This is a genomic window from Nonomuraea sp. MTCD27 (assembly GCF_041950495.1).
Lineage (GTDB): Bacteria > Actinomycetota > Actinomycetes > Streptosporangiales > Streptosporangiaceae > Nonomuraea.
Genome location: NZ_JBGNUW010000009.1, coordinates 1 through 57,069, shown reverse-complemented (window position 1 = coordinate 57,069; position 57,069 = coordinate 1). Strand labels below are relative to the sequence as shown.

The 57,069-nt window shown below is 71.6% G+C and carries 48 protein-coding genes and 1 other RNA gene (1 of these 49 only partly in view); 16 read left to right on the top strand and 33 right to left on the bottom strand.

Annotation, left to right across the window (positions count from 1 at the left end; genetic code table 11):
- From ACBJ59_RS26070 to ACBJ59_RS26050, 5 genes are all read right to left on the bottom strand, one after another.
- On the bottom strand, nt 1–111 hold the start of the coding sequence (locus tag ACBJ59_RS26070; RefSeq protein ID WP_375112875.1) for a glycosyltransferase family 4 protein. Its footprint begins 1,110 nt before the window's first position; only the first 111 of its 1,221 coding nucleotides appear in the window; the start codon lies at nt 109–111; the stop codon falls past the left edge of the window.
- Nucleotides 112–196: 85 nt separating this feature from the next.
- On the bottom strand, nt 197–328 hold the full coding sequence (locus tag ACBJ59_RS26065; protein ID WP_260477562.1) for a hypothetical protein: 132 nt from the start codon (nt 326–328) through the stop codon (nt 197–199).
- Between the two features lie 125 nt (nt 329–453).
- Nucleotides 454–1,947 carry a hypothetical protein gene (locus ACBJ59_RS26060; protein WP_375112874.1) on the bottom strand — a complete coding sequence of 498 codons (1,494 nt, stop codon included), beginning with the start codon at nt 1,945–1,947 and terminating at the stop codon, nt 454–456.
- Between the two features lie 65 nt (nt 1,948–2,012).
- Entirely contained in the window at nt 2,013–4,190 is a 2,178-nt protein-coding gene (locus ACBJ59_RS26055; RefSeq protein ID WP_375112873.1) for an acyl-CoA dehydrogenase, read from the bottom strand.
- Between the two features lie 74 nt (nt 4,191–4,264).
- Entirely contained in the window at nt 4,265–5,113 is an 849-nt protein-coding gene (locus ACBJ59_RS26050; protein WP_375112872.1) for a hypothetical protein, read from the bottom strand.
- A 268-nt stretch (nt 5,114–5,381) separates the two neighbouring features.
- On the opposite strand from ACBJ59_RS26050, the gene ACBJ59_RS26045 reads away from it, so the two are divergent.
- The 3 genes from ACBJ59_RS26045 (at nt 5,382) to ACBJ59_RS26035 (ending at nt 8,307) form a co-directional block, all read left to right on the top strand.
- Nucleotides 5,382–5,504 carry a hypothetical protein gene (locus ACBJ59_RS26045; protein ID WP_375112871.1) on the top strand — a complete coding sequence of 41 codons (123 nt, stop codon included), beginning with the start codon at nt 5,382–5,384 and terminating at the stop codon, nt 5,502–5,504.
- 232 nt (nt 5,505–5,736) lie between these two features.
- Nucleotides 5,737–7,167, top strand: coding sequence for an AMP-binding protein (locus ACBJ59_RS26040; RefSeq protein WP_375112870.1), 1,431 nt, complete (start codon nt 5,737–5,739; stop codon nt 7,165–7,167).
- An 18-nt stretch (nt 7,168–7,185) separates the two neighbouring features.
- Entirely contained in the window at nt 7,186–8,307 is a 1,122-nt protein-coding gene (locus ACBJ59_RS26035; protein ID WP_375112869.1) for a S1C family serine protease, read from the top strand.
- Between the two features lie 62 nt (nt 8,308–8,369).
- On the opposite strand, the gene ACBJ59_RS26030 is transcribed toward ACBJ59_RS26035, so the two are convergent.
- The 5 genes from ACBJ59_RS26030 to ACBJ59_RS26010 all read right to left on the bottom strand — a co-directional run bounded on the left by ACBJ59_RS26030 (nt 8,370) and on the right by ACBJ59_RS26010 (nt 15,182).
- Nucleotides 8,370–8,912 (bottom strand): OmpA family protein, encoded by a 543-nt coding sequence (locus ACBJ59_RS26030; RefSeq protein WP_375112868.1) that lies wholly within the window; start codon nt 8,910–8,912, stop codon nt 8,370–8,372.
- The gene (locus ACBJ59_RS26025; protein ID WP_375112867.1) at nt 8,896–9,495 is read right to left on the bottom strand and encodes a hypothetical protein; all 600 of its coding nucleotides are present in this window, start codon (nt 9,493–9,495) and stop codon (nt 8,896–8,898) included. The genes ACBJ59_RS26030 and ACBJ59_RS26025 overlap by 17 nt, the downstream gene beginning before the upstream one ends.
- A gap of 73 nt (nt 9,496–9,568) precedes the next feature.
- The gene (locus ACBJ59_RS26020; RefSeq protein ID WP_375112866.1) at nt 9,569–12,490 is read right to left on the bottom strand and encodes a BTAD domain-containing putative transcriptional regulator; all 2,922 of its coding nucleotides are present in this window, start codon (nt 12,488–12,490) and stop codon (nt 9,569–9,571) included.
- Between the two features lie 19 nt (nt 12,491–12,509).
- Complete coding sequence (locus tag ACBJ59_RS26015; protein ID WP_375112865.1) at nt 12,510–14,171, bottom strand: protein kinase; 1,662 nt, start codon at nt 14,169–14,171, stop codon at nt 12,510–12,512.
- 48 nt (nt 14,172–14,219) lie between these two features.
- Nucleotides 14,220–15,182: a GlxA family transcriptional regulator gene (locus tag ACBJ59_RS26010; protein WP_375112864.1), complete on the bottom strand. Its 963-nt coding sequence runs from the start codon at nt 15,180–15,182 to the stop codon at nt 14,220–14,222.
- A 99-nt stretch (nt 15,183–15,281) separates the two neighbouring features.
- On the opposite strand from ACBJ59_RS26010, the gene ACBJ59_RS26005 reads away from it, so the two are divergent.
- Complete coding sequence (locus ACBJ59_RS26005) at nt 15,282–15,689, top strand: hypothetical protein (protein WP_364119299.1); 408 nt, start codon at nt 15,282–15,284, stop codon at nt 15,687–15,689.
- On the opposite strand, the gene ACBJ59_RS26000 is transcribed toward ACBJ59_RS26005, so the two are convergent.
- From ACBJ59_RS26000 to ACBJ59_RS25980, 5 genes are all read right to left on the bottom strand, one after another.
- Nucleotides 15,634–16,800, bottom strand: a complete 1,167-nt coding sequence (locus tag ACBJ59_RS26000; protein WP_375112863.1) for a hypothetical protein — start codon at nt 16,798–16,800, stop codon at nt 15,634–15,636. The genes ACBJ59_RS26005 and ACBJ59_RS26000 overlap by 56 nt on opposite strands.
- Nucleotides 16,797–18,305, bottom strand: a complete 1,509-nt coding sequence (locus ACBJ59_RS25995; protein WP_375112862.1) for a hypothetical protein — start codon at nt 18,303–18,305, stop codon at nt 16,797–16,799. The genes ACBJ59_RS26000 and ACBJ59_RS25995 overlap by 4 nt, the downstream gene beginning before the upstream one ends.
- A 150-nt stretch (nt 18,306–18,455) precedes the next feature.
- The gene (locus ACBJ59_RS25990) at nt 18,456–19,286 is read right to left on the bottom strand and encodes a phosphatidylinositol-specific phospholipase C/glycerophosphodiester phosphodiesterase family protein (RefSeq protein ID WP_364119307.1); all 831 of its coding nucleotides are present in this window, start codon (nt 19,284–19,286) and stop codon (nt 18,456–18,458) included.
- A gap of 108 nt (nt 19,287–19,394) precedes the next feature.
- A complete protein-coding gene (locus tag ACBJ59_RS25985) occupies nt 19,395–20,006 on the bottom strand; it encodes a hypothetical protein (RefSeq protein ID WP_375112861.1) in 612 nt (203 codons plus the stop codon).
- Nucleotides 20,003–20,896: a hypothetical protein gene (locus tag ACBJ59_RS25980; protein ID WP_375112860.1), complete on the bottom strand. Its 894-nt coding sequence runs from the start codon at nt 20,894–20,896 to the stop codon at nt 20,003–20,005. The genes ACBJ59_RS25985 and ACBJ59_RS25980 overlap by 4 nt, the downstream gene beginning before the upstream one ends.
- Before the next feature lie 224 nt (nt 20,897–21,120).
- On the opposite strand from ACBJ59_RS25980, the gene ACBJ59_RS25975 reads away from it, so the two are divergent.
- Nucleotides 21,121–21,993: a hypothetical protein gene (locus ACBJ59_RS25975; protein WP_375112859.1), complete on the top strand. Its 873-nt coding sequence runs from the start codon at nt 21,121–21,123 to the stop codon at nt 21,991–21,993.
- Between the two features lie 137 nt (nt 21,994–22,130).
- Here ACBJ59_RS25975 and ssrA read toward each other — a convergent pair.
- The 5 genes from ssrA to ftsE form a co-directional block, all read right to left on the bottom strand.
- Nucleotides 22,131–22,514: a transfer-messenger RNA gene (ssrA, locus tag ACBJ59_RS25970) on the bottom strand.
- A 303-nt stretch (nt 22,515–22,817) separates the two neighbouring features.
- The gene (locus ACBJ59_RS25965; protein ID WP_375112858.1) at nt 22,818–24,671 is read right to left on the bottom strand and encodes a penicillin-binding transpeptidase domain-containing protein; all 1,854 of its coding nucleotides are present in this window, start codon (nt 24,669–24,671) and stop codon (nt 22,818–22,820) included.
- A 20-nt stretch (nt 24,672–24,691) separates the two neighbouring features.
- On the bottom strand, nt 24,692–25,159 hold the full coding sequence (smpB, locus tag ACBJ59_RS25960; RefSeq protein WP_364119320.1) for an SsrA-binding protein SmpB: 468 nt from the start codon (nt 25,157–25,159) through the stop codon (nt 24,692–24,694).
- A gap of 48 nt (nt 25,160–25,207) precedes the next feature.
- Nucleotides 25,208–26,116: a permease-like cell division protein FtsX gene (gene ftsX / locus ACBJ59_RS25955; protein ID WP_364119323.1), complete on the bottom strand. Its 909-nt coding sequence runs from the start codon at nt 26,114–26,116 to the stop codon at nt 25,208–25,210.
- Between the two features lie 20 nt (nt 26,117–26,136).
- On the bottom strand, nt 26,137–26,826 hold the full coding sequence (ftsE, locus tag ACBJ59_RS25950) for a cell division ATP-binding protein FtsE (RefSeq protein WP_091079803.1): 690 nt from the start codon (nt 26,824–26,826) through the stop codon (nt 26,137–26,139).
- Nucleotides 26,827–27,028: 202 nt separating this feature from the next.
- On the opposite strand from ftsE, the gene ACBJ59_RS25945 reads away from it, so the two are divergent.
- Entirely contained in the window at nt 27,029–27,220 is a 192-nt protein-coding gene (locus ACBJ59_RS25945) for a hypothetical protein (protein WP_375112857.1), read from the top strand.
- Between the two features lie 11 nt (nt 27,221–27,231).
- On the opposite strand, the gene prfB is transcribed toward ACBJ59_RS25945, so the two are convergent.
- Nucleotides 27,232–28,347: a peptide chain release factor 2 gene (gene prfB / locus ACBJ59_RS25940; protein ID WP_375112856.1), complete on the bottom strand. Its 1,116-nt coding sequence runs from the start codon at nt 28,345–28,347 to the stop codon at nt 27,232–27,234.
- Nucleotides 28,348–28,394: 47 nt separating this feature from the next.
- Here prfB and ACBJ59_RS25935 point away from each other — a divergent pair, with 47 nt between their 5' ends.
- On the top strand, nt 28,395–29,414 hold the full coding sequence (locus ACBJ59_RS25935; protein ID WP_375112855.1) for a hypothetical protein: 1,020 nt from the start codon (nt 28,395–28,397) through the stop codon (nt 29,412–29,414).
- Nucleotides 29,415–29,630: 216 nt separating this feature from the next.
- Here ACBJ59_RS25935 and ACBJ59_RS25930 read toward each other — a convergent pair whose 3' ends face one another.
- The 4 genes from ACBJ59_RS25930 to ACBJ59_RS25915 form a co-directional block, all read right to left on the bottom strand.
- Nucleotides 29,631–34,505, bottom strand: coding sequence for an NAD-glutamate dehydrogenase (locus ACBJ59_RS25930; protein ID WP_375112854.1), 4,875 nt, complete (start codon nt 34,503–34,505; stop codon nt 29,631–29,633).
- Nucleotides 34,506–34,543: 38 nt separating this feature from the next.
- On the bottom strand, nt 34,544–35,347 hold the full coding sequence (locus tag ACBJ59_RS25925; RefSeq protein ID WP_364119335.1) for a tryptophan 2,3-dioxygenase family protein: 804 nt from the start codon (nt 35,345–35,347) through the stop codon (nt 34,544–34,546).
- 85 nt (nt 35,348–35,432) lie between these two features.
- Nucleotides 35,433–35,633, bottom strand: a complete 201-nt coding sequence (locus ACBJ59_RS25920; RefSeq protein ID WP_375112853.1) for a zf-HC2 domain-containing protein — start codon at nt 35,631–35,633, stop codon at nt 35,433–35,435.
- Nucleotides 35,633–36,208 (bottom strand): sigma-70 family RNA polymerase sigma factor, encoded by a 576-nt coding sequence (locus ACBJ59_RS25915; protein WP_375112852.1) that lies wholly within the window; start codon nt 36,206–36,208, stop codon nt 35,633–35,635. Before ACBJ59_RS25915 ends, ACBJ59_RS25920 begins: the two co-directional genes overlap by 1 nt.
- Nucleotides 36,209–36,295: 87 nt before the next feature.
- Between ACBJ59_RS25915 and ACBJ59_RS25910 the strand changes: the two genes are divergently transcribed.
- From ACBJ59_RS25910 to ACBJ59_RS25890, 5 genes are all read left to right on the top strand, one after another.
- The gene (locus ACBJ59_RS25910; protein ID WP_375112851.1) at nt 36,296–36,940 is read left to right on the top strand and encodes a DUF4142 domain-containing protein; all 645 of its coding nucleotides are present in this window, start codon (nt 36,296–36,298) and stop codon (nt 36,938–36,940) included.
- On the top strand, nt 36,937–38,409 hold the full coding sequence (locus ACBJ59_RS25905) for a DUF1996 domain-containing protein (RefSeq protein ID WP_375112850.1): 1,473 nt from the start codon (nt 36,937–36,939) through the stop codon (nt 38,407–38,409). Before ACBJ59_RS25910 ends, ACBJ59_RS25905 begins: the two co-directional genes overlap by 4 nt.
- 70 nt (nt 38,410–38,479) lie before the next feature.
- Nucleotides 38,480–39,319: a ferric reductase-like transmembrane domain-containing protein gene (locus tag ACBJ59_RS25900; protein WP_364119345.1), complete on the top strand. Its 840-nt coding sequence runs from the start codon at nt 38,480–38,482 to the stop codon at nt 39,317–39,319.
- A gap of 76 nt (nt 39,320–39,395) precedes the next feature.
- Complete coding sequence (locus ACBJ59_RS25895) at nt 39,396–40,982, top strand: NADH-ubiquinone oxidoreductase-F iron-sulfur binding region domain-containing protein (RefSeq protein ID WP_375112849.1); 1,587 nt, start codon at nt 39,396–39,398, stop codon at nt 40,980–40,982.
- 85 nt (nt 40,983–41,067) lie between these two features.
- A complete protein-coding gene (locus ACBJ59_RS25890) occupies nt 41,068–42,480 on the top strand; it encodes an FAD-binding oxidoreductase (protein ID WP_375112848.1) in 1,413 nt (470 codons plus the stop codon).
- Here ACBJ59_RS25890 and ACBJ59_RS25885 read toward each other — a convergent pair.
- From ACBJ59_RS25885 to ACBJ59_RS25870, 4 genes are all read right to left on the bottom strand, one after another.
- Complete coding sequence (locus ACBJ59_RS25885) at nt 42,434–43,207, bottom strand: L,D-transpeptidase family protein (RefSeq protein ID WP_375112847.1); 774 nt, start codon at nt 43,205–43,207, stop codon at nt 42,434–42,436. The two genes, ACBJ59_RS25890 and ACBJ59_RS25885, sit on opposite strands and share 47 nt — an antisense overlap.
- 128 nt (nt 43,208–43,335) lie before the next feature.
- Nucleotides 43,336–44,112 carry an ABC transporter permease gene (locus ACBJ59_RS25880; protein WP_375112846.1) on the bottom strand — a complete coding sequence of 259 codons (777 nt, stop codon included), beginning with the start codon at nt 44,110–44,112 and terminating at the stop codon, nt 43,336–43,338.
- Nucleotides 44,109–45,629: an ABC transporter permease subunit gene (locus tag ACBJ59_RS25875; RefSeq protein ID WP_375112845.1), complete on the bottom strand. Its 1,521-nt coding sequence runs from the start codon at nt 45,627–45,629 to the stop codon at nt 44,109–44,111. The genes ACBJ59_RS25880 and ACBJ59_RS25875 overlap by 4 nt, the downstream gene beginning before the upstream one ends.
- Nucleotides 45,626–46,543, bottom strand: a complete 918-nt coding sequence (locus ACBJ59_RS25870; RefSeq protein WP_375112844.1) for an ATP-binding cassette domain-containing protein — start codon at nt 46,541–46,543, stop codon at nt 45,626–45,628. Before ACBJ59_RS25870 ends, ACBJ59_RS25875 begins: the two co-directional genes overlap by 4 nt.
- A 136-nt stretch (nt 46,544–46,679) precedes the next feature.
- Here ACBJ59_RS25870 and ACBJ59_RS25865 point away from each other — a divergent pair, with 136 nt between their 5' ends.
- Together ACBJ59_RS25865 and ACBJ59_RS25860 are read left to right on the top strand one after the other, a co-directional pair.
- Nucleotides 46,680–47,990, top strand: a complete 1,311-nt coding sequence (locus tag ACBJ59_RS25865) for a sensor histidine kinase (RefSeq protein ID WP_375112843.1) — start codon at nt 46,680–46,682, stop codon at nt 47,988–47,990.
- On the top strand, nt 47,987–48,649 hold the full coding sequence (locus ACBJ59_RS25860; RefSeq protein WP_375112842.1) for a response regulator: 663 nt from the start codon (nt 47,987–47,989) through the stop codon (nt 48,647–48,649). The genes ACBJ59_RS25865 and ACBJ59_RS25860 overlap by 4 nt, the downstream gene beginning before the upstream one ends.
- 27 nt (nt 48,650–48,676) lie before the next feature.
- On the opposite strand, the gene ACBJ59_RS25855 is transcribed toward ACBJ59_RS25860, so the two are convergent.
- Nucleotides 48,677–49,615 (bottom strand): AraC family transcriptional regulator, encoded by a 939-nt coding sequence (locus tag ACBJ59_RS25855; RefSeq protein ID WP_375112841.1) that lies wholly within the window; start codon nt 49,613–49,615, stop codon nt 48,677–48,679.
- A gap of 107 nt (nt 49,616–49,722) precedes the next feature.
- On the opposite strand from ACBJ59_RS25855, the gene ACBJ59_RS25850 reads away from it, so the two are divergent.
- The gene (locus tag ACBJ59_RS25850) at nt 49,723–51,390 is read left to right on the top strand and encodes an alcohol dehydrogenase catalytic domain-containing protein (RefSeq protein ID WP_375112840.1); all 1,668 of its coding nucleotides are present in this window, start codon (nt 49,723–49,725) and stop codon (nt 51,388–51,390) included.
- Between the two features lie 6 nt (nt 51,391–51,396).
- On the opposite strand, the gene ACBJ59_RS25845 is transcribed toward ACBJ59_RS25850, so the two are convergent.
- Genes ACBJ59_RS25845 through ACBJ59_RS25835 form a run of 3 tightly spaced genes read right to left on the bottom strand, consistent with a single transcriptional unit; the run spans nt 51,397 to nt 55,229 of the window.
- Complete coding sequence (locus ACBJ59_RS25845; protein ID WP_375112839.1) at nt 51,397–53,355, bottom strand: acetoacetate--CoA ligase; 1,959 nt, start codon at nt 53,353–53,355, stop codon at nt 51,397–51,399.
- 57 nt (nt 53,356–53,412) lie between these two features.
- Complete coding sequence (locus ACBJ59_RS25840) at nt 53,413–54,291, bottom strand: serine hydrolase (RefSeq protein WP_375112838.1); 879 nt, start codon at nt 54,289–54,291, stop codon at nt 53,413–53,415.
- Nucleotides 54,288–55,229: a LysR family transcriptional regulator gene (locus ACBJ59_RS25835; protein ID WP_375112837.1), complete on the bottom strand. Its 942-nt coding sequence runs from the start codon at nt 55,227–55,229 to the stop codon at nt 54,288–54,290. Before ACBJ59_RS25835 ends, ACBJ59_RS25840 begins: the two co-directional genes overlap by 4 nt.
- A 146-nt stretch (nt 55,230–55,375) precedes the next feature.
- Between ACBJ59_RS25835 and ACBJ59_RS25830 the strand changes: the two genes are divergently transcribed.
- The gene (locus tag ACBJ59_RS25830; protein ID WP_375112836.1) at nt 55,376–56,908 is read left to right on the top strand and encodes a penicillin-binding transpeptidase domain-containing protein; all 1,533 of its coding nucleotides are present in this window, start codon (nt 55,376–55,378) and stop codon (nt 56,906–56,908) included.
- Nucleotides 56,909–57,069: the final 161 nt, after the last annotated feature.

Sequence of the window (57,069 nt, the reverse complement as noted above, 5' to 3'; positions counted from 1 at the left end):
GAGCATCGCGATGCGGACGCCCGTGAGCGGGCGTTCGCCCCCCTCTTCGCCGCGGGTGCGCGGCGCGGCCAGCTGGGCCGCCTCCCCCCGGTGCTCACCGGTAAAGACCACCGTCACTCCTCGTCAGCGAGCATGCGGGCATGGCGGAGCCACCCTCCGTGCTGTCGAGCTGGGATGGCCCCTTAAGCGGGAAGGATCACCTGGTGCCGTAGTTGTACAACGGCTGGTTCGGCGGGGTCAGAGAGGGCGATGCCACGTTGACCACCGCGACGGAGGCTCCGACCGCCAGCAGAGCTCCGATGGCCAGGGCCACGAGAAGTCGCAACAACAGAGCACTCCCTTCCGATCAGTGGCGCAGTGTGCCGAGACTAGAACGTGTTCCGGCTCGAATCCATAACATTGGTCAAACCGTGATAAAGCAAGTTACTCTCCGGTATATCACAAAACAGCCGGTCAACGCCGCAGCAAGTGGAGCTCTTTTCCGCGGAAAATGGTCTTCCAGCCTGCCTGAACGAGTAGGAACCCGTTCTGACTTGCCGGCATCAGCACGTACCGGGCCGGGAGCCGCGCGTAGTCGCCCGCGGCCAGGAGGTCGCCCGCGCGCCGGTTGAGCGGGTCCTCGCCGCGCACCCGCAACCGCCCGCCGTCCGGCAGCCCGACGTAGAGCGTGTCGTCCCAGAGCACCCGTCGCTCGAAGAGCTTGGTGGCCGGGTCGAGCACGATCCGCCCGCCGTTCCAGGCGAAGGACCGGTGCGCGCCCCACGGCAGCGACAGCAGCGCTCCGGGTGCGGGATCGCCGTTGACGATCCGCTGCACGGCCACCCAGTCCGGCGGGTACGTGACCGCCGCCAGCCGGCCGAACGCCCCGAACGCCAGCGTGGGCAGCACCAGCACCGGCGCCAGGATCCCCACCACGGCGGACGCGCCCGACCGCAGGACGCCGGCCAGGCCGACCGCGACCAGCAGGGCCAGTGGCGCGAGGTAGACCTGGCCGTCGCGCAGCGGCCCGAACCCCGGCCACAGCGTGATGAGCCACCTGAGCGCCGCTCGCCCCGCCGGGAACGCCCCCAGCGCGGCCACGCAGAACCCGCCCGCGGCGGCCACGGCGAGCCCGCCCCACCACTCCGGCCGCTCTGACCGGAGCCTCGCGTACCCGTAGAGGCCCGCGGCCACGAGGAGCAGCCGCGCGGTGGCCGTCCACCAGGTCTCCTGGCCGGGCAGCCCGGCGTCGGCGCTCCAGATGCCGCCCAGGGAGAGCAGGCTGCCGAGCGCGCCGAACGGCCCGTCGGCCCGGGCGGCGAACGCGTCCACCCCGGCCGGGTCCGTGACCGCCCCCGAGCCGAGCGCGGGGATCGCCCAGGGCAGGCTGAGCAGGACCAGGACCCCGGCCGTCACGAGCGTCCTGCGCCGGGCGACGGCGACCGGCAGCAGGGTGAGCGCCGAGACCAGCATCGCCTGGAACCCGCCGATCGCGGCCGGGATCAGCGCGAGGAGCAGCCGGGCCGGGCCCCGGCCGGCGGCCCGCACCGCCCACGGCAGGCCGGCCACGCCGAGCAGCAGCGCCCACTGGCCGAGCATGAGCCGCTGCGCGAGATAGAGGTTCCAGGCATAGCAGGCGGCGGCGACCAGCCGCGCGAGCCGGCGCTCCGGCGGCACCAGCGCCGCCGCGCCGGACGCGGCCAGCACGAAGATCGCGACCAGGAACCCCTTCTGCACGATCTCCACGGGCAGCACCCGCGACAGCAGCGCCGCGACCAGGTCGCTGGGCACGGCACGGGGAAAGCCGCCCCGGTCCGGCAGCAGCGGGGCGCCGGGCACGAAGAGCAGGTCGTAGCGGAGCACCAGCCCCCAGCCCAGGGCGGGCCCCAGCGCCAGCGCCGCCAGGCCGGCGCCCAGGAGCGCGGGGGCCAGCCGCGCGAGCCACTCCCTCCCGCGGGTCACGAACACCGCCTCTCCCCTGCTCCCGGACATTCCAGGCACAGGGGAGAGTAGCCGCCGCGGGGTCACATGTGTTACTTGCCGGGCTCGGGGTCCCTGGGCAGGCCCAGCATGCGCTCGCCGATGATGTTGAGCTGCACCTCCGTGGTGCCGCCGTAGATGGTCATCGCCCTGGTCGCGAGCACCGCCCGGTTCCAGTAGCCGGCGTCGCCGAGCTTCATGTCCGCGGCGATCACGGCGGCCGGGCCGAGCAGGTCCACCGCGGTCTCGGAGACGTGCTGGGCGTGGGAGGTGGACAGCAGCTTGCGTACGGAGGCGTCCGCGCCCGGCTCGCCCCCGGCGAGCTGCTTGAGCGTCACCCGCAGCGACAGCGCGTTGATCGAGTGGCCCTCGCAGACCACCTCGGCCACCTGCTGCGCCTCCACCGGCGTCAGCTCCCGCCCCAGCCGGCCGACCAGGCCCAGCAGGTCGGGCACCGACGCGCCGGTGCCGCCCGAGCCGGACGACAGCGAGACGCGCTCGTTCGACAGCGTGTTGCGGGCGACCTTCCAGCCCTCGCCGACCTCGCCCACGACCAGGTCGTCCGGCACGAAGACGTCGTCGAGGAAGACCTCGTTGAACAGGTTCTCGCCGGTCATCTCGGTCAGCGGCCTGACGGTGACGCCGGGGGCCTTCATGTCGACCAGGAAGTACGTGATGCCCTCGTGCTTGGAGCCCTCGTTCGAGTTGCGGGCGATGCAGATGCCCCACTCGGCGACATGGGCGACGGAGGTCCAGATCTTCTGGCCGTTGAGCCGCCAGCCGCCCTCGACCTTCTCCGCCTTCATCTGCAGCGAGGCCAGGTCGGAGCCGGCGCCGGGCTCGGAGAAGAGCTGGCACCAGATCATCTCACCGCTGAGCGTCTTGGGCAGGAAGCGCTCCTGCTGCTCGGGCGTGCCGTACATGGCGATGGACGGCACCACCCAGGCACCGATGATCATGGCCGGCAGGCGCACCTTGGCGGCCTTGAGCTCCTGCGCGATCAGCACCTGCTCCAGCGGCTTGGCGTCGCGGCCCCACGGCTTGGGCAGGTGGGACATGACGAACCCGCGGCCGGCCAGCGCCCGCTTCTGCTCCTTGCCCTCCAGCTGGGCGATCTCCGCGATCTCGGCGCGGAGCGACTCGCGCAGCTCCTCGGCGTCCTCGGGCAGGTCGATCTCCATCTCGCGGGAGACGCCCTGCAGGGACAGCGCGGTCACGATGGCGGCCCACTCGGCGGAGGAGCCGAGCAGGGCGCGCAGGGTGAGCGCGCGGCGGTAGTAGAGGTGTACGTCGTGCTCGAAGGTGTAGCCGATGCCGCCGAAGGTCTGGATGGCGTCCTTGGCGCACTGCACGGCGGCGTCGGGCGCCATGACCCCGGCCACGGCGGCGGCGAACTCCAGCTCCTTGCCCTGGGCGCGGGTGGCGTCCCACACGGTGGCCCCGGCCTGCTCAAGGGCCACGAGCATGCGGGAGAGCTTGTGCTTGATGCCCTGGAACTGGCCGATCGGGCGGCCGAACTGGACGCGTACCTTGGCGTAGTCGGCGGCGGCCGTGACGCACCACGAGGCCAGGCCCGCCGCCTCGGCGCCGAGCAGGATCGCGGCGATGTTGCGCACGTCGGTGCTCTCGACGCCGCCCAGGATGCCCTCGGCGGGGACGACCACGTCCGACAGCTCCACCTTCGCCACCGGCCTGGTGAGGTCGAGCGACTTCACCTCGGTGACGGTGGCCGAGGAGGCGTCGACGAGGACCCACTCCTCGCCGTCGGCCGTGGCGACCGGCAGCACCAGCGAGTCGGCCAGCGAGCCGCCGAGCACGGGCTCGGCCGTGCCGGAGACGATCAGGGAGCCGTCCTCCGTGCGGGTGCCGGTCAGCGCGCCGGTCAGCGCGACGGCGCCGGTCAGGGTGCCGTCGGCGAACGACTCCAGGTGCTCGGGGCGCTTGGAGGCGTTGATCACGGCGCTGGCCAGCACGGTCGGCACGTACGGCCCGGGGGCCATGCGCTCGGCCAGTGCCTCGACGGCCACGGCCGCCTCCAGCAGCCCGTAGCCGGAGCCGCCGTACTCCTCGGGCACGTGCAGGCCGAGCAGCCCCTGCTCGGCGAGGCCGGACCAGAACGCGGGGCGCCCCTCAACTCCGGCGCGCAGCGACTCCGAGGGAATGTTCCGCTCGGCCCAGCCGCTCACCGACTCGCGGAGCGCCTCGTGCTCCTCGCTCAACCCGATAGCCATTGCTCATCCTCCAGCCAGGTCTGGGTGCATGCCCAGAACCATATTCTAGAGGATGCTTCTGGCATAGTGGCCGGTTAGAGCGGACGAACCTGTTGCACGAGGGTGTTCAGGTCGCGCCAGCGGGTCTTGTTCGTCTCGGGGATCGAGGCCATGAGCATCGCCGGCTTGGTCTTGCCGACCTCGATGATCGTCACCATCGCCTGGGCCTCCTGCTCCTTGCCGCCGAAGGTGTAGGTGACCTTGTAGCCGAGCGTCCAGCCCTTGCCGACCGGGATCTTCTGCGAGGCGGTCCACTGGAGGGTGGCGCCCTTGGGGTACTGGGTGCGGATCGACCAGCGGGCGGCCTGGGTGGCGATGTCGCGGTAGTCGGCGTTCGAGCTGGGCTTCTTCTCGGGCGACTCGCCGGGGTACATCGCCGAGGCGATCACGGTGTGCGGGATGGCCACCTTGCCGATCCGCTGCGCGATCGAGAACGGCGGGAACGACTTGGCCTTCCACGGCGAGCCCAGCCTCGGATAGGTGATGCCGACGGTCTTGTCGGTGATGACACCGGTGACGAGGGACGCCGTGCCGGACAGCGTCGCGTACTTCTTGCTCGCCGGCACCGGGGGCAGCACGATCGGGCTCTCGGTGGGGGTCGGGCTGACCGACGGCGTGGGGGCCGCCGAGCTGCTGGGCACCGGCGCGACCGGGACCACCTGCTCGTCCGCCTGCTGCCGGGTCGGCACGTCGCCGGAGAACACCACGAAGACCAGCAGCACGGCCAGCACCGTGGCGAGGATGGCACCGAGGAGGTAGACGGCCTTGATCGGGATGTCGCCGAGGCGGCGCGGCGGCGGCGGGGGCGGCAGCGGCGCCATGGTCCGCGACGGGGGCTGCCCGAACTGCTGCTGCGGCAGCCCAGGCCCCGCACCTTGCCCCAAGCCGTTCCCAGGCCCCATACCGTGCCCCGCGCCGTTCCCAGGCCCCGCACCTTGTCCCGGCCCCGAGCCCTGCCCGGGTCTCGCGCCCTGCCCCGGCCCCGCGCCGGGGCCCGCGGTCTGCGTCGGGCCCGGGCCCGGGTTCGGCCCCGGGTTCGACCCCGGTTTGGGTCCTGACTGCGGGCCGGAGTTCGGACCCGAACCCGCGCCCTGGACGGGACCCTGCCCCGGAGCCTTGGCCGGAGGCTGCTTCGACGGCTGAGCGGGCGACTTGGCCGGTGACTGCGTCGGCGACTGGGCCGACGGCTGGGCCGGTGACTGGGCCGGTGACTGGGCCGACGGCTGGGCCGGTGACTGGGCCGGTGACTGGGCCGGCGGCTGCGTCGGCGACTGAGCCGAGCCCTTGCTCTGCGGCTTTACCGGGCTGGACGACTCCGGCGCGGGCGGACGGGTGATCTTGACCGTCTCCTCCGCGGGCAGGACGATCTTGCGGAACGGAGTGGTGGGTGATTCATACGTTCGTCTCTGGTCGCCGTCGTCCGCCATGGCCTTGAGGTTACGTCACGAAGGAGCGGGATAATTCCTCTATTCCCCCAGCAGAATCTAATTCTGTAAGGTCTGCCAACATGAGGGGTTTCTATGAGATCGCGGCCAACGACCCTGAACGCCCCGCCCTCCTCGGTGACGAGGGCACGACGTACGGAGCGCTGCTCGACCGGGTGAACCGGGCCTCCAACGGCCTGACCTCGCGCGGAGCCGGTCCCGGTGACTGCGTGGTGACCGTGCTGAAGAACGGGCTCGACGCCCTCACCATGATGCTGGCCACGTACCAGATCGGGGTCTACCTGGTCCCCGTCAACTGGCACTTCACCGCCGAGGAGATCGAGTACATCGTGGCCGACTGCGGGGCCAAGGTGGTGATCTCCCCGGACGCTCTCACGGTCGGCGAGCTCGTCGCGGACCAGCCCGCCACCGCGCCCGGCCACCGGCGGGCCGGGTCGATGATGCTCTACACCTCCGGCACCACCGGCCGCCCCAAGGGGGTACGCCGGCGGCTGCTGGACCTGACGCCGGAGGAGCTCTACCCGATCCTGATGCGCAAGAGCTGGCGGCACTTCGGGCTGCCGATGGGCGGGGTGCACCTGGTGTGCTCGCAGCTCTACCACTCGGCGCCGTACGGGCAGGCCATGATGGCGCTGCAGTTCGGGCACTCGATCGTGGCGCCCGACCGGTTCGAGGCCGCCGCCGCGCTGGAGCTGATCGAGCGGTATCGGGTGACGAACGCGTTCATGGTGCCCACGATGTTCCACCGGTTGCTGGCGGTGCCGGACCGGGAGAGGTACGACCTGTCCTCCCTCACCCACCTCTACCACGGTGCCGCCCCCTGCCCGCCGGCCACCAAGCAGGCGATGATCGACTGGCTGGGTCCCGTGGTGTGGGAGTACTACGGCTCCACGGAGGCGGCGGTGGCCACCATGGTGTCGTCCCAGGAGTGGCTGGACCGGCCGGGCACGGTCGGCAAGGCGCTGGACGGGATGTCGTTCACGATCGTCGGGGAGGACGGCGAGGAGGTCGCGCCCGGCTCGCCCGGGCTCGTGTACATCGGCGGGATCAACCGCTTCGAGTACCACGGCGACCCCGGCAAGACGGCGGCCGCCATGCGCGGCCGCGACTACACGCCGGGCGACATCGGCTACCTCGACGACGACGGCTACCTGTACCTGCTGGACCGGCGGACCGACCTGATCATCTCCGGCGGGGTCAACATCTATCCGGCCGAGATCGAGGCCGCCCTGCTCGAACATCCTTCCGTGGCCGACGTCGCGGTGATCGGCGTACCCGATCCCGAGTGGGGACACAAGGTCGTGGCCCTCGTCCAGCCGGCGGCCGGGATCTCGGGCGGGGAGGAGCTCACGGCCGAGCTGCTGCGGCACTGCGCGCCCCGGCTGGCCAGGCTGAAACATCCGCGGGTGATCGAGTACCGGGAGACCCTGCCCCGTACGCCGACAGGCAAGCTGAGCAGGCGAAACGTCCGGGAAACGTATCTTTCGAGCTGAGCTGGGCAGTCATCTCCCATGAGGGAGATCGTCGCGGGACTGGCCGCCGCAGCCGTACTGGTCGCGGGCTGCGGGCCTCCTCCCACGTCCACCGGCACCGCCACGCCGTCCCCCGTGCCCACCGCCACGAGTCCGACTGCCACGGGGCCCACCACCACGGGGCCCGCCACCCCGGGCACGACGCCGCCGGCCTCACCGACGGCCTCCCCTCAGGCGCTGGAGGCGGCGTTCGAGCGGGTCATCACGGATGTCCTGCCGTCCATCGTGCAGATCACCACGAAGGTGGGGCTGGGCTCCGGCATCGTGTTCGACTCCAAGGGCCACATCGTCACCAACGCGCACGTGGTCGGCCAGGCCAAGGAGATGAACGTCACCATCGCCACCGGCGGCGCCCCTCGACCGGCCCGGCTGGTCAAGTCCTTCGCCGCCGGGGACCTGGCGGTGATCAAAGTGGAGCGGCCCGACGGGCTGCGTCCCGCGCGGTTCGGCGACTCGTCCAAACTGCGGGTGGGGCAGATCGTGCTCGCCATGGGCAACCCGCTGGGCCTGTCGGGCAGCGTGACGAACGGCATCGTCTCGGCCCTCGGCCGTACAGTCACCGAACCGCAGAACCCCGGCTCTCCCGGCGCCACCATCGCCGGAGCGATCCAGACCTCGGCCGCGATCAACCCGGGCAACAGCGGCGGAGCCCTCGTGGACCTGTCGGGGCAGGTGATCGGCATCCCGACGCTCGCGGCCACCGACCCCGACCTGGGCGGGGGCGCCGCACCGGGCATCGGCTTCGCGATCCCGAGCAACACCGCCACCGACATCGCCCGCCAGATCGTCAAGGATGGCAAGGTCACCAACAGCCACCGGGCCGCGCTGGGCATCCGCGGCAGCACGGTCATCGGCTCTGACGGGCAGCCGAGCGGGGTCGGGGTGGTCACGGTCGAGGCGGGCAGCGGCGCCGCGAAGGCCGGGATCCGGCCCGGTGACGTGATCGTCTCGATCAACGGCACGAAGACGCCGACGATGGCACTCCTGGCCGAGACCATCACGACCCTGAGGCCGGGAGACCGGGCCCGGGTGGGGGTCCTCCGGTCGGACGGGACGACACAGACGATCAACGTACGGCTGGGGCAGTTGCAGGGCGACTGACGCCCGGCGGGGCGCTCACCGCTCAGGGGCCCGCCGCCTGGCGGGCTCACCGCCTGGCGGGCTCACTGCTTGGCGGTGAAGACGATCTCGACGCGGCGGTTCTTGGCCCGGTTCTTCTCCACCGGCTTGCCCTCGACCGTGTTGGGCCACTTGGGCCGGCTCTCGCCGTACCCGCTCGCCTCCAGGGTCACGCCCGCGGTCGTCAGCAACCCCCGCATGACCGTCTGCACGGCCTGCGCGCGCCTCTGCGACAGCGTGACGTTGTAGGCGTCGGTGCCCTGGTCGTCGGTGTGCCCCTCGATCTTGACGACCCCGCCCGCGGCCTCGGCCTCGACCTTCGCGGCCACCTTCGCCAGCCGCTGCCGGGCCTTGGCGGTGAGCTGCCACTTGTCCAGCGCGAACAGCACGTCGCTGGTCACCGCCACCGTCACCTGCCGCCCCTGCTTGGTCTCGCTCTCGGTGCCGTCCATCGACTCGACCTCGCCGATGATGTCCTCGACGGGCAGCACCAGGTTCTCCACCGCGCCCGTCGCGTCGGAGGGCGCGGACGGCACGGGGGTCGGGGACAGGACGAGGGTCAGCGCGACGCTAAGAGATCGGAACATCGGTGAGCACGCCGATCATCGGCATCTCGACATTGATCTTCGTGACGTCCGCCGGTGGCGCCGCGAACACCGCGTACAGCGTGACCGCCTCCCCCGACTCCAGGAACTGCCCCTGCGTGCCGGAGCAGACGCACTCCGCGTCCTGTCCGGTGCCGTTGCGGGCCACCCGGTAGCGCTTGGCGTTGACCGGGTCGATCAGGGAGACGCCCGAGACGGTGAAGTCCAGGACGGCACTGCCCATGCCGTTGTGCATGTTGACCTTGCCGTCGGTCGCGGTGACGGTCCAGTTGAGGCTGACCGTGCGCCCCTGGCGCTTGAGGGCGGTGATCTCCACCTTCGCCTTGCCGTACGTGTCGCCCGAGCCGGCCTTGACCTCGCGGCTGGCGATCACCTTGGTGTCCTGCGGGGGCGCGGTCTGCTGCTGCTCCGCCGGGGCGGTGGTCTGCTGGTCGGCCGGCTGACCCTCCGTCGCCGCGGCGGCCTGCGACTGCCGCTCCTCGCCGCCTCCGCCCTGCTGGCCGGGCATCATGCCGCATCCCGTCAGCGCGACGGCCGCGACAGCCAGCGCGATCGTCTTTCGCATTATGTGGTCACCTTCGTCGTCGGGAATGTGTCCCTCACCGTACGGAAGCGACCTTCAGGATGTGCATAGTCCGCTATATCCGCTGACCACGCCGCCTATCGGCTTCCCGCACGAGCCGTTCGGCCTCGGCCTTGCCGTGTTCGTCGCCGAGGCCGTCAAACTCTCCCATAGCTCGCATCAGGGTCTCAACCGCCCGATCTAGGTGATCGAGGTCGAGTGCGGCCCGGGCGAGCGCCAGCCGGGCTCGCGCCGCGCTCCTGCGGTCGCCGTACGCGGTGAACGTCTCCAGCGCCGCCCGCGCCGCCCCTTCGGCCGCCTCGGGGGCGCCTTCCAGCCCGGCGATCTCGGCCAGTACGAGCAGCGCCACCGCCTCCGGCAACCGGTCGCCGAGGCGGCGGTTGATTCGAAGGCTGCGCTCCACGCACTCGCGGGCCTTGGTGTGGCGGCGGGCGGCGAGATGCAGCCTGGCCAGCTCCAGCAGCGCTTCCGCCTCGCCTCGCGGGTCGCCCAGGTCCTGGTAGGCGGCCAGGCTCTCGCTCAGCGGGCCCTCGTCGCCGAGCAACGCGCCGAGCGCACGCAGGGCGTCCGCCCGCCCGCGCCGGTCCCCGGCCTCCTCGAAAACCCGCAAGGCCCGCACGAACGCCCGCTCAGCCTCCCGCACCCGCCCCGACCGCACACCCCCCGCACCCGCCCGTGCATCGCCCGCGCCCGACCCCGTGGCCCACTGCGGGTGCGGGCCGGTCGTCTCCCGGGCGTGCGGGCCGGTGGCCGTCGCGGCCTGGACCAGGCCCAGGCGGAGCGTGATGCGGGCCAGCTCCAGCCCCTCCACCAGCGGCTGGGCCGCTCTCAACGCAGCGGCGGCGGCCTCAAGACGGCCCTCGGCCCGGTGCAGGTCGGCCAGGCCGCGCAGCAGGAGCGCCTCCCCGTGCCGGTGCCCCGCCGCCCTGGCCGCGTCCAGCCCGGTCGCCGTCGTGGCGTGCCAGTCGTCGTGGTGGGCGCCCAGTTCCAGGAGCGGGGTCAGGTAGAAGGCCAGCCGCCACGCGGCCTCGTACAGCCGGGCCCGGAAGAAGTCCGCGACGGTGGCGACGAGGAACCGGCGCTCGGCGCCCAGCCACCGCGCCTCCTGCCGCAGCCACCCCGTCTCCAGCCCGGGACCCGCCCCCGTCGCCTCCCGCCAGAGCCCGTCCGGGTCGGAGGCGGGTTCGGGCGGGTGGACCTCGGTGCGGCCCGTGCCGGGTTCGGCGGGGAGGAGGGACGCCCAGCCCCGCCGGGCCCGGTCGAGGATCTCGCCCGCCCTGGCCGCCAGCACGCCGGCCGGACCGCCGTCCTCCTCGGCCAGCCGTTCGGCGGCGTAGAGCCGGGTCAGGTCGTGCCACCCGTAGCGTTCCTGACCCGCCTCGTCCAGGCCGCGCGACTGGAGCAGCCCCGCCTCGGCCAGCGGTTCCAGGTCCGCCCCGAACACCCAGGACGCGAAGTCGGGCGCGGACAGCGCGCCGAGCCCGCGCAGCAGCCGCCGCTCCGCCTCCGGCAGGCCCCGGTAGCCGAGCGCGAGGCTGCCCCGCACGGCCAGGTCGCCGGCGCTGAGCTCGTCGAGCCGGCGCCGCTCGTCCCCCAGCCGCCCCGCGAGGTGGTCGAGCGTCCAGCCGGGCTTCCTGGCCAGCCGGGACCCGGCGATGCGCAGGGCCAGCGGCAGGTGACCGCAGAGCCGGACGATGCGCAGGGCGGCCTCGGGCTCGGCGCGTACCCGCTCGTGCCCGGCCACCCCGCCGAGCAGGGCCACGGCCTCGTCCTCGTCGAGCAGCCCCAGCTCGTACGCCCGCGCCGCCTCCAGCCCGGCCAGCGGCGACCGGCTCGTCACCAGGGTGAGGCTGCCGGGCCCGGTGGGCAGCAGGGGGCGCACCTGGGCCTCGTCGGCGGCGTCGTCCAGCACGACGAGCAGCCGCTTGCGGGCCGTCGTGCTGCGGTAGAGGCGTACCCGGTCGTCCAGCGCGGGCGGCACCGCACCGTCCGGGCAGCCGAGCGAGCGCAGCAGATCTTCGAGCACGGCGCCCGGCAGCCGGGCCCCGAGGGAGGCGTACAGGCGGCCGTCGGGGCGTTCGAGCGCGGTGGCGGCGTGCACGGCGAGGGCGGACTTCCCGCAGCCCGGCGGGCCGTGCAGGACCAGGTGTACGGGCGCGGAGGCGCGCTCACCGGCCATCCCGGCGATCCAGTCGAGCACCGGCCGCCGCCCGGCAAAGTCGGAAATGTCGGGCGGCAGCTCGTCAACCGGCGAAACCCGCCCGCCCGTCCCGTCCAGCACCCGCTGGTGGGCGGCCGCCAGCTCGGCCCCCGGCTCCAGCCCGAGCTCCTCGACCAGCGTCCGCCGCGCCTCCTGATAGGCCCCGAGCGCCTCCGACCTGCGCCCGGCCTGGTGCAGGGCCTCGATGAGGCGTACCCAGGCACGTTCGCGCAGCGGGTGCGCCCCGACCAGCGCCCGCAGCTCGCCGACCACCTCCGCGCCCCGGCCCAGCTGCAGGTCGAGCTCCACCCGCTCCTCCTGCGCGGTCAGGCGCAGCTCCTCCAGCGGTACGCCGTGCGCCCGGAGCAGCGCCGACGACTCGACGTCGGCCAGCGCCCGCCCCCGCCACAACCCCAGCGCCGCCCTGAACCCGTCGGCCGCCTCCGCCACCCGGCCCGCCGCCCGCGCCCGCCGCGCCTCGGCGACCAGCCGCTCGAACCGGTGGCAGTCCACGTCCTCCCGCTCCACGTCGAGCAGATAACCGCCGGGCACGGTACGGATCCCGTCCACGACCTTGCGCAACGCGCTGACGTACACCCTGAGCACCGACTCCGCCGACGCCGGCGGCCGGTCGTCCCACACCACGGACAGCAGCCGGTCGACCGGCACCTGCTCGCGGGCGGACAGCAGCAGCGCGGCCAGCAACGTACGGTGCTTGGCCGGGCCGGGTGCCTGCCCGCCGTCGATCCGCAGCGGTCCGAGGACACCGAATCGCACGTTCACCGGCTCGCCGGCCTCACGCGCCGGTCGCCGGTCTGACGGCGAAGGACTCGAAGCGGACGCGGATGGGCTCACCCGTGCCCGAGGCCGCGTGCACCCCCGCCCGATCGGGTCCGTAGGGGGCGTCGGTGTCGGACACCTCGGCGACCAGGCGTTCGTTCAGCCACATGCGTAGGCGCACCCCCTGACCGCTCTGGCCGCACTCCGCGACGATGCGGTTGGCGGCCGTCCTCGGCGCGTCCGCCGGGCCGTACAGGGCCTTGCCCCCGGTGCCCGTACGGCGCTTGACGATCGAGACCTGGCCCGCGCCGCTCACCCCGAACTCGTAACGATCTCCGGAGCTCGCCGAGCCGTGGCACCACACACCGTACTCCCCGGCGCCCTCCTCCAGGGTGGCCTTCGCGCTGACGATCACGCCCTCCTCCGGCTCCCGCACCGGGGCCGACTTCCACAGCCGCCAGCCCTGCTTGACGGTGAGCTCGTAGCCGGAGCCGTCCAGGCGCGCGTCACCGCCGCCGGACGCGCCGACGGACCAGGAGTCGCCGAAGCCCGCCTCGTACGGCCAGGTCTCCTGCGAGAGCACCGGCACCGTGACGGCCGCGACCACGGCGACCACCAGCACGGCACCCCCCGCCACCCACGGCCACCGCCGCCCACGCCGCACCGCACCGGCTCCCGCCCCGGCCTCCTGCACACCCACACCCGGCGGTCCGTCCCCGGCCTCGCCAGGATGCCGGCTCGGAGCAGCGGCACCGGGCCGACCGGGACGCGGGTTCGAGGGGATGGCCCCGGGCTCGCCGGGACGCGGTTCCGGGGCGGTGACGCCGGGACGCAGGTCGGCTGTGATGGTGCCCGTCCACGTGCGTTCCACCACCTCGGTGGCCGCCGCCAGGCGGGTGCCGCCCACCAGCTCCCCCAGCAGCTCGTGGGCCGTCGGCCGCGCCCGGGGATCCTTGGCCAGCGCCCGTTCCACCACTCCCCGGATCCCCTCGTCCAGCCCGTCCAGCCAGGGCGCCTCCTGCGCGATCCGGTACAGCACCTCGCCGGGCGCCCCGCCGCCGAAAGGCAGCCGCCCCGTCCCCGCGAATGCGATCACGCCGCCCCACGCGAACACGTCGGCGGCGGGAGTGAGCGGCTCCCCGCGCACCTGCTCGGGCGCCATGAACGCGGGCGTCCCCAGGATCGCCTGGCTGGCCAGGCTGTCGTGGTCCACGAGCTGCGCGATGCCGAAGTCGATCACCCGGGGCCCGAGCGGCGAGAGCAGCACGTTGGAGGGTTTCAGGTCGCGGTGGATCACGCCGGCGCCGTGGATGGCGCTCAGCGCGGTCGCGATGCCCACCGCCAGCGCCTCCAGGTTCCCGCCCGACAGGGGCCCCTGCTCGCGTACGGCCTGGGCCAGGTCGGGCCCCTTGACGTACTCGGTGACCAGGTAGGCGACACCCCCGTCGATCCCGGCGTCGAGCACCGGCGCCGTGCAGAACCTGGCCACCCGCCGGGCCGCCGCCACCTCCCGCTCGAACCGCCGCCCGAACGCCGGATCCCGGGCCAGCGCCGGGTGGATGAGCTTGACCGCGGCCAGCCCGCCGGTGGGCGTGGTCGCGAGGTGCACCTCGCCCATGCCGCCCCGGCCGAGCAGGCGCCGCAGCGCGTACCCGCCAATGACCCGGTCACCGTTCATCGCAGACACATTAGCCAGATCGCGGCATGTCCCATCAGACCAACCGGTTCACCCGGCCGCCTGCGTGAGGCGGTAACGGGAGGGCGGGATGCCGTACCGGTCGATGAACGCCTGCCGCAGCGTCTCCGCCGTGCCGAACCCGCAGCGCACCGCCACCGCCGCCATCGGTAACGAGGTGGAGGCCAGCAGGTGGGCGGCGGCCTCGGTGCGGGCCTGCCGGACGTAGCGGCCGGGCGTCTGCCCCAGGTGCTTGAGGAACAGCCGGGTCAGGTGCCGCTCGCTGACGCCCGCCTCCGTGGCCAGCGCGGAGGTGCTCAGGTCGTCGCGCAGGTGGGCGCCGATGTATTCCAGGGTGCGCTTGACCAGGCTGTTCGTCGGCGAGGGCGCGCTGACGAACATGCTCATCTGCGCCTGGTTGCCGGGCCGCTGCAGGTAGGTGACCATGTTCCGGGCCACGGCCCTGGCCAGCTCGGTGCCGTTGTCCTCCTCGACGAAGGCCAGCGTGAGGTCGAGGGCCGCGGTGATCCCCGCGGACGTGGCGACGTTGCCGTCGCGGATGAAGATCGGGTCGGGGTCCACGACGACGTCGGGGTAGCGGGCGGCCATCGTCTGCGCCAGGTTCCAGTGCGTGGTGGCGCGCCGCCCGTCGAGCAGGCCGGCGGCGGCGAGCACGTACGATCCCGTGCAGACGGACGCCACCCGCCGGCTCTCCCGGGCCAGCCGGCGCACGTGGCCGACCACCAGCGGGTTGTCGGCGGCGTCCTCGTGGCCGATGCCGCCCGACACCAGCAGCGTGTCGAGCGGCCCGGTGACCCGCTCCAGGGCGAGCTGGGCCTCCAGGATCAGCGCGGTGCCCGTGGTGATGGGGTGGCCTCCGGGGGTCGCCACGCGGTATTCGTAGTACGGTTGCGCGCCGTGCCAGTTGGCGCTCTCCAGCGTCGTGGTGACGCAGGCGATGTCGAGCAGTTCCGCCGCCTCGTACGCCACCACCACGACCCGCCGCACATCCATGCCACCGACTGTAGGGTCGAAGGACGCAGAACCCAAGTTTCCGGACCTCCTCGGCCGACTCCCTTGGCTCCCCGCGGCCCGCCCCGACACAGTCGGAGCATGACAACGACAACCACGAACACCGGTCGCCGCTGGGGCAGGTTCGCCCTCCACTACGTCGAGATGATCATCGCGATGTTCGTCGGGATGTTCGCGCTCGGCGCGCTCCAGTCCGCCGTCGGCCTCGGCGTCTCCCACGCCGAGCAGCCGGAGCTCTGGTATCTCTCGATGGCCTTCAACATGTCCGTCGGCATGGCCGCGTGGATGCGCTTCCGCGGCCACGGCTGGGCCCCGACGCTGGAGATGTGCGCGGTCATGTTCGCGCCCGTCGTGCCGCTCTTCCCCCTGCTGTGGCTGGGGGTCATCGACGGCGGCGGGCTGATGATCGTCTCGCACGTGGCCATGTTCCCGCTCATGCTGGTGGCGATGCTGCGCCGTCTCGACGAGTACGCCGGGTGCGCTCACTGAGCGCCTTGCGGTAGCCGTCGAGCACGTCTTGCCGCAGCAGGTACCCGAACCCGGCCCGCTCCAGCCGCACCCCCAGCTGGGGCACGCTGGTCCGGAGAGCGGCGGCGGTGTCCGGCAGGCTCCAGCCGTTCGCGGCCAGCTCGCTCAGCAGGTGGCCACGCCGGCTTTGTGCCTCCGACAGCCGGAACGTCTTCAGGTACGCCAGCCGCCCGTCCCCGTCAGTGATCGTCTCCCCGATGTGGTTCTCGCTCTTCCGCTCGAACGACGGCAGGAAGCGGCTCAGCGTGTACCGACCCATCCGGTAGACCTCCTCCACCCGCGCGGGGGCGCGGAGGAGCCCGGCCGCCATCACCGAGTCGTGGAACCCGGCCCACTCCCGCTCCTGGCGCTCGGCCTGGGCCCGCAGGTCGGACAGCGAGGAGACCTCCGTCTCGTCGATCACTGCGGGGAAGTCCCTGGCGGGGTAGAAGAGGGCGTACTCGTGGACCAGCTCGCCGTACAGGTCGCGGATGAGCATCGGGTGCAGCGCCCGGTAGTCCTCCGGATGCGGCACCACGAAGGCGCTGGCCAGCGTGTCACCGGTGTAGAGAAGCAGCCCGCACTGCCCCGGGTAGATCTCGAACACCTTGAGCGCGTCGTCCAGCCCGCGCACCTCGGCACCCGTGTAGGCGTCCTCGGCCCACGGGGACAGGCCGTGCGCGATCGCCCGCCGCGACCATTCCTCCCACGCGATCTCGGGCCCGCCGAAGTGCAACGCGAGGAAGCCCTCCACGGCCAGGTGCAGCGGCAGGAACCGGAGCCGGTTCCGGTCCACCCGGCGGGCCATCCGGCGCCGCGTCCTGACGCACATGTGCCGCAGCGGCTCCCCGAGCTGGGTCCCGTACGCCGCCGCCGGGGTGCCGTCGCCGGTCCACGACGCGACGAAGGCGTGCGGCACGTACGCGATGTAGTACGTGCGGTCCGGCAGGGACACCACGGACACCTCGTCGCCGTACACCTTGGCGTGCAGCCGCAGGTCCTCGACGGGCTCGCGGCGCACGAGCGGCACCAGCCGCATCGCGCCCCAGGTCTGCGCGGGCCGCGTGTCCAGCCCGGCGAGGTCGATCATCATCCCACCACCCGATCCACCCCGTCCGCCCGATCCATCCCGTCCGCCCGATCCACCCGCGCCGCCGGATCCACCCGATCCGGCCGAGCCTTCCCATCCGCCCGAGCCGCCCGAGCCGCCTGATCAGCCGGGACCGCGCGGTCCGCCAGGTAGGCCCGCAACTCCCCGAGCCCGGTCCGCCCCTCCGCGAACCTGGCCAGCTCCACCAGCGCCGGCAGGTCCTCCGCGTCGCGGATGCCGGCCGTCGGCACCATCGGCGACAGCCGCCGCACGTCGAACTGCCCGGCGTCGTAGACCGGGTTCACGTGCACGATGCCGACCTCGCCCGCGGGGTCGAGCTTGCGCCGCCAGACGCGCAGCACCTCGGCCGCCAGCCCGGGCGGCGCGTTGTCCCAGCCGTCGGAGACGATGACCAGCAGGTCGGGGCGCTCGTCGAGGGCGTCGATGATCCGGCTCCCCAGCGGCGTGGGCCCGGCCGGCCGCGCCTGGAGCGGATCCACGCCACGCGACAACCACAGCCCGCGATAGCGGCCGGCCAGCGCCTTCAGCAGGTAGTGGCAGGCCAGCGCGACCGCGAGCGGCCGCCGGCGTTTCACCGGCGAGCCGAACGAGGAGAAGCTGTCGTCCAGCACCGCCGCCACGTTCCCCCAGGTGCCGGTCCGCGCCCCGGCCGCCCGGGCCGCCGCGGCCCGCAGCGCCGCGTCCAGTTCGGCCCGCCGAAGCGCCCGCACCCCGGCAGCCAGCGACAGCACGTACGAAGCCACCCTGACCAGCGGCAGCGCGGCCAGGTCCGCCTCGGTGCGGACACCGTCGCGCTCCGCCGAGTCCGCCAGCCGCAGCCGCTCCAGCCGGGTCAGCCTGGGCGCGATGCCCTCGAGGAAGATCTCCCGGCTGATGCCGTGCCGGGCGGCGAAGCCCTCGGCGACCGTGTACGGCAGCTCGTAAAGGGCGCGCTTGTCGTAGTGCGCCCGCCGCCACGCCTCCAGGACGGGCGTGTCGTACCGGGCCCGGCTGAACGGCGCGAACAGGAAGTCCCCCAGTTCGCCCGCCGGGCGCAGGTGCGCGTGCCGCACCGCCGACTTCACCGCCGCCCGGTACTTCACCGCGTCGAAGGCCAGGTCGGGCCGCCCGGCGAGCCAGTCGCGGATCAGCGCCCGGGTGCGCCGGTTGTTGACGCCGTCACGCCGCAGCCGCTCGAAGAGCCGGTAGGCCCGGGGCGGGCTCATCCGCCCCAGCCGCCACGCGATCAGCCGCCCGTCGTCCGTGCCGCCCTTCTGCCTGAGCAGGTTGGCGATGATCAGGGCTGCGTTGTGGTCGTTGATGTCGAGCGCCAGCGTCGCGGCGTACAGGTCGGGGTAGTTGCCGTGGATGTAGCTGTGCAGGAAACCGAGGGAGAGCCGCTGCTCGCCGGCCGCGCTGTGGAACTCGCGCTGGCCGGTCGAGGTGATCGCCGCGTTCGCGAAGAGCAGCAGGTCCTCGCACTCGATCAGGTCCGCGTAGGTCTCCATCGGCTCCCCCGGGGGTCGGGGACTGGCCGGGGAATGGGGGCACGAGCTGCGAAGCATCGCTTTCAAGGCGGTTTCCGGAAGTCGTACCGGAGTCCCGCGGCCAGTCTGGTTCCGGACCTTACCGGGGCGTTCACCCCCACGCGACAAGATTTACGCGGCGGCGCGCCCGCGGTCGTTCGCCCGCAGGAACTGCTCCAGCCCCGCCAGGTCGTCGGTGTTGATGTGGTCGACGTCCGCCGCGACCAGCTCCCGCCACAGCGCGTCCCTGGCCGGCCCGGCCACGTCGGGGGTGGCCCAGAAGCGCACCCGCTGACCGTCACGGTGCGCGGTCGCCACGATCTGCCGCAGCTTGTCCCGCTCGGCGGCCGGCATCTCGCCCGTGCCGGTCCAGGTGAAGTGGTTCGTCCAGTTGTCGCTGATCAGCGGGATCAGGCCGGGGTTGCCCTGGCCCAGGTCGGCCATGCGGCCGTCGTAGAAGGCGTAGCGCCGCTCCTGGGCCGCCATGAGGTCGCGCGGCCGGTCGCCGCTGATCACCACGGTCACCGCCCCGGGCTTGACCTTGCCCTTGTGGTAGGTGGTGAGCAGCTTGCGGTAGGTCCGCAGCACCTTGTCCAGCTCGGTGTAGGTGGCGGCACCGTTGTTCTTGATGTCGACCAGGAGCTGGAGCTGCTGACGGCTGCCGGGGAAGACGCTCCCATGCCGTACGAGCCGGGCCAGCGGGTCGAGGTAGAGCGACTGCAGCGTACGTCCGGGCCGCAGGTCCTCGGGGTCGTGCCCGACGCGCAGCTCGCCGTCCACGAGGTAGATGTCGGCCTCGACGCTGGTGAACCCGTGGTCGAGGGCGTCCAGGAGCGGGCGCTCGTGCTCGTAGTCGTTGTGCGCGTGGGCACGGGGAAGGGGCTGGACGGCCGCCGAGGCGGGAACGGCCGTCAGGAGCAGGGCTCCGGCGGCGACCAGCACACCCATGGCGCGACGCAACATCGCATCTCCTTAAGGGGGATATTCAGGACGCGTGCCACGCTATGGGGGAAAAGTGTGACAGGAGTGACGTTCCGCTGAACAGCCGACGTGCCCGGCTCGCCCGGCGGGTCACCGTTCCGGCACCGGAGGGCGTACGGACCGGGTCCTGATCCGGCCCAGCGCGGCCCGCCGGTCGCGGATGTCGGAGATCAGCACGTGCGCGACCAGCAGCAGCCCCAGGCAGAGGACGTCGGCGGCCCACCAGGGGATCTCGGCCAGCAGCAGGTAGCCCTGGCCGTCGCTCAGGGACCTGATCACCACCGTGACCACCGCCACCACCACCGTGACCATCAGCCAGCTGCGCAGCCGCGGCAGGCTGCCCTTGTTCCACAGCCGCACCCGCCAGTTCATGAACACGGCCAGCACGCCGAGCAGCGCGCAGAAGCCGATCAGCCACCAGGGCAGGGCGAACGCGGTCTGGTCGGCGATCTGCTCCCGCGTGGCACGCAGCTCGGCCTCGGCCTGCCGCTGCGCCCGTACGGCGGCGTCCAGCCGGCGCTCCAGCTGGGCCACGCTCTTCTGCCGCTGCGCGGGTGGCGCGGCGTCCTCGGTCGGCAACATCCGCGCCACCACCGTCAGCATGATCGCCACGAAGGACAGCGCCAGCACGATGGCCATGAACAGGTCGATGAAACGCAGGTCGAGCGGTGGCGCGAACGACCTGGGGGGCCGCCTCCTCACGACTCCCTCACCAGGGTGTACTTCTGCGGCCGGCTCTCGGCGGCGCTCAGCCGATCCATCGCCGTACGCAGCGCGTCCAGACCCTTGACCAGCTCCTCCGTCCGGTCCCTCGACAGCGCCAGCTCCTGCGTGAGCCCCTGCACGTGCGCCAGCTCCCGCGTGAGCCCCTGCGCGACGGGCCCTGCCTGCCGCGCGGGAAGGCGCGCGATGTAGATCAGGAACACCTCGTCGGCGGCCACCACGGCGGCCCGCTCCGCCCGCTCGACCAGGGCCATCGCGCCGAAGGCGAGCACGCTCAGGAACAGCGCGATCATGGTGACGCCGAACGCGGAGGCCAGCTCGGGCAGCACGTGCTGCTTGAGCGCGGTGATCAGCACACCGGGGTCGCCCCGGCTGTCCAGCGCGTTCGAGAACGAGCCCACCATCGCGGCCATGGTCAGCGCGGTGCCGATGAACCCGAAGACCGGCAGGGCCCAGATGAGCGCGTGGTCGAGGTGGTGCCGGTTGGCCATCTCGCTCTCGTCCAGCGCCGAGCGGGCGCTCAGCACCGACTCGCAGTCGTTCCCGGCCTCGGCGGCCTCCTTGAACAGCTTGAGCCGCCGCGCCACCAGCGTGTCCCCGTCCGGGTCGACCCCGCCGACGTTCGCCACGGCCCGCGCCGTCGCGGCGCTCTCCCGCCGGATGTCAGGTACGGCCCTGACGATCCTGAGCACGGTGGTCAGGAACACCGCGATCACGAGCGTCACCACGAGCTCCGCGGCCACGGGCGCCGTCGTCGCGCCCACGAACTCGAGCACCGCCTCCACCGCCCCGGCCAGCAGCAGCACGGCGGACACCAGCAGCGCGACCACGGGCGCGAACACCGAGTGACGCCAGTCGTACCTTGACACCCTTCAACCCCACTCCGCCACAAGAAATGTCAAAGCAATACCTAAGCACATGTATGGCGCCTACGGTCACACTCTGGGCATGAAACCTCTCGCCGCGTAACGCCGGGGGCTCCTGACACAGGAACGTTGCGATCTCAGTGACGGTTGGTCAACTGTCCCTCATCCTCTGTTATGGTCCCTACTTGTCCAAAAATCAGGACAACCTTTAACCCCCTAGGAGGATCATGAGGCGCTCACAGAGGATGGTCGCCCTCACCACGGCACTCGCCGCGGCCACCGCTCCCCTGCTGGCCATCGCCTCCCCGGCGGTCGCAGAACCCGCCAAGACCACCGCAATCCACACCACCAACCACAACCTGCCGCTGGACTGGCTCAGCCTTGACGCGCTCAGTGGCACGCAGCTGCTGCAGAAGGTCAAGCAGCTTCTCGGCAAGGGCTACGTTCCCGCCGCGCTGAGCGTGACGAACGCGGCCAACCCGCAGTACTCGTCCGTGTGGGTCAAGGACACCACCCGCAAGGTGAACGTCCTTCAGGGCCTCTCGGCCACCAACCTGCAGAAGACCGTCGCCGAGCAGCTCAAGGCCGGCTTCCGGCCCGCGATGATCACCGGCACCGGGACGGGCGCGAACGCCGTCTTCGCCGTGGTCTTCGAGCAGGTCAAGGGGCTCGCCAAGTCGGAGCTCAGCCTGACCAAGGAGACCTTCACGAAGGTCAACGCCGAGCTCACCGCCGCCGGCTACAGCCTCGCGTCCCTCGACGTGTACGGCACGGTCGAGAAGCCGCTCTACGCGGCCGTCTGGATCGTGGGAGCCGCCACGGGCACCGTACAGGTGACCCTGGGGCAGACCGTGGAGCAGCGCGGGCAGGAGCTCCTCGCGAAGGCGAAGCAGGGCCTGCACCCGGTGCTCATGGCCGTCGAGCCCGGCAAGCTCTACACCACCGTGTGGAGCAGGACGGGCACGGCCGGCAAGGAATATCTGAACCTGTCGCGCCTGGCCTACGCGGCCAAGGCCACGCAGATGAAGGTGCTGGGCTATCGTCCGGCGATCCTGGACACCGAGGGCGGCGTCTTCGCGGCGATCTGGCGCAAGGGCTAGATCGGGCCATCGGGTGCTGAGTCCGGCACAGGATCAGTGTGCCGGACTCAGCACCACGATAGTGCAGGTCAGCGGGGACCGCTGCACGCGCGGCCGCAACGCAAAAACGGCGGTGTCCACATGGACACCGCCGCTGTTGGTGGAGGTGGCGGGAATCGAACCCGCGTCCTTCAACCCCAAGTCAGGGCTTCTCCGGGCGCAGCCTGCTGTGTTTTTCTCAGCCCCGGCGATCACGCAGGCGAGTCGCCGACGGGCTCAGCCACTGTTTAGTTTCCCGATCTTCCCCGTGGCCGGGTCGAACGGTTGAGCCTTCTAGCGATGCCAGACCCCGGGCCGAAGGCACTCCCGGGCTGACAGTGGTTTCGCTACTTAGGCAGCGAGGGCCAGGTCAGACCTGGCCGCCACAGTGCTCTTGGAATTGGCACTTGTTGTTTGCGGTCACAGGATTAACGAGGTTATGTCCGCAGTCCTCGGCCCGCTTCACCTGAAATGCAAGGTCAAAGTCGAAGCCAGTCACCCCCTGTGCAGTTGTCAACCCATCCCCCCGAGAGGGGAAGAGCAACATGAATGTACACGGGACAACGCCCTCAACGCCAACTTAATTCCCCGTGGCCGGACGTGGCGAAACCCCCGGGAGCGCGGCACAGCAGCACGCGCTCCCGGGGGCCGACCGGCAGGGTCGAGCCGGTCCGGACGGCAGGACTTCCCCCGAGATGAAGTCCTGATCTCATCACGGCGACTGGAACCGCAACCCCCCGAGCGGGCCCAGTCATTGAGTAAGACGCAACCGGAGGTCCGGATGGTTGCTCAGCGTCGCGACAATTTCACGATGCGTTGCCCAGGCCCGCGAAGAAGCTCCCGGCCACAGCTCCGGCGTTGTAGTTCTTCGCCAGGACCGCGATCGCCACGTCGCCCTGCCAGCCGACGAACCAGCTCTGCTGGTTGCCCGCCGTCGCCGTGACGCCGTAGACGGTGCCCTTGCCCGCCTGGGCGGGCGTGCCGACGGCACCGGCCCGCATCATCGCCGTCAGCGCGGTGCGGACCTCCGGGCTCATGGCCACCGGGGCCGGCTGGGTGGCCGGCGTGGACTGGGCCGCCGGGTCGGGCGACTTGGGGTCGGTCACCAGCACGGGCGGGCGCCAGGTGCCCGAGGCGACCGTCGCGGCCACCAGCGCCATGCTGAGCGGGCTCACCTCGACGTTCTGGCCCGCGATGGCCTTGGCCTTGTCGGCGTCGCTGGCCAGCTGCGGGAGCGAGCCGCTGAACGACTTGAGCGGCAGCCGCCACGGCTGCCCCACGCCGAACGCCTTGGCGCTCTTGGCCAGGTCGTCGGCCGTGACGCGGCGGGCCAGCGAGGCCAGCGCGGTCACGCAGCCCTTGGCGAAGTTGTCCTGGAACGTGGCCGACGTCGTGGCGGTGGACTGGCTGGTGTGCACGAACTTGGCCCCGCCCACCGTCCGCTCCTGCGGGCAGGCCAGCCGCTGCTTGGTGCTCACGCCCTCCCTGAGCAGCGCGTCCGCGGCCACGATCGAGAACGCCGTCCCGGCCGGGAACTTGCCGGCCAGCGCGTCGCGCTCCTGGTGCAGGCCCTTGGCGCCGACCGCGAGGATTTCGCCGGTGTCGCGCTGCACCGCCACCAGCGCGCTCGTCTCCGTGTCGGCCACCGCCTGCTCGGCCGCCGCCTGGGCGCCCCGGTCGATCGTGGTCTTCACCGAGACGTTCTGCCGGCCCGGCCACTCCTTGAGCTTGGTGACCTCCTGGCCGGTCTTGAGGTCGAGCGTGATGACCTTGGTCGCCGTGGAGCCGGTCAGATAGTCCTGGTAGGCCTGCTGCAGCCCGCTCTTGCCCACCGAGTCACCGGCCCGCTGCGGCCCGCCGAGCTTCTGCTCGGTCTCCGGGGTGAGCGCGCTGACGCTGCCCACGATCTGCCGGGGCGCGTCGGGATTGACCGGCTGGTTCTGCGGGTTGACCTCGATGCCGTCGATGGCGTCGAGCTTCGCCCGCATCGACTGGTAGCGCGACCGCCCGAACGTCACCAGCTGCACGAACGTGTCGGGCGGCGACGACCTGACGCGGCTCAGCAGCCGGTCCTGGGCGTAGCCGGTGACCTCGGACAGCTGCGCGACCACCTCTTCGGCCTGGTCGCCCAGCCTGCCGGGGACGACGCCGGCGACGTAGAGGACGGTGTCGGTCTGCAGCGCGTCGCCGGTCCTGTCGACCACCGGCATGCGCGGCTTGGGGTCGGTGGCGACCGCGAAGCGCTGCCCCTCCTTGAGCTGCGGATGCAGCACGGACGGCGACCAGCGGACCTTCCACACCCCGTCGACCAGGTGCAGTGGCAGCACCCCGTCGTATTCCCACAGAGGGTTGTTCTCCCCCAGGTCCACCTCGGCGTGGAAGTTGGCCTTGGACTCGTCGCCGGTCACGCCCACGCTAGTGATCTTGAAGCGGAACGAGGCCGCGTCGAGCTCGAGCTTGGCGTCGGCCAGGGCCTTGCGCACCGTCGCCAGGTCGCCGTCGGTGCGACCGGCGGCCAGGTCGTAGTCCTCCGACTGCCAGCCCACGAGGAAGTCGCGCACCGCGTCGTGCGGCGAGGGCTCCTCGAAGCAGCCGGTCAGCGTGGTGCTCGCGACCGCCAGGGTGGCGGTCGCGGCCAGAATGCGGCGGGCGCGTCTCATCGGTCAGGGTGCCGCCGCTCTCATCGGTTGCGCTGGCGCAGAGCCCGGGCCATCTCACGCTTGGCCTGCTGCTCCGCCAGCGACTGCCGCTTGTCCCAGTCTTTCTTGCCTCGGGCCAGGCCGATCTCGACCTTGGCCCTGCCGTCCTTGAAGTAGAGGACCAGCGGCACGATCGTGAGCCCGCCCTCCTTCGTCTTGGCGGCGAGCTTCTCGATCTCCTTGCGGTGCAGCAGCAGCTTGCGCTTGCGCCGCGCCGCGTGGTTGGTCCACGTCCCCTGCGAGTATTCGGGGATGTGGACGTTGAGCAGCCACGCTTCGTTCCCGTCGATGCTGGCGTAGCCGTCGACGAGCGAGGCGCGGCCCTCGCGTAGCGACTTCACCTCGGTGCCCTGCAGCACGAGACCCGCCTCGAAAGTGTCCTCGACGTGGTAGTCGTGCCGAGCACGTTTGTTCTGGGCGATGACCTTCCGCCCGGTCTCACGTGGCATGCTTCTGACTTTACCGGCGACAGGGACGATGACGACCCATGCGCACGGCTAGACCCTGAGGTAGCGGCGCAGCGTCACGAACGAGGCCAGAATACAGATCACGACACCGATGATCATGGTGAGCGTGATCGTCTGGGCCAGGTCGTTCCAGCCGAGCGCGGCGGTGGCGTCGCCGAAGAAGCTGACGACCTCGTCGAACAGGAAGACCTTCGCCATGATCAGGATGACCGCGGCGAACACGCCGCCGACGAGACCGGCGATGACGCCTTCCATCACGAAGGGCAGCTGGATGTAGAGGTTGGACGCGCCGACCAGCCGCATGATGCCCGTTTCCCGGCGCCGGTTGAACGCCGACAGCCGGACCGTGTTACCGATCAGCAGGGCCGCGGCCAGGACCAGGACGATGGCCACGGTGAGGGCGGCGATCGCGAGCGTGTCCAGCAGGCTGAAGAACGGGGCGATGAGCTGCTTCTGGTCCATCACCTGGGCGACGCCGGGCTGACCCGTGACGGCCTGGATGACGGGCTGGTAGTTGTCCGGATCTTCGAGCTTGATCCGGAACGACTGCGGCAGGTCCTCGACCTTGGTGGCGTCCACGAGGGCCTTGTTGGAGGAGAAGGACTGCTTGAAGTTCTCGTAGGCAGTCGTCTCGTCCTCGAAGAACACTTCCTTGACACCCTGGGTGTTGGTGATGTGCTCCTGGAGCGCCTTGGTCTGCGCGGGCGTGATCGCCTTGCCGTTGCAGGCCGGCATGGCCGTCCCCTTTTTACAGAGGAAGACCGAGATCTCGACCTTGTCGTCCCAGTAGCCCTTCATCAGCCCGACCTGGCTGTTGATCATCAGGCCGACGCCCAGCATCGCCATGCCGACCGCCACGGTGATGATCACGGCGATGGTCATGGTCAGGTTGCGACGGAGGCCGATCCAGACCTCGGAGAAGATGAAATTCGCCCGCATGTTGTGTCTGCAGCTCCCTGTCAGTACGCCTGGCCGTACACGCCACGCGACTGGTCACGGACGATCTTGCCGTCCTCCAGCTCCACCACACGCTTGCGCATGGAGTCGACGATGGCCGCGTCGTGCGTGGCCATGACGACCGTGGTGCCAGTCCTGTTGATGCGGTCGAGCACCTTCATGATGCCGATGCTCGTCGCGGGGTCGATGTTGCCCGTGGGCTCGTCGGCCAGCAGGATCATCGGCCGGTTGACGAACGCGCGGGCCATGGCGACGCGCTGCTGCTCGCCGCCGGACAGCTCGTCGGGCATGCGGTGGGCCTTGCCTTCCAGGCCGACCAGCTCGATGACCTCGGGCACCACCTTGCGGATGAACCGCCGGGGCTTACCGATGACCTCGAGGGCGAACGCCACGTTCTCGTAGACGTTCTTGTTCGGGAGCAGCCTGAAGTCCTGGAACACGCAGCCGATGCGGCGGCGCAGGTGCGGCACCTTGAAGTTGGAGAGGCGGGCCAGGTCCTTGCCGGCGACGTGGATGGCGCCGGAGTTGGGCCGCTCCTCTTTCAGGATCAGGCGCAGGAACGTGGACTTGCCTGATCCCGAGGGACCGACGAGGAACACGAACTCACCCTTGTCCACGTCAACGGATACGTGGTCGAGGGCGGGCCGGTTCTGGTTCGCGTAGACCTTGGTGACATTATCGAAATGGATCACGAGAGCATCACGGCATGCCAGTCTAGGGGTCAGGACGGAAGCGAGGGTGGCACATGCCCACTTCCCGCCACCGGCCGATCGGGGGCGTCGTCTTTACTGATGATCGACGTTCCGATTGGCCAGACGACAGTCTAGGGGGAAGACTGGCATGGAACGTCCATAACGGAAACAAAACGATTGTGCGGCTAGACTTGGGGCTGACATGAGTTGTGAACACCTCGTATGCGCGCAGTGCGCCCACCCCGTGATCGAGGGCCGCTGTGCCCTGTGCCGCGCCAACAGAGAGCGGATGCACAACCACGGCTTCGCCGGGCTGTCACCCGCCCTCATCATCCTGCTCCTGCTGGCCCTGCTCTTCCTGACACTGGCGGTCAAGCACCTGGGCGGCCTCTGAGCCTAGGCGGACTAGGCGGACTCAGACTCCTGCCGCCGCATCCAGCGGATCTCCGACTCGATGAACCCGTCGATGTCGCCGTCGAGCACGGCTGACGGGTTGCCCGCCTCGGTGCCGGTGCGCAGGTCCTTCACGATCTGGTAGGGGTGGAGCACGTAGTTGCGGATCTGCGTGCCCCACGACGTGGTGGTCGCGCCCCGCAGCTCCGACATCTTCTCCGCCTCCTCCTGCCGCTTGCGCTCGAGCAGCTTGGCCTGGAGCACGTTCATGGCCGTGGCGCGGTTCTGCAGCTGCGAGCGCTCGTTCTGGCAGGAGACCACGATGCCGGACGGGAGGTGCGTGATGCGCACCGCCGAGTCGGTCGTGTTGACGCCCTGGCCGCCGGGGCCGCTGGAGCGATAGACGTCGACGCGGATCTCGTCCTCGTTGATGTCGATGTGGTCGGTCTGCTCGACGACCGGCACGATGTCCACCCCGGCGAACGAGGTCTGCCGCCGCCCCTGGTTGTCGAACGGGCTGATGCGGACCAGCCGGTGGGTGCCGTGCTCGCCCCGGAGCGTGCCGTAGGCGTAGGGCGTCTTGACGGTGAAGGTGGCCGACTTGATGCCGGCCTCCTCGGCGTAGGAGGTGTCGTAGACCTCTGTGGAGTAGCCCTTGCGCTCGGCCCACCGCAGATACATCCGCAGCAGCATCTCCGCCCAGTCGGCCGCGTCGACGCCGCCCGCCTGGGAGTTGATCGTGATGAGCGCCTCGCGGGCGTCGTATTCGCCCGACAGCAGCGTGCGCACCTCCAGCGCGCCGATGTCGGACTTGAGGGACTCGAGCTCCTTGTCGGCCTCGGCGCGCGTATCGTCGTCGCCTTCCTCGGCCGCGAGCTGGTAGAGGACCGTCAGGTCGTCGAGACGGCGCGCGACGCCGTCGACACGGTTGAGCTCGCCCTGGAGGTGGGAGAGCTTGCTGGTGACCTTCTGGGCCTGCTCAGGGTCGTCCCACAGGTCTGGGGCGGCAACCTGCTGCTCCAGCTCCTCGATCTGCTTACGCATAGCGTCGAGGTCGAGAACGTCCTGGATGCTGCGGAGCGTGCCCGCGAGCTCGTTGATCTCTTCTGCCGGATCGATGCCTGCCACGTCTCCCAAGGGTACGCGACCCTCGCGGGCCCGAATAACATGGCCAGGTGCGTGCATACGGTCGGCGAGGGGTGCTGGCGCTCGCCGCCGGCCTGCTCGCCGCGGTGACCGCCTGCACCGGCAATGCCCAACCGGCGCCGACCAGGTCGGCCGCGGCGGCCTCCGCGACCGCGTCGCCCTCCCCCGCGCCGCCCGCCGTCACGCGGGCCGAGGCGGCCGAGGAGTTCTCGGCGATCATCGCGACCGACGACGCGCTGCGGGTGAAGGGCCCCCTGGAGGGCCGGCTCGACATGGTCAAGAACGACGTCACCACCGGCGGGCAGTCGCAGATCGCCGTGGCCGCCTTCCTGGCGACCGGCTACGCGCCGCCGCGCTTCCGATGGGGCGCGCCGACGCTCTACGTGCCCAGGTTCGCCCAGGGAGAGCGGGCGCCCTGGTTCAGCGCGCTGGTGACGCGCGACGGGCGGCCGGCGCTGCTGACGTTCACCAAGTCCGATCGCTGGCGGCTCAGCTCCGCGGCCGAGCTCCTGCCGGGGCAGGAGCTGCCGAAGATCAAGCTCGACGCCGAGGGCTACGCCTCGGTCGTGGCGCCCGATGACAAGACCGTCACGATCAGCCCGCAGTTCATCGGCCCCGTGCACGCCAGCGTGGCCGAGACGGGCACGGCCGGGGTCACGGCCGGCCTGCTCGCGACGGGGCCCTACACCACCGACGTGGCCGAGCAGATCGCCTCGCAGCGGGAGAAGGCCAAGAACGACGGGTTCAGCTACGACTCGATCTTCAGCGCCGACAACTACCCGGTCTACGCGCTGCGCACCGAGGACGGCGGGGCGCTGATCCAATACTCGCTGACCCGCACGACGACCACGACGACCAAGACGGCCGAGGACGACTACATCCCGGTGCCGGAGCAGGCCAGCTGGGCCATCACCACGCCGGTGCTGCGCCGCACGCTCAAGCTGATCGAGACGCACCAGTACGCCACCGCGGTCCCCCCGCTCACCACCCCCGCCGCCGCCCCGGTCATCGCCCACGACGGCGCCCTGACCCGCGCCTCCGGCCAGTGACCGACCCCTGTCGCCTTTGGTGGGGAATCGCCGGGCTCCATGTGCCACGGAACCCGGCCGGCGATGCGCTCCGTAACGGCGGCGCGCCACTGACCGGTCAGCGGGCGTTTCCCCTGGACAGACGCGAGCCGGGGTCGGCGGGTGGCCGGCCCCGGCAGCGCGTAAAGGAAGGCCGCCCGCAGGGGCCGGCGGGTGGCCGGCCCTTGCGGCGCGTGACTATGCCTCCGTGTGGGGGAGGTTGCTGGCGGCGACCAGCGTGCGGATGGCGCGCAACGCGACCGACAGCGTGGCGAGGTCGAAGTTGTCGCTCTCCCAGATCTCCGACAGCGTCTGCCGGGCCCGGGACACCGCCGCCGAGTTGGTCTCCGACCACCGCGCCAGCCGCTCCTCCGGCGGCAGCCCCGGCTTGCTGTGCGCCAGCACGTCGCGCGTCAGCGAGGCGTGCGCGGCGTACAGGTCGTCGCGCAGGGCCGAACGCGCGATGGAGTTCCACCGGTTGTCCCTCGGCAGCGCGATGACCCGCTCCCGCAGCCGGGACAGCTGCAGCCGGTCGGCCAGGTCGAAGTACACCTCCGCCACCTCGTTGACCGGCCGCCCCGTCAGGGACGAGATCTCCACCAGGTCCAGCGTCGAGTACGCCGGCACCATCGCGGCCACCCGCTCGGCCAGCTCCATCGGCACCCCGCGGGCCGCGAACGAGTCCCGGCGCTCCTCGTAGGCCGCGATGTCGGGCCCGGTCAGCAGCTTCGGGATGTGGGCGACGAGGCCGTTGACCCCCTTGACGAAGAAGCTGACGGACCCCGCCAGGTCCAGCGGCGGCCGGCGGTTGACCAGGAGCCAGCGGGCGCCGCGCTCGGCCAGCTTGCGTGCCTCCAGCAGCATGGCGATCTGGACGTCCGTGCTCACCTTGTTGTCCAGCGACTCCACGGCCCGGTAGAAGCTCGGCAGGTCGAAGACCTCCCGCGCCACCAGGTACGCCCGCACGATGTCGGGCGTCGAGGCCCCGGTCTCCTCCCCGAAGCGGAACATGAACGTGGTGCCCGCCGAGTTGACCAGCTCGTTCACCACGCAGGTGGTGATGATCTCGCGGCGCAGCGGGTGCTCGTCCATGTACGTGCGGAACCGCTCCCGCAGCGCCGACGGGAAGTAGGAGACCAGCCACGAGGCGAGGTACGGGTCGTCGGGCAGGTCGGAGCCCAGCAGCTCGGCGTCGGCCACCAGCTTGGTGTAGGCCAGCAGCACCGAGAACTCCGGCGCGGTCAGCCCCAGCCGGGCCTGCCGCCGCTCGGCCAGCGTCTTGTCCGAGGGCAGGAACTCCAGCTCCCGGTTGACCAGCCCGTCCCGCTCCAGCTTGCGCAGGTAGCGGGCGTGGATGTGGAGCATCTCGACGGCCTGCGTACGGGCCGCGGCCAGCACCACGTTCTGGGCGTAGTTGTCACGCAGCACCAGGTCGGCGACCTCGTCGGTCATCGAGGTGAAGGTCTGGTTGCGCTGCTTGTCGGTCAGCTCCCCGTCGCGTACGACCTGGTCGAGCAGGATCTTGATGTTCACCTCGTGGTCGGAGGTGTCCACCCCGGCCGAGTTGTCGATGAAGTCGGTGTTGACCAGCCCGCCGTTGAGCGCGAACTCGATCCGGGCCAGCTGCGTGAAGCCCAGGTTGCCGCCCTCGCCGATGACCTTGCAGCGCAGCTCGGAGGCGTTGACCCGGAGCCCGTCGTTGGCCTTGTCGCCCACGTCGGAGTTGGACTCGGCGCCGGCCTTGACGTAGGTGCCGATGCCGCCGTTCCACAGCAGGTCGACCGGGGCCCGCAGGATGGCGCTGATCAGGTCGTTCGGCGCCATCGAGGCGACGCCCGACGGGATGCCCAGCGCCTCGCGCATCTGGGGCGTGATCTGGATGGACTTGGCGGTCCGCGGGAAGACGCCGCCGCCGGCCGAGATCAGCTTGGCGTCGTAGTCCTCCCACGAGCTGCGCGGCAGCTCGAACAGCCGCTGCCGCTCGGCGAACGAGCGGGCGGCGTCGGGCGACGGGTCCACGAAGATGTGCCGGTGGTCGAACGCGGCGACCAGCCGGATGTGCTGCGACAGCAGCATGCCGTTGCCGAACACGTCACCTGACATGTCACCGATCCCGGCCACGGTGAAGTCGGTGTTCTGCACGTCGACGCCGGTGGTGCGGAAGTGGTACCTGACCGACTCCCAGGCGCCCCGGGCGGTGATGCCCATGGCCTTGTGGTCGTAGCCGATCGAGCCGCCGGAGGCGAAGGCGTCGCCCAGCCAGAAGCCGTACTCCTTGGCCACGCTGTTGGCGATGTCGGAGAAGGTGGCGGTGCCCTTGTCGGCGGCGACCACGAGGTAGGTGTCGTCTCCGTCGTGCCGCACGACGTCCGGCGGGGGCACGACCTTGCCGTCCACGAGGTTGTCGGTGATGTCGAGCAGCCCGGAGATGAACATCCGGTAGCACGCCACGCCCTCGGCGAGCTGGTCCTCGCGGGAGCCGGACTTGGGCGGACGCTTAACGACAAATCCACCTTTAGACCCAGTCGGCACAATAACGGTATTTTTCACCATCTGTGCCTTCACCAGGCCGAGAATCTCCGTACGGAAGTCCTCCATCCGGTCCGACCACCGCAACCCGCCCCGCGCCACTTTCCCGAACCGGAGATGCACGCCTTCGACCCGGGGCGAGTAAACGAATATCTCGAACTTCGGCCGCGGCAACGGCAGCACGCTGATGGCCTGAGGGTCGAACTTGAGCGAAATGTACGGTTTGCGGCGTCCATCCACGGTTTGGAAGTAATTAGTGCGCAATGTCGCCTGAATCATCTCCAGGTACGCCCGCAGGATCCGGTCCTCGTCCAGCGAGGCCACCTCGTCCAGCGCCCCGAGGATCTCCTCGGTGAGCGCCTCCACGAGGTCCACCCGCACGTCCTCGCCCCGCCGCGGGTCGAGCTTGGCCTCGAACAGCCGCACCAGCAGCCGCGCCAGCCGCACGTTGTCCTTGAGCACCTGCTCCATGTACGGCTGCGAGAACGTGCTCCCGGCCTGCCGCAGGTATTTGGCGTAGACCCGCAGGATCTCGACCTGCTCCCAGGTCAGCCCGGCCGCCAGGATGAGCGCGTTGAAGTCGTCGGCCTGCACCCGGCCCTGCCACAGCGCGGTGAGCCCGTCCTGGAAGAGCCGCTTGAAGTCGTTCCTGTCGACGTCGTCGGAGGGGGTGTAGCGCAGCCCGAAGTCGTAGATCCAGGCGTTCTTCGTGCCGGGGTCGTTGTCCCGGTCGACCTCGTACGGCCGCTCGTCCACGACCTCCACGCCGAGCCGCTGGATCAGCGGCAGCGCCTGGGACAGCGAGATGGGCGAGCCGACCTTGTAGATCTTGAGCCGCCGCTCCCCCTCGGCCGCGTCGTACGGCTCGTAGAGGTTGATCCCGACCTCCTCGCCGTCGCCCCGCTCGACGAGCTGCTCCAGCCGCCGGAGGTCGACCACGGCCACCTTGGGCGGGAAGTCCGCCTTGTAGCCCTCGGGGAAGGCGGAGGCGTACCGCCTGATGAGCGTCGGCGCCTCCTCCTCCGAGGTCATCTCCCCCAGAGCGGTGGCCAGGTCGTCCTCCCAGGAGCGGGTGATGGCGGCCAGGCGCGCCTCCAGCTCCTCCACGTCCACGCTCGGCGGCGGGAGCGGCCTGCCCCGCTCGCCCCGCACGACCACGTGCAGCCGGGCCAGCACCGACTCGCCGATCATCGCGCTGTAGTCGAGCGACCGGCCGCCCAGGGCCTTGAGCAGCACTTCCTGCATCTTCAGCCGCACCTTGGTGGTGTAGCGGTCGCGCGGCAGGTAGATCAGGCAGGAGATGTAACGGCCGTAGTCGTCGCGCCGCAGGAACAGCTTGACCTGCTTGCGCTCGCGCAGCCGCAGCACGCCCATCGCGATCGGCAGGAGCTGGTCGACCGAGGTCTGGAACAGCTCGTCACGCGGGAACGTCTCCAGGATCTCGATGAGGTCCTTGCCGTCGTGGCTGTCGGGCGCCAGCCCGGCCTGGTCGAGCACGTCGGCCAGCTTGCGCCGCAGCACGGGGATCCGGGAGATCGACTCGTTGTAGGCCACGTGCGTGAGCAGGCCCAGGAAGCGCCGCTCCCCGATCACCTCGCCCTCGGGCGAGAACAGCTTGACCCCGATGTAGTCCAGGTAGGTGGCCCGGTGCACGGTGGCCCGGGAGTTGGCCTTCGTGATGATCATGAGCTGCTTCTCGCGCGCCTTGGCACGCACCTCGGCGGGCAGCGCCGCGAAGCTCTCGGAGCTCACCTTGTCGTCGCGCAGGATGCCCAGGGCCGCCCCGGGCAGCGCGCGCAGCGCCTCGCCCTCGTCGGTGTCCTCCAGGCGGTATTCCCGGTAGCCCAGGAACGTGAAATGCCCGTCGGCGAGCCAGCGCAGCAGGTCGAGGCTGTCCTCGACCTCCGCGGGCTCCAGCGGCGGCGGGTTCATGCTCAGGTCTTCCGCGGTCTGTACGGCCAGCGCCCGCATCTTCCTGAAGTCCTCGACCGCGTGGCGCACGTCGGAGAGCACCCGCTGCAGGTCGGCCTCGATGGCCTTGAGCGCCGCCGAGTCGGCCTGGCGGTCGATCTCGATGTGGATCCAGGACTCGACCAGCATCTGGCCGGTGACGTCCTCCTGGCCGCGGCCCAGCATCCGGCCCGTCATGTCGCGGCGCACCCGCATCTGCGGGTGGACCAGCAGGTGGATGCCCAGGTCGTGCCGGTCGAGCTCCATCGTGACCGAGTCGACCAGGAACGGCATGTCGTCGGTGACCACCTCGACCACGGAGTGGCCGGGGTCCCAGCCGTTCTCCTCCAGCGTCGGGGTGTAGGCCCGGACCACCGCCCTGCCCTGCGGGCGGACCTCGGCGAGCTGCCTCTGGGACATCGCGGGGCCGTAGACGTCAACGGGGTTGCGGTCGAGCAGGTCCTCCGGCGCGACATGTCGATAGTAGAAGCGCAGGAAGGACAGAGCCTCCTCGGTGCTCACGTGCTCGCTGCTCACCGCGCAACTTTCGGCGGCTCGCTGGAGCAGCTCATCCTTGGCCTCGTCGAGCGGCATTTCGCTCTCACTCCTTTGTGAGGGTTCGCCATGGCTGTTCATAGCCAGGCCCTAAGTTCCCACAGCAGCGGGAAGTAGTGCAGGCGTGTCCTACCGCGCAGGTAGGGAGCACCTGTCGAGCCGCCTGTGCCCGACTTGGTGCCGATCTGGCGTTCGACCATCTGGACATGACGCATCCGCCACAGCGCGGCGGTCTCGTCGTGCGTCAGCAGGTCCTCGGCCAGTTGCCACAGGTCGTCGTAAGACCCGCGGTCCCTCGCCACGGCCAGCAGCGAGCCCATGATCTCGTCGTCCGAGACCGGCAGGCCACGCTGGGAGAGGGCGGTGAGATAAGCATCCCACAGCGTGGGCTCCGCGAGCCTGCGACGCAGCCGGGCGAGCTCCTCCTCGCCGGCATGCCTGAAGGTGCCGAGATAGCGCTCGTCCTTCAGCCCCGACAGGAACTCCAGCTCCCGGAACTGCACGGACTGGAACCCGCTGGCGGGCGACAGCTTGGCGCGGAACTCCAGGAAGTCCTGGGGCGTCATCGTCTCCAGGACCTCGACCTGCTCGATCAGCACGCGCTCGACCGAGTGCACCCGCCGGAACAGGTGCCTGGCACGCCAGAGCTCGCCGGCGAACAGCGCCTCGCGGGCACCCTCCAGCTCGTGGAGCAGCAGCTTGAACCACAGCTCGTAGACCTGGTGGATGGTGATGAAGAGCAGCTCGTCAGGAGCCTGCGACTGCGGCTGCTGCTGGGCGAGGAGCTCGGGCAGGCGAAGATAGCCGCCGTACGACAGCCGGCCGCCTTCCTCGCCGAACTGCCGACGCGGGGGCCCGGGCGCATCACCGTCGATGCCCACCGAACACCTCCCCCTGACCGCCCGGCCACGCATGACCGGGCGCAACGCCTCGCCGTACCGATATCACCCGAAAAGGGCACAGACGTCAACGTGACATCGACATCGGGGGATCGTCGCCGGAAGTCGAGGAGGGGTCGTGTTTGAGCTCGTCGAGCTGATCCGGCAGCTCGGCAAGCTCAATCAGCTCCGCCTGGCATCGCTCGCATGTGTCGAGGTGGCGCTCGAAGGCCTCGTGCTCCTCTTCATCGAGGACGCCGAGGACGTAGGCGGCCACCCCGTCATGCATCAGCCGGCTACCCCCTTGTCCCGCAGCAGCTCGCGGAGAGCCCGGATCCCGTAGTAGAGCCGGGACTTCACCGTGCCCGGCGGGATCCCCAGAATCTCCGCCGCTTCACTTATCGTACGGTCTCGGAGGTAGGTCTGCTCAATGACTTCGCGGTGTTCTTCGGACAGGGATCGGAGAGCGTCCGCGACGACCATCGCCGACAACGCTCGCTCCGACCCATCTGGCACCGACATCATGTCGACTTCGGGCGGCTCGACCTCCTGCGGCCGGACGCTCTTCCGCCGACGACCATCAATGACAATGCGGCGGGCCACTGTCAGTAGCCACGCCCATATGAGGCTTGGTTCCCATTGCAGTCTTGCCGAGTTCCGCCAGGCCCGGACGAGCGTCTCCTGCACTACGTCTTCGGCCCACTGAAGGTCATTACCTGTGGATTTGCGGACGTGTCGCAGCAGAGGGCCGCCGAACTCCTGGTAAAGCACCGCGATGCGATGCTCCGCCTCGGCATCCGCACTCTCGAACCTGCCGTCGAGGTGACCTAGCACGGGGCATATCTTTACACCTTCGTTATCCAAGCGGTAGCCACTCCGATAACTCCAGTCATTTCTAACTATCTCCGGCCATACGTGAACCCCAGCCGGTAGGCCCGCGTACCTCCGACCATGCACAGGCTTTTGCGCGGCGAGCTGTTCATGCTCGGCGGCTTCGTCGTAGCCGCCGCCGTGACGATCGTGCTGGTCATGCCGCCGGCGATCGACCCCGCGGCCGCCCAGTGGACACAGACGTCGTCGGGGCCGCTCACGGCCGCCGACCGCGACCTGCTGGTCAAGGTACGCCAGGCCGGGCTGTGGGAGATGCCCGTCGGCGAGTACGCCAAGACCCGCGCCGAGTCCCAACGCGTGAAGGAAGTCGGCCAGCTCATCATGAAGGAGCACATGGAGCTCGACCTGCTGACCCGGCAGGTCGCCAAGAGGCTCGGTGTGGCCCTGCCGGATGAGCCCAATCCCGACCAGCAACGCTGGATGGCCCAGCTGGCGTCGGAGAGCGGACCGGCCTTCGACAAGGACTTCGCGAACCTGTTGCGTGCCGCGCACGGCAAGGTCTTCACCGTCGTGGCGGGCGTACGGTCCGGGACGCGTAACTCGGAGATCAGGAAGTTCGCCCAGGAAGGCATCAACTACGTGATGCGCCACATGGCGTACCTGGAGTCCACCGGACTGGTCGACCACAGCCAGTTGCCCGAACCCCCGACGCCCTCACCCGCTCCACCCGTCGCAATGGCGGTCGAAAAGAGGAGACACACATGAGGAGATCCAGACGCATGGCCGCGGCCGTGTCCGCCCTGGCCGTGGCGGCCGGCGGCCTGGTGTCCGCGGCTGTCATAGGCGTGGGCACCCCGGCCCTCGCCGACCACTGCGACCCCGCCGAGGCGACACAGACGCCCCAGGCGCGACAGTCCCAGCAGCAGGACCAGAACCAGGAACAGAACCAGGAACAGAACCAGGAACAGGACCAGGGCCAGGGCCAGCAGCAGGACGAGCAGGGCCAGGACCAGCAGGGTCAGCAGCAGGACCAGCAGCAGCAGGCGCCCGAGCAGAACACCGATCAGCAGGAGGGCGACCAGCAGGCGCCCCAGGGCGGCGGCATCGCGCTGGACCCCGCGCAGTCCCCCGAGGCCCAGTCCCCTGACGGCCAGTCGCCGGAGGCGGAGGCCCCCGAGGCCGCGCCGGAGGAGAGCCCCACGGTCCAGTCCCGCCGTCGCGGCGGCAACAACGGCAACCAGTCCCCGAGCCCGAGCCCGAGCCAGAACCCCGATGACGGGGGCACGGCGTCGCCTTCGCAGAGCCCCACGGGATCCCCCTCGCCCTCCCCCACGGGGACCGGCGGCGCTGAGGAAGAGTGCGCCGACCTGGGCCCGTTCCCCGAGGACTTCGTGGACATCCGCCAGGTGCAGGGCAACGGCGGCCTGCTCAACCCGCGGATCGGCAGGAACGGCTCGCGCGGCACGTTCGTCTCCCAGTGCGGTACGAACCGCAACGGCCACAACAACCCGGACAACTTCATCGTCGCCCCCGGCGTGAGCAACGGGGCGCACCACCTGCACGACTACGTGGGCAACCTGTCGACGGACGCGTTCTCCACCGACGAGAGCCTGGCGGCGGCGGGCACGACCTGCCGGCTTGGCGACAAGTCCACGTACTTCTGGCCGGTGCTCAGGGACCGCAAGTCGGACGCGAACGCCAATGACCCGGACGGCAACGTCGGCCAGGTGCTGCGTGCCCGCGCCGTGACGCTGCAGTTCCGCGGCAACGCCACCTCCAGGGTCGTCGCCATGCCGAGGTTCCTCAGGCTGATCATGGGTGACGCCAAGGCCGCGACGAACGGCGGCGCGAACGCCCGCGCGGCGTGGAGCTGCACGGGATTCCAAAACCGCATAACTCCCGACAAATACCCGCTTTGCCCGCGCGGCAGCCAGGTGCTCCGTATTCTGGACTTCCCTAGCTGCTGGGACGGCCAGAACACCGACAGCGCCAATCACCGCACGCACGTGGTCTTCCCCGACCAGAGTGGTGCCTGCCCGCAGGGCACCAGGGCGATTCCGCAACTTCGCATGACCCTCACGTACTCCGTGCCTCAGGGTCCGTCGTACGCCCTGGACGCCTTCCCGGAACAGAAGCACAACCCGGTCACCGACCACGCGGACTTCGCCAATGTGATGCCCGACCGGCTGATGCAGTTCGTCGTCTCATGCATCAACCGGGGTCGCCGTTGCTGATCTGAACACCTGCCCGCACGGGCACCCAGCCTTCCGAGTCGCACCCTCACTCGACCTTGGAGGGAAATACATGCTCCACAGACGAAGCCCTCGGCACGCCCCCACCAAGCTGGACACCAGGAATGTCCGGCTGGGGGCGAGTGCCTCGATCGCCGCGATCGTGCTGTCGGTGTTCGCACTGACCAGGACGGAGCGCGGGATCGGGCTGCTCGGCCAAGGCATCGGCTTCCTCGAGTTCTACGCCGGCGTGTTCGCCCTGGTGCTGCTGACCGCGACCGTCGCGCTCGGCCTGCTGACCACCGAACGCGTCTTCCTGACACCGGCCAACCGGGTCAGGGCCCAGCTCGCTCACCGGGCCACCGCGCTCATCGGGCTGGCGTACCTGGTCACGCACATCACGCTCATGATCAGCCTGGGGCACGTACCGCTGGGGGCTGCGGTCGTGCCGGTCGCCGGAATCTACGTGGGGCTCGGCGCGCTGGCCTTCGACCTGATGGTCGTGGCCGTGGCGACGGGAATGGTCAGAGGCCGGTTCGCGGTGCGGAGCAGGCCGTGGATGTGGCGGATCTTGCACTCCGCCGCGTACGTGGCCTGGCCCGTCGCCATCATGCACGGATTGACGGCCGGCCGCCCGCCGGCCGGTTGGGTGGCCTGGTCCTACGTGGCCTGCCTGGCGGCGGTCGGCGGCGCGCTGATCGTCCGCGTGCTGGCGACCGTGCGCCGGCCACCCGTCATACCCGAGAAGGTCGCAGGACCCGCGGTGACCGCCGCCGCCGCCGTGGGAGTCCCGTCAGAACGTCCTCAGAAGGCCCGGCCTGTCCCGGCCGGCGCCGCGGCGGCGACGGCGACGGCCGCCAACGCACCCGTGAGCCTCGCCGAGGCCCGGCGCAGATATCGGGAGGCCGGATGAGCCCGCTCGCAGTCCCCCTGCTCACGATCCCAAGGGAGAGGCCGTGATTCCGGCTCGAGTGCCACGGGTCTTACGCATGGGTCCCGCCCGGCTCACCGCCGGGCTCGACCACTGCCGCCGGCTCGACCTGCCCGCCCACCGCACACTCCACGGCGTCGTGGAGCCGCGGGAGCTGGGCGAGCTCATGTCGTACGCCAACGAGGTGGACATGCGTGGCCGGGGCGGCGCGGCGTTCCCGTTCGCCCGCAAGCTGAAGGCCGTGGCCGACGCGGCCGGCTCGGGAGAGAGCGTCGTGCTGGTCAACGGCGCCGAGGGCGAGCCGGCCAGCTCCAAGGACGCCATGCTCCTCACCCGCAACCCGCACCTGGTGCTGGACGGGGCGGTGCTGGCGGCCGAGGCGCTGGGCGCCCGCGAGGTGGTCGTCGCCACGGCCGGTGGCGAGGTCGCCGAGGCGTCCGTCGCGGCCGCCGTGGCCGAGCGCCGCGCGGCCAACATCTCCGGCGGCGCGGAGAGCCGCGTCCCGATCCGGGTGGTCGGGATCAAGGAGCGGTTCATCTCCGGCGAGGGCGGCGCGCTCGTGCGCGCGGTCAACGGGGAGGAGGGCATCCCGCCGGGTAGGAAGAAGCGGGCCGCGACGAGCGGCGTGGACGGGCTGCCGACGCTGCTGTCCAACACGGAGACGTACGCGCAGTTCGCGCTGCTGGCCGAGTACGGGCCGGAGAAGTACGCCGAGGTGGGCACCAGCAAGGAGCCGGGCACGATCCTGCTCACCGTCAGCGGCGGCGCGGCCCACGGCGCGGTCATCGAGACGCCCACGGGCACCCTGCTGGCCGACGTGCTCGCGCTGTGCGAGGCGGAGGTCGGCGACGGCGTGCTCGTCGGCGGCTACCACGGCGCGTGGCTGTCGGCGGAGGTCGCAGAGACGGCGGTGATCTCGCGCGAGGGCATGAAGATGGCCGGCGCCACTCTGGGGGCCGGCATCATCGTCCCGCTCGGCGAGTCCACGTGCCCGCTGGGCGAGGCCGCCAGGGTGGCCTCGTACCTGGCGGCCGAGTCGGCCGGCCAGTGCGGCCCCTGCCGGCTCGGGCTGCCCGACGTGGCCCGGGCCATCTGCGCCCTGGCCGAGGGCACGGGCTCGGTGGACGCGGTACGCCGCTCCGTACGCGTCGTCGAGCGCCGCGGCGCCTGCTTCCACCCCGACGGGACGGCCAAGTTCGTGCTGTCGGCGCTGGACGCGTTCGAGACCGAGATCGCCACCCACCTGGAGCACGGCTCCTGCGGCCGGCCGGTACGCGGCGTGCTGCCGATGCCGGAGCGCGAGGCCGAGGCCGAGTTCCGGCTGGAGGTCGACTGGTCCCGCTGCCAGGGGCACGGGCTGTGCGCGCACCTGCTGCCCGAGTTCGTGGACCTGGACGACTACGGGTTCCCCTCGTTCAGGAAGATCCCCGGGTTCATGGCCAGGGAGGCGCGGCGGGCGGTCGACATGTGCCCAGCGCTGGCCCTGCGGCTGGCGCAGACCACCGGCGACGGCCCCCAGCCCGCCGGATCGCCGCTGCGGCTGGTCAAGGACGGGGTGCTCAAGAAGGCCGGGGAGAGCGCGCCACGGCTCAGCCGGGTGGGCGGCGTCACACGGATCACGAGAGTCGGAGGGACGGCCGGGTGATCCCGAAGTGATGCATATGTGACCAACCCGGCGGATCTCCGGCGCGTCTCACCCATGGTTCACACGTTCTACGGGAAGACAGCCCATGAACCGCCGGGATTTCCTGCACGCCACCGCGCTCACCCCGCTGGCACTCTCCGCACCGGCACCTGCTCTCGCCGGGCCACCGCCCGACTGGGCCAGGTTGCGGAGGCGGCTGGCGGGCACGCTCGTGCTGCCGGGGGATGCCGGATACGCCGCCGCCCGCCGCCTGTACAACCCGGCCTACGACGGGATCAGGCCGCAGGCGGTCGCCTACTGCGCGAACCCGGCGGACGTCTCGGCGTGCCTGGCGTTCGCGCGGGCCGCCGGCGTGCGGGTCACCAGCCGCTCGGGCGGCCACTCGTACGCGGGCTGGTCCACCGGTACCGGACTGGTGATCGACGTGTCCAGGATGAGCTCGGTCGCCTACGCCGGCGGCCGGGCCACGATCGGCGCGGGCGCCAAGCTCATCGACGTCTACGACCGCCTCGCCCGCCGTGGCGTGAGCATCCCCGCGGGCTCCTGCCCCACCGTCGGGATCGCCGGGCTCGCGCTGGGCGGGGGCATCGGCGTGGTCTCCAGGAAGTACGGGCTCACGTGCGACGTCCTCGAGTCGGTACGCGTGGTCACGGCCGACGGCCGGCTGCTGACCTGCGACGCCGGGCACCACGCCGGGCTCTACTGGGCCTGCCGGGGCGGTGGCGGCGGCAACTTCGGCGTGGCGGTGTCCTTCACGTTCAGCACGCACCCGGCCGGCGACCTCACCGTGTTCTTCCTGCACTGGCCGTGGGCGAAGGCGGCCCGGGCGGTGCGGGCGTGGCAGTCGTGGGGGCCGTCCGCCCCGGACGAGCTGTGGTCGTCGCTGCACCTGACGCGCTCGGCGGGCGGGCTGGACGTGCGGATCGGCGGCGTCCACCTCGGGCCCAGGTCCGCGCTGGACCGGCTGCTGGCCCCGCTCGTCGCCGGGATCGGCCGGCCGTCGTCCCGCTCGGTGCGCACGACCTCCTACCTGGACGCCATGAAGATCATGGCGGGCTGCTCGTCGATGTCGGTGGCCGAGTGCCGGCGGATGCCGCGGGCGGCGTTCTCGGCCAGGTCGCACCTGGCCTACCGGAGGTTGCCGGCGGACGGGGTGCGGGCGCTGGTGAACGGAGTGGCACGCGGCGGGCGGCACTCGGTGCTGATGGACGCCATGGGCGGGGCGATCGGCCGGGTCAGCCCGTCGGCCACGGCGTTTCCCCATCGGGCGGCGCTTTTCAGCGTGCAGTATTACGCGGAAGGGATGGGTCGAAGCTGGTTGCGTGGTTTGCATGGCGACATGTCCCGATATTTCGGGGATCACGCCTATGTGAATTACATTGACCCGGATTTAGGAAATTGGCGGAGCGCGTACTACGGGTCGAACGCCGCGCGGCTGGCGGAGGTGAAGGCTACCTACGATCCCGATCGCGTGTTCCGCCTGCCGCACGGTCTTTAGACCAGTCGAACCCGCCCCGGACGTACACGGGTTCGCCGATCTTCACGATCTCGTACAGGCGCTTGGAGGTCTCGATCGGCAGGCGTACGCACCCGTGGGAGGCCGGGCGCAGCGGCACCCTGGTCGAGCCGTGCATGGCGATGCCACCGGTGAAGTACAGCGAGTTGAACATCGACCCCAGCCGCCCCGTCGTCCAGCCCGGCGCCCGCCGCGACACGCGGAAGTTCCCCACCGGCGTGATCGCGTTCCCGCAGCGCCCGTCCTTGCAGTAACGCACCTCCGCGCCGGAGGAGATGTGCGAGAAGAGCACGGGCCTGCGGTCACGGTAGACGGTGAGGAGCTGGTCACGCAGGTCGATCTCGACCCGGTCCGGCCCGCCCTCCGGCACCAGGGGGCGCCAGCGGAACGGCCGGTCGAGCGCCCTCCACACCTGCGGCCCGATCTCTCCCTGGGGCATCATCCGCCGGCTCTTCTGCAGCGCCCACACCGCGAGCTTGGTCTGCTCGTCGTACACGCCGTGGATCCGCCCGTAGTAGTAGCGCCCGGTGTGCAGCCGCCGCTGCAGCAGCCTGACGGCCTCCCCGCGGTCCCCGGGCCGCAGCACGACCCCTTTCACCGCTTCCGTGTCCGTTGTGTCCGGCGTGTCCGCCGCGGCGGCGACCGGCAGGCCGCAACTGATGCCGGCAACGACGCCGAGGGCGACAATTCCCCGAAGTTTTGTCCTCATAAATCGACGCGTACCCAGGTTCGCCGAGAATTCATCTCATACAGAGGTTTTGGCAAGCAAAGTCCCGGCCTAATAAGCGAATCACGTTAAATATGGGCATTTCCCTTTTATGGCTGCACAATTGCGCGTCACGCGTCGCGCGAGCGGAGCAGCAGGCCGCCGCCCACCAGCGCCGCGGCGGCCCAGGCGGCGACCACGCCGAGGCCGGCCCACGGGCCGATGAGCATGCTCGGCAGGCTCGTGGTGGCCTGGACGGCCAGCCCGGCGTTCATCGGCGAGAGCCGCCACAGCCACAGCTGCAGATCCTGGTTCCTGACCATGAGGACGACGAGCGGGAAGAGGTAGAGCAGCCCCAGCACGGCTCCGGTGGCCACCGCCGAGTCGCGTACGGCCGTCGCCACCCCCAGGCTGATCAGCGCGACCAGCACGAGATAGAGCACGGAGCCGGCCGCCGCGCGCAGCGTGGGCCCGTCGAGCAGCGACAGCGGCGGATGGCCGTGCTCGGGGGTGAAGCCGTTGCCGGGCAGCAGCAGCCGCCCCGCCAGCACGGACCCGAGCACGGCCACGGTTCCGGCGGCCGCCGTCAGCCCGGCGAGCAGGCCCGCCCTGGCCGCCAGCCCGGCGATCCGGCGCGGCATCGCGGTGAGGCTCGTCCGGATCATCCCCGTGCCGTACTCCCCGCAGACCGCCACCACGGCCAGCAGCGCGACCAGCCCCTGGCCGAGCTGGACCCCGAAGAGGCCGATCCGGGCCGCGTCCTGCCCGCAGCCCGCCGACGGACATGTCATGACGGCGGCCGCGACCGCGCTCCCGGCCACGGTCAGCACGACCGCCCCGAGCAGCAGCAGGCCGGGGGCCGCCACCGTGCGCAGCTTCGTCCACTCCGCGTGCAGTTCCCGCCTCACGCGTCCCTCCTGTTCAGCCGGTGGACGGCCAGTCCGAGGGCGAGGGCCGCGTACGCGCACAGCACCGCGAACCCGCCCCACGGCGGCAGCGGGTAGTAGCCGGACGCCGGCGCGTAGTGCGAGATCACCTGCGCGTACTCCGGGATACTCTGCTGGATCGCGAAGCCGGCGGCGGGGGTGAGCCGCAGCAGCCACCGCGACGCCTCGTCCGGCAGGATGGACGCGGTCGCCAGCACGTACGGGACGACCAGCGCCAGGATCGCCACGATGACCGCCATCGAGCTGCGCCGGAAGAGCGCGCCGAGGGCGAGGGCGAGGATGGCGGCCACGGCGAGCAGGGCCGCGACGCCCGCGATCACCCGCACCTCGGTCAGCGTGCTCACCGGAAGGGTGAAGATGCCGTTGCCGCGCAGGATCCCGCGGGCGACCGGGAGCGTGACGGCGGTGGCCGCCAGCCCGGCCACGAAGGTGGCCGCCCCCACCACGGACGCCTTGGCCACCAGCACCCGGCCGCGCCGCGGGCTGGCCAGCAGCGTGGTGCGGATCAGCCCCCGCCGGTACTCCGCCGTGACGAACAGCACCGCCACCACGATCACCACGATGAGCGCGACCAGCGTGCCGGTCAGCGTGCGCTCGATGGTGCCCTCGTGTGTGTTCGGGGCGATGTCGCCGGTCCCCGTGACGGCGAACGTGCCGCCGTGCCGGATGTGCGTGCCGGGGTGGTGCACGTTCCCGTCCGGGTTCACGTCGGCGCCGATGTCGTCCCCGCGCCACGTGCCGCCGGGCGCCGCGCCACGCACGCCGACCTGGTCCATGATCGCGGTGACCTCGGCGAAGCGCGAGGCCGCCGCCGACCCGCCGAGCGGGTTCCGCGTCACCCGGACGTCGCCCGGGGAGGCCGCGAACACGCCGATGCGCACCTTGGCCGGCAGCCCTTCCAGGCGGGCGGTGCCGATCCTGATCCACGTCCTGCCGTCGCGCGACTCCTCGCCGATGATCGTGTCGGCGGCGCGGGTCAGCCGCAACCAGCGCGGGGCTCCGGCGGACACGCCCTCGGGGCCGCCGGCGACGTCCTCGGTGAAGTCGTGCTGCATGCGCACGCCGTGCGCGCCCGTGACCATCACCGCGGCGTACGCGGCCCCCGGCTCGGCGCTCTCCTTGACCATCACCCCGGCCTTCGCCCACGGCACGACGCCGGAGACGACGTTCCGCACGCCCGGGGTCTCGTCGGGCAGGCGGATCTGGCCGCTCATGGAGGTCACGCGGGCGGTGATGAACCCGTTCCCGTTCAGCTCCTGGCTGACGAAGTAGAACCGGTCGTCGACGGCCACGCCGTTCGGGCCCAGCGTGGGCCAGGGACAGGGCACCTCGATCGGGCCCTGGCTACACGAGGAGTTGCTGCCGGTGGCGAAGAGCAGGCCGAGCCCCACGATGAGCAGCGAGGAGGCCACCAGGCCGGCCACCCACCCGCGTACCGTCCTGAGCTTGGTCCACTCGGCGCGCAGCAGGCGGGTCATCGCGCCGCTCCCCGGAACTCCACGGCGTCCCTGGTGAGATCCAGGTACGCCTCCTCCAGCGTCGCCCGATGGGCGCTCACCTCGGAGAAGGGCACCGACTCCGCCCCGAGCAGCCGGACGATTTCCCCCGCGGGCAGGCCGGAGACGACCAGCGCGTCCCGCTCGCCGGCCGCCACCGTGGCCCCGGCCCGGGCCAGGGCCGACATGGCCGCCGAGCGTGCCCCCGTACGCAGTGTCACCCGGTCGCGGGACGCCGAGGTGATCAGCTCGTCCACCCCGACGTCCGCGACGACCCGGCCGCGGCCCACCACCACGAGATGGCCGGCGGTGTCCTGCAGCTCGCTCATCAGGTGACTGGAGACGAGTACGGCGCGGCCCTCGGCGGCCAGCGACCGCAGGAAGCCGCGGATCCACACGATGCCCTCGGGGTCGAGCCCGTTGAACGGCTCGTCCAGCATGAGCACCGGCGGGTCGCCGAGCAGCGCGGCGGCGATCCCCAGCCGCTGGCGCATGCCCAGCGAGTAGCCGCCGGCCCGGCGCCGCGCGGCCGTGGCCAGCCCCACCTGCTCCAGCACCTCGTCCACGCGCCGGACCCCCAGGCCCTGGGAGTGGGCCAGCCACAGCAGGTGGTTACGCGCGGTACGGCTCGGCTGCAGCGCGGCCGCGTCGAGCAGCGCGCCGACGTGGCTCAGCGGACGGCGCAGGCTCCGGTACGGCCGCCCGCCCACCAGTGCCCGGCCCTCGTCGGGCGCGTCCAGTCCGAGCACCACCCGCATCGTCGTGGACTTGCCCGCGCCGTTCGGCCCGACGAACCCGGTCACCTGCCCCGGCAGCACGCTGAACGTCATCCCGTCCAGCGCCGTCGTCCCTCCGAACCGCTTGCGCAGCCCGCTGACTTCGATGGTCGCTTCCATGCCAGGCAGACTAGGCAGCGGTGGCGGGCACGATCGTCACGCCGGGGAGCGATCCTCGCCGTCGCTCGTGCCAGCGAGAACCCGTCCCTCGTACGAGGGATGCCAGACGGGGGGACGGCGGGAAACAATGATGGCCGTGGAGTACGACCGGCGTGGCAGGTGGGCGGGCCCGGTGGGGTGGATCGTCCCCTACCTGCCGATCGTGATCGTCGCGCTGCTGACACTGCTCGCCGTGGCCGAGTCGATCGCGCAGTCCGGGCACGCGGCGAGCCTGTCGTTCTCGGAGACGGTCGTGGCACCGGCCGGCGATCCGACCTCGCAGCCCGGCGGTGTCCCGGCCGCACGGCCCGGCGACGCCCCGGCCGCGCAGGCCGGCGGCGACGGCGCGATTCCGCAGGTCGTGATCTTCCCGCTGCTCGCGCTGGCCACCACGCTGCCCCTCGTCCTGCTGTGGAACCAGCCGGCCGTGGCCGGGCTCCTCGTCACGGCGGCGAGCCTGCTGTCGATCGGCGCCTTCCACACCTTCACCGCGGCCGGTCTGGTGGCGCAGCTCGTCGCGGCCTACCGGCTCGGCGGGGCGGCGTGGCGGGCCGTGCTCATCACCGTCCCCTACCCGCTGCTGGCGGTGGCGCTCGAACGCGCCGGCCTGCCGGGAGGCACGACCCGCCTGCTCATGCTGCTGCTGGCCTGCCTGGTCCCGGCGGCGGCGCTGGCCGGGATCGCCCGCCGCGCCCGCGGCCAGGCCAGGACCGACACGGCCGCCCGGCAGGTCATCGCCGACAGCCTGCTGGAGCACGCCGCCCGAGGCGAGCGCGCCCGTATCGCCAGGGAGCTGCACGACGTCGTGGCGCACCACATCTCCATGGTCGCCGTGCAGGCCGAGACGGCCAGGCTGGCGGTCCCCGGCATGCCCGCGGCCGGGGCGGAGCGGCTGTCCGCGATCGGCGACACCGCCAGGGCCGCGCTGACGGAGATGCGGCGGCTGCTCGGCGTGCTGCGCGAGGACGCCGAGGCGGAGCCGACCTGGCGCCCGCAGCCCGGCCTGCGGCTCGACGAGCTCAACGAGCTGCTCGACGAGGCGCGGGAGGCGTCGGGGAGCGGGGTGCGGCTGATCCTGCGCGGCGCGCCGGTCGAGCTCGATCCGGGGGTGGAGCTGGCGGCGTACCGGATCGTCCAGGAGGCGCTCACCAACGCCCGGCGGCACGCGCCGGGCGCCGCCGTGGACGTGGAGCTGGACTACACCGGCGACACCCTGCACCTGGCCGTCCGCGACAACGGCCCGGGCCCGCGCGCCACGGGGGCGGGCGGCGCGGAGGTGGGGGGTGGGCACGGGTTGTCCGGGATGCGGGAGCGGGCGACGGCGGTCGGGGGCGAGCTGCGCACCGGCCCCGCACCGGGCGGCGGTTTCCTGGTCGAGGCCCGGCTGCCCGGGAAGAGCGCCGCATGACGGCGGCGATCAGGGTGGTGATCGCCGACGATCACCTGGTCGTGCGCACCGGGTTCGCCGAGCTGCTCGACACCCAGCCGGACTTCGAGGTGGCCGGCACCGCCGCCGACGGGGCCGAGGCGGTCCGGGTCTGCCGCGAGGTGTCACCGGACGTCGTGCTCATGGACGTACGCATGCCCGGCATGGGCGGCATCGAGGCCACCCGGCTGCTGGCGGGTCCAGAGGGGCCGCGGGTGCTCATCCTGACCACGTTCGACCTCGACGAGTACGTCTACGACGCCCTCCGGGCCGGCGCCAGCGGCTTCCTGCTCAAGGACGTCACCGCCGAGCGCCTCTTCGACGCCGTACGCGTGATCGCCGCCGGGGAGGCGCTGCTGGCCCCGGCCGTGACCCGGCGCCTCATCAGCGAGTTCGCCCGGCTGAGCCCCCGCCCGCCGGCCAGGACGCTGTCCACGCTCACCCCGCGCGAGACGCAGGTCCTGCGCCTGGTCGCGGAGGGCCTGTCCAACCCCGAGATCGCCGCCCGGCTGATCGTCACGGAGGAGACGGTCAAGACCCACGTGAGCCGCGTGCTGAACAAGCTCGGCCTGCGCGACAGGACCCAGGCCGTCGTCACGGCATACGAGACCGGCCTGGTCGTACCGGGCGAACGAGGCTGACCCCGGTCCGGACGCGCGAATCGGCCGTCAGGCTGCCGGTGCCGGGCAGCCGTCGCGCCGGTAGCGGCCGGGCGCCATGCCGTATTCCCGCTTGAACGCGTTGGCGAAGGCGAACTCCGACCCGTAGCCCACCTGGGCGGCGATCTCGCTCAGCGGCGCGTCCGTCTCCTTCAGCAGCCGGGCGCCGGAGGCCAGCCGCCACCACGTGAGGTACGCCAGCGGCGGCTGCCCCACCAGCGTGGCGAACCGGCGGGCGAACGCCGCCCGCGACAGCCCCGCCCGCGACCCGAGCTCGGCCACGGTCCACGGGTGGGCCGGGTCGCGGTGCATGGCGTCGAGCGCCGTGCTGATCTCCGCGTCGGCCAGCGCCGCCGACCAGCCGGACACCTCGCAGTGCCCGTGCTCGGCCGTGAACCAGGCCCGCAGGATGTACAGCAGCAGGGTGTCGAGCAGGGACGAGACGATCGTGTCGGCGCCCAGCCGGGGATGGTGGATCTCGGCGCCCAGCAGGTCGACGGCGGCGCGCACCTCGGGGTGCAGCCCGGGGCCGGCCGGCAGGTGGATCATCTCGGGCAGGTCCCGCAGCAGCGGGTGCGCCCGGCTCGGGTCGAGCCGGTAGCCGCCGCACAGCAGCACCGTGGCCGGGCCCTGCCCGCCGATCGACGCGGAGGCGAACAGCTCGGCGTCCTCGGCCGGGTCGCACTCCGGCTCGGCCACCGGCGTCCCCGGGCTGTCGGCCATCGCGTAGCCGTGCCCGTACGGGAAGAAGACCACGTCGCCGGCGGACAGCATGACCGGCGGGCCCCCCGGTGGCAGCAGCCAGCCCGACCCCTGCAGGACCACCTGGAACGCGGCCGACCCGGGCGAGGAGGGGAATCGCTGGCCCCAGGGGGCACGCCACTCGACGCGCGCCGAGCGGGGCCGCCCGGTGCGCATGATGGCGATCACGTCGCTGAGCACATCCACACGAGGACTCTAACCCGAAAGACGCTGGCGTATGAATGGAAGACATCAACGCATTGGCCATCTCTCATCGCTCCCCTACGGTTCCAGGAGAGGAAAGGAGAGCGACTATGGGACGGATTCTGGTGACCGGGGCGACCGGCACGGTCGGACGGCACGCGGTGGCGCTGTTGCGGCAGGAGGGGGCCGAGGTCGTGGCCCTGAGCAGCGGCACGGGCGATCTGCGGGACCCGGGTTCGCTGCCGCTGGACGGGGTGGGCGCGGTGCTGCTGGTGTGGCCGTTCGCCACGGCCGAGGGCGCGCGGGAGGTGGTGGCGGCCATCGCCGGGCAGGCGCGGCGGGTGGTCTACCTGTCCTCCGCCGCCCGGCGCGATCATGAGCGCGAGATCGAGCGGCTGATCGAGGCGTCGGCCCGGGAGTGGACGTTCCTGCGCCCGCACGCCTTCGCGGCCAACGCGCTGCGGTGGGCGCGGCAGGTCAGGGCCGGAGTGGTACGCGGTGCGTACGGGGCGGCCGCCATGCCGCCGGTGCACGAGCGGGACGTCGCGGCCGTGGCCGTACGGGCGCTGCTGGACGAGGGGCACCACGGCGCGGCCCTGCACCTGACGGGGCCCGAGACGATCACGCAGGCCGATCAGGTGCGGACCATCTCCGAGGTCACCGGGATCCCGGCCCGCTGGGAGGAGCTCCCGCCGGAGCGGGCCCGCGCCGGCCTGCCGGCCGAGGGCCTGCCGGCCGGCGTGGTGGACGAGGTGCTGCGGGCCCAGGCCGGGCTGGTGACCGAGCCGGCCCCGGTCACCTCGACGGTCGAGGAGGTCACGAAGGTCCCGGCGAGCACGTTCCGCGAGTGGGTGGCGGAGCACGCCGGCGCCTTCCGCGACGTGCCCCCCGCGCCGCCCACGATGCGGGCGGCCCGCATCCACGCGTTCGGCGACGCCTCGCAGATCCGCGAGGAGGAGGTGGACACGCCCCGGCCGGGGCCCGGGGAGGTGCTCGTCGAGGTGGCCGCCACGTCGTTCAACCCCGCCGAGGTCGGCCTGCGGTCGGGGCTGCTGCCCGAGGTGTTCGGCACGGACCTGCCGCGGACACTCGGCTGGGACGTCTCCGGCACGGTCGTCGAGACCGGCGCGGGCGTCACCGGCCTGGCGCGGGGCGACCGGGTGTTCGGGGTGGTGAGCGGCGCGGCGGCCGGATACGTGGTGGCCGCCGCGGACCTCCTGGCCCGGGCGCCGCGCAGCATCCCGCTCGCCGACGCCGCGGCCGTCCCCGTGGCCGGGCTCACCGCCTGGCAGGCCATCCACGAGCACGCCCGCATCACCCCGGGGCACCGGGTCCTGATCAACGGCGCGGGCGGCGGCATCGGCCTGTTCGCCGTACGGCTGGTCAAGCTGATCGGCGCGCACGTCACCGCCACGGCGAGCCCGCGCAGCGCCGATGCGGTACGCCGGCTCGGCGCCGACGTGCTGGTCGACTACACCGCCGAGCCGCTGCCCCGCGACATGGACGTGCTGCTCAACCTGGCCGCGATCCCCGGTGACACGGCCGCCGAGCTGGCCGGGCTGGCGCCGGCGGCCGTCACGGTCGCCACCCCGATCGAGGGCGCCACGCACTTCGTGACGCGCGACGACCCGGAGCAGCTGGCCCACCTCGCGACCCTGATCGACGAGGGCGGCCTGGTGGTCGAGGTCGCGGAGTCGCATCCGCTGTCCGAGCTCCCCGAGATCCACCGGCGCGCCGAGGCCGGCGACACCCGCGGGAAGATCACGATCCACCCCTGAGCCGGCTCAGGGCGTGAAGTGGCGCAGCACCTCCGGGTTGGCCATGGCATCGGGGTTGGCCGCCTGCTCGACGGGGGTGCCGAGGAGGATCTTGCGTACGGGGACCTCGAGCTTCTTGCCCGACAGCGTGCGCGGGATGCCGGGCACCACGCGGATCTCGTTGGGCACGTGGCGCGGCGACAGCTCCGTGCGCAGGGCGGCGCAGAGCTCCCGCTCCAGCGGCTCGGTCAGCTCGGCGCCCTCGGCGAGGGTCACGTACAGGAGCAGCCGCCCCTCCTGCCCGAGCTGGCCGGTGTCGATCACCAGGCTGTCGGCGATCTCGTCGAACCGCTCGACCACCCGGTAGAACTCGCTGGTGCCCATCCGCACGCCGCCCCGGTTGAGCGTCGAGTCGGAGCGGCCGTAGATCACGCAGCTGCCGTCCTCGTTGATCTTGATCCAGTCGCCGTGCCGCCACACGCCGGGGTAGACGTCGAAATAGCTCTCGGTGTAGCGCTCGCCGCCGGGGTCGTTCCAGAACATCACCGGCATGGACGGCATCGGCCGGGTCAGCACCAGCTCGCCCACCTCGCCCACGACCGCCTCGCCCAGGGGGTCGAACGACTCCACCCGCGCCCCCAGCGACCGGCACGGGATGATCCCGGCCCTGATCGGGTGCAGCACGGTGGCCCCGACGAACCCGGTGCACACGTCGGTGCCGCCGGAGAACGACCCCAGCGGGACCCCCGGCAGCGCGGCCGCCACCCAGGCGAACCCCTCGGGCGGCAGCGGCGACCCGGTCGAACCGACCCCGCGCAGCCTGTCGAGCCCCTCGGGGCGGATGCCGGCCTTGAGCGAGGCCATGATGTACGGCGCCCCGACCCCGAAGTAGGTCACCCTCTCCGAGGCGGCGATCCGCCAGAGCGCGGCCGGCGAGGGGTGGGTGGCCGCGCCGTCGTACAGCACGGGCGTGGCTCCCACCAGGAGGGCGCCGATGAGGTAGTTCCACATCATCCAGCCCGTGGTGGTGTACCAGAAGAACACATCGCCCTCGCCCAGGTTCTGGTGGAAGGCGAGCGACTTGAGGTGTTCGAGCACCACGCCGCCGTGGCCGTGCACGATCGGCTTGGGCAGCCCGGTCGTGCCGCTGGAGTAGAGGATCCACAGCGGGTGGTCGAACGGCACCCGCTCGAACTCCAGCGGCCCCTCCTCGGCCCGCAGCCCCTCCCAGCCGATCACCTCGCCGTGCGGCATCTCCTGGGTGCGCGCCGGGGCGGGCTCGGCCTGCTGCGGCGGGCGGCCCTCCTCGGCCGCCGTCAGGTAGGGGATCCACACCGTCGCGCGCAGCGAGGGCAGCTCGGCGGCGATCTCGTTGACGGCGGCCGAGCGGTCGTAGCTCTTGCCGTTGTAGTGGTAGCCGTCGACGGCGATGAGCACCTTGGGCTCGATCTGCTTGAACCGGTCGACGATGCTCGGCACCCCGAAGTCGGGCGAGCCGGCCGACCAGATGGCGCCCAGCGAGGCCGTGGCCAGGCAGGCGATCAGGGCCTGTGGGATGTTGGGCAGGTAGGCGGCCACCCGGTCGCCGCGCCCGACGCCGAGGCGGACGAGCCCGGCCCTGACGCGGGCGACCTCATCGCGCAGCTCGGCGCGGCTCAGCTCCTGCCGGGCGCCGTCCTCGGAGACGAACACCAGGGCGGTGCCCTCGGTGTGGCGCAGCGCGTTCTCGGCGTAGTTGAGCGAGGCGCCGGGGAACCAGGTCGCGCCCGGCATCGTCCCCGAGAGCGCGGGCCCGTCGCCCCGGTCCCCGATCACCTCGAAGTAGTCCCAGATCGACGTCCAGAACTCCCCGGGCCGGTCGACCGACCACCGCCACGCGTCCTCGTAGTCGCCGGACCTGCCCAGCGACCTCAGGTAATGGGTCAGCCTCGCCGACTCGACGACCTCTTCGCTCGGCTCCCAGAGAAGCTCGCCCTCAGCAACCATGTGCCCATCCTGTCGCCCGTCCGGGGGAAAGTCATACCCGGCCTTCCCCATAACTTGCTACCTCCGTAGGTGGTCCACCGCCATACGTGCGGCCGTGCCGATCACCGCGTCGGCGCGCGGCTGGTTGAGCGCGGTGCTGAAGGAGCGGGTGAAGACCGACACCGCGTAGCGGCCGCCGTCGGGGTATTCGACGACGCCCGACTCGCAGCGCAGGGTCGGGATCGTGCCGGTCTTGCCGCTGACGGCCACGTCGTCGTACGGGAAGCCGGAGGCCAGCCGGTGCGGCCACACCTGCCTGTTGAGCACCGACCGCATCCAGGCGCACGACGGCTCCGAGGCCGCCTCGTCCCGCCAGATCAGCCCGAAGAGCCGGGCCATCTCCCGGGGGGTGCTGCGGTTGGCGCGGGCGGGGTCCAGCGCGCTCAGGCGGGCTATGTCGTCGGGATCCACGTACGGCCACCCGTGCCCGGTGTCGCGGCTCATGCTCTCGTTGATCTCCCCCGCGCCCTGCACCACACGCGTCCCCGTCAGCCCGAACGCGTCCATCGTGGCGTTGACCGCGTCGAACCCCACCCGCTCCAGCAGCACGTCGGCCGAGGTGTTGTCGCTCAGCGCGATCATCAGGTACGCCATGTCGCGCAGCGAGATCGTCACGTCGTCGAGCATCGCCGAGATCCCCGTCGGCCCCGTCGACCGCACGCCGGCCGGCACGGTGACCCGGCCGGTGACGTCGAGCAGCCCCGCGTCCGCCTGCCTGCAGAGCGCCACCAGCAGCGGCACCTTGAACATCGAGGCCGTGGGCAGCGGCTCGTCGGGGCCGTGGCCCACCTCGTGGCCGGTGTCGATGTCGGCCGCGTACATCCAGCCCGTCACGCCGGCCGCCCGGAACAGGCTCTCGAAGTCGGGCGCGCCCCGGCCCGCGATCGCGACGCTCATGCCAGCATCCCCGGCCTGCCCCGGACCCGCCGGGCGGGCCCGATCTCCGGCAGGGCGCCCTCGTCGGTCATCCCGGCGCTCTCCTTCAACGTCCGTACGGCCACGGCCGCGAAGTCGGTGAGCGGGTGATCCGTGGCGGCCGCCACCGCGCGCCAGGCGGTGGAGACCCGGCTCGTGATCGGCGAGCCTAGCAGCGGCCGCCACGCCAGTCCCGGCAGCTCCATCCTCGGCCCGAACGCCACCGCCGCCCCCGCCAGCACCAGCCCGAGCCCGGCGCCCTCGTGCACCTGCGCCGGTACGAACCCGTGGCGGCGGCACTCCGCCAGCACCTCGCCGTGCCAGCCGGGCTCGCCCTCCTTGGGCGGCATCAGCAGCTCGCGCCCCGCCAGGTCGGCCAGATGCACCTCGCCGACGCCGGTGAGCGGGTCACCCGAGGCCAGCAGCACGCCCTGCGCCTGCACCAGGACCTGGCCGAAGCGCAGGCCGGGCGCGGTGACCGGATGGCGTACGAGGCCGACGTCGATCGCGCCCTCGGCCAGGGCCGTCACCTGGTCGGCGGTCCAGATCTCGGCGGGCGCGAGACGTACGTCCGGGTTGCTCTCGCGGAAGGCGGCGACCAGGGCGGCGAGCACGGCGGCGGCGAGGTCGGGCGGCACGCCCACCTTCAGCACCGCGCCCTGGCCCTGCCTGGCCAGCTCGTGCAGCCGGTCCACCCGGGCCACGATCTCGCGGGCCTCGCCCAGCAGCAGCCGGCCCGCCTCGGTGAGCCGGACCTGGCGGGCGGAGCGGTCGAAGAGCCGCACGCCGAGCTCCTCCTCCAGGCGCTTGATGCGCTGGCTGAGCGGCGGCTGGGCCATGCCGAGCCGGATCGCCGCGTTGCCGAAGTGGAGTTCCTCCGCCACCACGGTGAAGTAGCGGAGGTGCCGGACCAGGTCCATGAGCAGCCACTATATCCAGATTTATATCTAGGTTGGGCTCATATCAATATTGGACACGAGCATCCGGGCTCTGGTGTCATCCCGACATGGCACCACAAACGGGGAGAATTTATGGCAGGCGTCGCCGCAGACGGTGGCCCTGGATCGTGGCGGCACTCCTGGTCCCGGCGCTCGTGGCGGGCGGCGTCATCTGGGTCCTGCGGACGGAGGGGTCGCCGGAGGAGACGGCCGACCACTACCTTGCGGCCTGGTCCGCCCAGAATTACGCGGCGATGCGGGCGCTGGTCGCGGACCCGCCCGCCGATTTCGAGAGCCGGCACCGGCGTTTCCTCGCCGATCTGAAGGTCACCCAGGCCACCTTCCACCGTCCGACCTCGACGGGGGTCTTCGCCGACCAGGGCGCGGACGACGACGACGGCGTCTCCTTCCAGGCCAAGCTGACGGGGCGGCGGGACTGGGACTACGGCGGGCGGCTGCGGCTCGTGGAGCGCGGCGGCGCGTGGAAGGTGGCCTGGACGCCCGCCACCATTCACCCCCTGCTGAAGAAGGACCTGTCGCTCCGGGCGGTCACGCAGCAGGGCGACCCCGTACGCGTCCTCACCGCCGACGGCACCGAGGTCAACAACCCCGGTGCGCCGGGCTCGGTGCAGCAGCTCGTCGAGGGCATGAAGCAGACCTTCCCCGACCGCTTCGAGGCGCCCGGCCGTACCAGGATCGACCTCTACCGCGGCGACCAGCCCGTCAAGACCGTCGTGCCGGCCGGCGGCACCCGGCCGATCCAGACCACGATCGACCTGAAGGTGCACCGGGCGGGGGCCAGTGCACTGGAGGGCGTGGACAAGCCGGCCTCCCTGGTGGCGCTGCGGGCCTCGACCGGGGAGATCCTGGCCGCGCTCAACGCGCCGGGCGGGTTCAACCGGGCGCTGATGGGCAAGTACCCGCCGGGCTCGACGTTCAAGGTCGTGACCGCCTCCGCCCTGGTCGCCGGCGGCGTCGAGCCGGGCCGGCAGGTGACGTGCCCGGCCGAGAAGAACATCGGCGGCTTCCCGTTCCACAACGCGGGCTTCGAGGACTTCGGCACGCTGTCGTTCCGGGACGCGTTCGCGCACTCCTGCAACACCACGTTCGGGGAGATGAGCGTGGCCCAGCTCAACGACGGCCGGCTCGCCGAGGTGGCCAGGAGCTTCGGCTTCGACACCCCGATCACCCCCGGGGTGCCCGCCGTACGCGCCGAGTTCCCCGACCCCAAGGACGACACCGACCTGGCCTCCGCCTCGATCGGTCAGGGCCGGGTGCTGGCGAGCCCCCTGAACATGGCCTCGGTCGCCGCCGCGATCGCCTCCGGCGCCTGGATCCCGCCCAGGCTGGTCACCGGCGAGCACTTCCCCGGGCAGCAGCCGGACAACCCGCGCCCGCTGGAGGAGGGGGTGGTGAAGGCCCTGCGCAAACTCATGCCCGCCGTCGTCACCGACGGCACGGCGCACGGGGTGAGCTTCCCGGCAGGCACGGCGGGCAAGACCGGGACGGCGGAGTACGGCTCGGGCAAGGAACCGCCGGCGCACTCGTGGTTCATCGGCTACAAGGGGGACCTGGCGTTCTCGGTCATCGTCGAGGGCGGCGGCGCCGGCTCCGCCGTAGCGGCCCCCATCGCGGCCCGCTTCCTCCGCGCCCTCGCCTGACCCTGCGCCCCGACCGGGGACCGGCCCCCACCGCACTTCGCCCGAGGTCCTCCGGGGAGGAGGAAGGCGAGTGGGCTGAGCGGGGCCGGGCGAGCGGTGGGGTCAGGTGGGTCGACGGGTCGCGCCGAGCGCCACGGCGGGTCGGGGAAGGGGTGGGTGGG

Excerpts from the sequence above, each read along its gene's own strand:
- ACBJ59_RS26030 (WP_375112868.1), bottom strand. The coding sequence starts at position 8,912 with ATGTTCCGATCTCTTAGCGTCGCGCTGACCCTCGTCCTGTCCCCGACC.
- smpB (WP_364119320.1), bottom strand. The coding sequence starts at position 25,159 with ATGCCACGTGAGACCGGGCGGAAGGTCATCGCCCAGAACAAACGTGCT.
- ACBJ59_RS26010 (WP_375112864.1), bottom strand. The coding sequence starts at position 15,182 with ATGGATGTGCGGCGGGTCGTGGTGGTGGCGTACGAGGCGGCGGAACTG.
- ACBJ59_RS25990 (WP_364119307.1), bottom strand. The coding sequence starts at position 19,286 with ATGTTGCGTCGCGCCATGGGTGTGCTGGTCGCCGCCGGAGCCCTGCTC.
- ftsX (WP_364119323.1), bottom strand. The coding sequence starts at position 26,116 with ATGCGGGCGAATTTCATCTTCTCCGAGGTCTGGATCGGCCTCCGTCGC.
- ACBJ59_RS25885 (WP_375112847.1), bottom strand. The coding sequence starts at position 43,207 with ATGAGGACAAAACTTCGGGGAATTGTCGCCCTCGGCGTCGTTGCCGGC.
- ACBJ59_RS26055 (WP_375112873.1), bottom strand. The coding sequence starts at position 4,190 with ATGGCTATCGGGTTGAGCGAGGAGCACGAGGCGCTCCGCGAGTCGGTG.
- ACBJ59_RS25910 (WP_375112851.1), top strand. The coding sequence starts at position 36,296 with ATGCACAGGCTTTTGCGCGGCGAGCTGTTCATGCTCGGCGGCTTCGTC.
- ACBJ59_RS25895 (WP_375112849.1), top strand. The coding sequence starts at position 39,396 with ATGGGTCCCGCCCGGCTCACCGCCGGGCTCGACCACTGCCGCCGGCTC.
- ACBJ59_RS25850 (WP_375112840.1), top strand. The coding sequence starts at position 49,723 with ATGGGACGGATTCTGGTGACCGGGGCGACCGGCACGGTCGGACGGCAC.
- ACBJ59_RS26005 (WP_364119299.1), top strand. The coding sequence starts at position 15,282 with ATGACAACGACAACCACGAACACCGGTCGCCGCTGGGGCAGGTTCGCC.
- ACBJ59_RS25920 (WP_375112853.1), bottom strand. The coding sequence starts at position 35,633 with ATGCATGACGGGGTGGCCGCCTACGTCCTCGGCGTCCTCGATGAAGAG.
- ACBJ59_RS25965 (WP_375112858.1), bottom strand. The coding sequence starts at position 24,671 with ATGAGACGCGCCCGCCGCATTCTGGCCGCGACCGCCACCCTGGCGGTC.
- ACBJ59_RS25840 (WP_375112838.1), bottom strand. The coding sequence starts at position 54,291 with ATGAGCGTCGCGATCGCGGGCCGGGGCGCGCCCGACTTCGAGAGCCTG.
- ACBJ59_RS25870 (WP_375112844.1), bottom strand. The coding sequence starts at position 46,543 with ATGGAAGCGACCATCGAAGTCAGCGGGCTGCGCAAGCGGTTCGGAGGG.
- ACBJ59_RS25930 (WP_375112854.1), bottom strand. The coding sequence starts at position 34,505 with ATGCCGCTCGACGAGGCCAAGGATGAGCTGCTCCAGCGAGCCGCCGAA.
- ACBJ59_RS25890 (WP_375112848.1), top strand. The coding sequence starts at position 41,068 with ATGAACCGCCGGGATTTCCTGCACGCCACCGCGCTCACCCCGCTGGCA.
- ACBJ59_RS25995 (WP_375112862.1), bottom strand. The coding sequence starts at position 18,305 with ATGGAGACCTACGCGGACCTGATCGAGTGCGAGGACCTGCTGCTCTTC.
- ACBJ59_RS26015 (WP_375112865.1), bottom strand. The coding sequence starts at position 14,171 with ATGAACGGTGACCGGGTCATTGGCGGGTACGCGCTGCGGCGCCTGCTC.
- ACBJ59_RS25875 (WP_375112845.1), bottom strand. The coding sequence starts at position 45,629 with ATGACCCGCCTGCTGCGCGCCGAGTGGACCAAGCTCAGGACGGTACGC.
- ACBJ59_RS25905 (WP_375112850.1), top strand. The coding sequence starts at position 36,937 with ATGAGGAGATCCAGACGCATGGCCGCGGCCGTGTCCGCCCTGGCCGTG.
- ACBJ59_RS26035 (WP_375112869.1), top strand. The coding sequence starts at position 7,186 with ATGAGGGAGATCGTCGCGGGACTGGCCGCCGCAGCCGTACTGGTCGCG.
- ACBJ59_RS25975 (WP_375112859.1), top strand. The coding sequence starts at position 21,121 with ATGAGGCGCTCACAGAGGATGGTCGCCCTCACCACGGCACTCGCCGCG.
- ACBJ59_RS25945 (WP_375112857.1), top strand. The coding sequence starts at position 27,029 with ATGAGTTGTGAACACCTCGTATGCGCGCAGTGCGCCCACCCCGTGATC.
- ACBJ59_RS25860 (WP_375112842.1), top strand. The coding sequence starts at position 47,987 with ATGACGGCGGCGATCAGGGTGGTGATCGCCGACGATCACCTGGTCGTG.
- ACBJ59_RS26040 (WP_375112870.1), top strand. The coding sequence starts at position 5,737 with ATGAGGGGTTTCTATGAGATCGCGGCCAACGACCCTGAACGCCCCGCC.
- ACBJ59_RS26025 (WP_375112867.1), bottom strand. The coding sequence starts at position 9,495 with ATGCGAAAGACGATCGCGCTGGCTGTCGCGGCCGTCGCGCTGACGGGA.
- ACBJ59_RS25845 (WP_375112839.1), bottom strand. The coding sequence starts at position 53,355 with ATGGTTGCTGAGGGCGAGCTTCTCTGGGAGCCGAGCGAAGAGGTCGTC.
- ACBJ59_RS25900 (WP_364119345.1), top strand. The coding sequence starts at position 38,480 with ATGCTCCACAGACGAAGCCCTCGGCACGCCCCCACCAAGCTGGACACC.
- ACBJ59_RS25835 (WP_375112837.1), bottom strand. The coding sequence starts at position 55,229 with ATGGACCTGGTCCGGCACCTCCGCTACTTCACCGTGGTGGCGGAGGAA.
- ACBJ59_RS26000 (WP_375112863.1), bottom strand. The coding sequence starts at position 16,800 with ATGATGATCGACCTCGCCGGGCTGGACACGCGGCCCGCGCAGACCTGG.